Annotated in this window: 35 protein-coding genes and 1 tRNA gene (1 of these 36 only partly in view); 20 read left to right on the top strand and 16 right to left on the bottom strand. The window is 68.3% G+C overall.

Annotation, left to right across the window (positions count from 1 at the left end):
• Positions 1–122 precede the first annotated feature (122 nt).
• From tilS to VG561_RS16345, 3 genes are read left to right on the top strand one after another with little or no spacing between them, the layout of a single operon-like run.
• Positions 123–1,409 (top strand): tRNA lysidine(34) synthetase TilS, encoded by a 1,287-nt coding sequence (gene tilS, locus VG561_RS16355; RefSeq protein WP_197574840.1) that lies wholly within the window; start codon positions 123–125, stop codon positions 1,407–1,409.
• A gap of 36 nt (positions 1,410–1,445) precedes the next feature.
• Entirely contained in the window at positions 1,446–1,706 is a 261-nt protein-coding gene (locus VG561_RS16350; RefSeq protein ID WP_014647931.1) for an exodeoxyribonuclease VII small subunit, read from the top strand.
• Positions 1,696–2,574 carry a polyprenyl synthetase family protein gene (locus tag VG561_RS16345; protein WP_197574842.1) on the top strand — a complete coding sequence of 293 codons (879 nt, stop codon included), beginning with the start codon at positions 1,696–1,698 and terminating at the stop codon, positions 2,572–2,574. Before VG561_RS16350 ends, VG561_RS16345 begins: the two co-directional genes overlap by 11 nt.
• A 76-nt stretch (positions 2,575–2,650) precedes the next feature.
• On the opposite strand, the gene VG561_RS16340 is transcribed toward VG561_RS16345, so the two are convergent.
• Together VG561_RS16340 and pmbA are read right to left on the bottom strand one after the other, a co-directional pair.
• Complete coding sequence (locus VG561_RS16340; protein ID WP_014647933.1) at positions 2,651–3,022, bottom strand: DUF4870 domain-containing protein; 372 nt, start codon at positions 3,020–3,022, stop codon at positions 2,651–2,653.
• 87 nt (positions 3,023–3,109) lie between these two features.
• On the bottom strand, positions 3,110–4,477 hold the full coding sequence (gene pmbA / locus VG561_RS16335; protein WP_014647934.1) for a metalloprotease PmbA: 1,368 nt from the start codon (positions 4,475–4,477) through the stop codon (positions 3,110–3,112).
• Positions 4,478–4,545: 68 nt separating this feature from the next.
• On the opposite strand from pmbA, the gene yjgA reads away from it, so the two are divergent.
• On the top strand, positions 4,546–5,133 hold the full coding sequence (gene yjgA / locus VG561_RS16330) for a ribosome biogenesis factor YjgA (RefSeq protein WP_014647935.1): 588 nt from the start codon (positions 4,546–4,548) through the stop codon (positions 5,131–5,133).
• A 41-nt stretch (positions 5,134–5,174) separates the two neighbouring features.
• Here yjgA and tldD read toward each other — a convergent pair whose 3' ends face one another.
• Genes tldD through VG561_RS16310 form a run of 4 tightly spaced genes read right to left on the bottom strand, consistent with a single transcriptional unit; the run spans position 5,175 to position 12,655 of the window.
• A complete protein-coding gene (tldD, locus tag VG561_RS16325) occupies positions 5,175–6,620 on the bottom strand; it encodes a metalloprotease TldD (protein WP_014647936.1) in 1,446 nt (481 codons plus the stop codon).
• A 58-nt stretch (positions 6,621–6,678) separates the two neighbouring features.
• Entirely contained in the window at positions 6,679–10,536 is a 3,858-nt protein-coding gene (locus tag VG561_RS16320; RefSeq protein WP_197574844.1) for a YhdP family protein, read from the bottom strand.
• A 30-nt stretch (positions 10,537–10,566) separates the two neighbouring features.
• Complete coding sequence (gene rng / locus VG561_RS16315) at positions 10,567–12,054, bottom strand: ribonuclease G (RefSeq protein ID WP_005418079.1); 1,488 nt, start codon at positions 12,052–12,054, stop codon at positions 10,567–10,569.
• Complete coding sequence (locus VG561_RS16310) at positions 12,047–12,655, bottom strand: Maf family nucleotide pyrophosphatase (RefSeq protein ID WP_032961948.1); 609 nt, start codon at positions 12,653–12,655, stop codon at positions 12,047–12,049. Before VG561_RS16310 ends, rng begins: the two co-directional genes overlap by 8 nt.
• Positions 12,656–12,784: 129 nt before the next feature.
• On the opposite strand from VG561_RS16310, the gene VG561_RS16305 reads away from it, so the two are divergent.
• From VG561_RS16305 to VG561_RS16290, 4 genes are all read left to right on the top strand, one after another.
• On the top strand, positions 12,785–13,525 hold the full coding sequence (locus tag VG561_RS16305) for an SIMPL domain-containing protein (protein ID WP_423179800.1): 741 nt from the start codon (positions 12,785–12,787) through the stop codon (positions 13,523–13,525).
• A 220-nt stretch (positions 13,526–13,745) separates the two neighbouring features.
• The gene (locus VG561_RS16300) at positions 13,746–14,396 is read left to right on the top strand and encodes an energy transducer TonB (protein ID WP_423179799.1); all 651 of its coding nucleotides are present in this window, start codon (positions 13,746–13,748) and stop codon (positions 14,394–14,396) included.
• Positions 14,397–14,593: 197 nt separating this feature from the next.
• On the top strand, positions 14,594–17,389 hold the full coding sequence (locus tag VG561_RS16295) for a TonB-dependent receptor (protein WP_014647941.1): 2,796 nt from the start codon (positions 14,594–14,596) through the stop codon (positions 17,387–17,389).
• Between the two features lie 167 nt (positions 17,390–17,556).
• Positions 17,557–18,978, top strand: coding sequence for a basic amino acid/polyamine antiporter (locus VG561_RS16290; RefSeq protein ID WP_046431885.1), 1,422 nt, complete (start codon positions 17,557–17,559; stop codon positions 18,976–18,978).
• A gap of 49 nt (positions 18,979–19,027) precedes the next feature.
• Here VG561_RS16290 and VG561_RS16285 read toward each other — a convergent pair whose 3' ends face one another.
• From VG561_RS16285 to VG561_RS16245, 9 genes are all read right to left on the bottom strand, one after another.
• Entirely contained in the window at positions 19,028–19,954 is a 927-nt protein-coding gene (locus VG561_RS16285) for an alpha/beta hydrolase (RefSeq protein ID WP_423179801.1), read from the bottom strand.
• Positions 19,955–20,070: 116 nt separating this feature from the next.
• Positions 20,071–20,147 (bottom strand) — tRNA-Asn (locus VG561_RS16280).
• Between the two features lie 22 nt (positions 20,148–20,169).
• Complete coding sequence (gene rlmH / locus VG561_RS16275) at positions 20,170–20,640, bottom strand: 23S rRNA (pseudouridine(1915)-N(3))-methyltransferase RlmH (RefSeq protein ID WP_014647944.1); 471 nt, start codon at positions 20,638–20,640, stop codon at positions 20,170–20,172.
• 66 nt (positions 20,641–20,706) lie between these two features.
• Entirely contained in the window at positions 20,707–21,117 is a 411-nt protein-coding gene (gene rsfS / locus VG561_RS16270) for a ribosome silencing factor (RefSeq protein WP_005418109.1), read from the bottom strand.
• 58 nt (positions 21,118–21,175) lie between these two features.
• Positions 21,176–21,841, bottom strand: a complete 666-nt coding sequence (gene nadD / locus VG561_RS16265; RefSeq protein WP_014647945.1) for a nicotinate-nucleotide adenylyltransferase — start codon at positions 21,839–21,841, stop codon at positions 21,176–21,178.
• 3 nt (positions 21,842–21,844) lie between these two features.
• Positions 21,845–22,882: a DNA polymerase III subunit delta gene (gene holA / locus VG561_RS16260; protein ID WP_032961944.1), complete on the bottom strand. Its 1,038-nt coding sequence runs from the start codon at positions 22,880–22,882 to the stop codon at positions 21,845–21,847.
• 12 nt (positions 22,883–22,894) lie between these two features.
• Positions 22,895–23,470 carry an LPS assembly lipoprotein LptE gene (lptE, locus tag VG561_RS16255; protein ID WP_032961942.1) on the bottom strand — a complete coding sequence of 192 codons (576 nt, stop codon included), beginning with the start codon at positions 23,468–23,470 and terminating at the stop codon, positions 22,895–22,897.
• Positions 23,471–23,607: 137 nt separating this feature from the next.
• Entirely contained in the window at positions 23,608–26,250 is a 2,643-nt protein-coding gene (gene leuS, locus VG561_RS16250; RefSeq protein WP_164077469.1) for a leucine--tRNA ligase, read from the bottom strand.
• Positions 26,251–26,355: 105 nt separating this feature from the next.
• Complete coding sequence (locus VG561_RS16245) at positions 26,356–26,955, bottom strand: DUF998 domain-containing protein (protein ID WP_046431876.1); 600 nt, start codon at positions 26,953–26,955, stop codon at positions 26,356–26,358.
• A 323-nt stretch (positions 26,956–27,278) separates the two neighbouring features.
• Here VG561_RS16245 and trxA point away from each other — a divergent pair, with 323 nt between their 5' ends.
• The 5 genes from trxA to VG561_RS16220 all read left to right on the top strand — a co-directional run bounded on the left by trxA (position 27,279) and on the right by VG561_RS16220 (position 32,850).
• Positions 27,279–28,136, top strand: coding sequence for a thioredoxin (gene trxA, locus VG561_RS16240; protein WP_423179798.1), 858 nt, complete (start codon positions 27,279–27,281; stop codon positions 28,134–28,136).
• Between the two features lie 107 nt (positions 28,137–28,243).
• Positions 28,244–29,944, top strand: a complete 1,701-nt coding sequence (locus VG561_RS16235) for a FecR domain-containing protein (protein ID WP_423179797.1) — start codon at positions 28,244–28,246, stop codon at positions 29,942–29,944.
• Positions 29,941–31,566, top strand: a complete 1,626-nt coding sequence (locus VG561_RS16230; protein ID WP_069116173.1) for a CHASE2 domain-containing protein — start codon at positions 29,941–29,943, stop codon at positions 31,564–31,566. Before VG561_RS16235 ends, VG561_RS16230 begins: the two co-directional genes overlap by 4 nt.
• A 67-nt stretch (positions 31,567–31,633) precedes the next feature.
• Positions 31,634–32,086 carry a DUF4442 domain-containing protein gene (locus tag VG561_RS16225; protein WP_134809158.1) on the top strand — a complete coding sequence of 151 codons (453 nt, stop codon included), beginning with the start codon at positions 31,634–31,636 and terminating at the stop codon, positions 32,084–32,086.
• Between the two features lie 47 nt (positions 32,087–32,133).
• Positions 32,134–32,850, top strand: a complete 717-nt coding sequence (locus VG561_RS16220; RefSeq protein ID WP_126411233.1) for a hypothetical protein — start codon at positions 32,134–32,136, stop codon at positions 32,848–32,850.
• 8 nt (positions 32,851–32,858) lie between these two features.
• On the opposite strand, the gene VG561_RS16215 is transcribed toward VG561_RS16220, so the two are convergent.
• A complete protein-coding gene (locus tag VG561_RS16215; RefSeq protein WP_164077472.1) occupies positions 32,859–34,175 on the bottom strand; it encodes a hypothetical protein in 1,317 nt (438 codons plus the stop codon).
• A gap of 76 nt (positions 34,176–34,251) precedes the next feature.
• Between VG561_RS16215 and VG561_RS16210 the strand changes: the two genes are divergently transcribed.
• The 7 genes from VG561_RS16210 to metG all read left to right on the top strand — a co-directional run.
• Entirely contained in the window at positions 34,252–34,935 is a 684-nt protein-coding gene (locus VG561_RS16210; protein ID WP_014647956.1) for a DUF502 domain-containing protein, read from the top strand.
• The gene (locus VG561_RS16205; RefSeq protein WP_126411235.1) at positions 34,932–35,717 is read left to right on the top strand and encodes a queuosine precursor transporter; all 786 of its coding nucleotides are present in this window, start codon (positions 34,932–34,934) and stop codon (positions 35,715–35,717) included. The genes VG561_RS16210 and VG561_RS16205 overlap by 4 nt, the downstream gene beginning before the upstream one ends.
• Positions 35,718–35,811: 94 nt before the next feature.
• Entirely contained in the window at positions 35,812–37,752 is a 1,941-nt protein-coding gene (locus VG561_RS16200) for a DUF885 domain-containing protein (RefSeq protein ID WP_049442350.1), read from the top strand.
• Positions 37,753–37,768: 16 nt separating this feature from the next.
• Complete coding sequence (locus tag VG561_RS16195) at positions 37,769–38,839, top strand: serine hydrolase domain-containing protein (RefSeq protein ID WP_046431895.1); 1,071 nt, start codon at positions 37,769–37,771, stop codon at positions 38,837–38,839.
• Entirely contained in the window at positions 38,836–39,240 is a 405-nt protein-coding gene (locus tag VG561_RS16190) for a VOC family protein (RefSeq protein WP_142235313.1), read from the top strand. The genes VG561_RS16195 and VG561_RS16190 overlap by 4 nt, the downstream gene beginning before the upstream one ends.
• 418 nt (positions 39,241–39,658) lie before the next feature.
• The gene (locus VG561_RS16185; protein ID WP_012480941.1) at positions 39,659–40,102 is read left to right on the top strand and encodes a DUF2147 domain-containing protein; all 444 of its coding nucleotides are present in this window, start codon (positions 39,659–39,661) and stop codon (positions 40,100–40,102) included.
• Between the two features lie 102 nt (positions 40,103–40,204).
• Positions 40,205–41,097 carry the 5' end (the start) of a methionine--tRNA ligase gene (gene metG / locus VG561_RS16180; RefSeq protein WP_142235312.1) on the top strand. It continues 1,189 nt past the right edge of the window, so the window shows 893 of its 2,082 coding nt (coding positions 1–893); the start codon lies at positions 40,205–40,207; the stop codon falls past the right edge of the window.

The following is a 41,097-nucleotide window of genomic DNA, read 5'->3' as shown; positions in this document are numbered from 1 at the left end:
ACCCTCAGGAAACCAGCTTCTGCTGTTGCTGTTGCTGTTGCTGTTGCTGTTGCTGTTGCCGTTGCTCTGGATCGTAGCGGGTGCAGGGCGCAGCCCTGCCGAGCAACCCTATACTTGCCGCCGTGACTGCCTTCCCTGCCCTCGTTCTGCTGGATGCGCCACTGCTGGTGGGCTACAGCGGCGGTGTCGACTCGACCGTGCTGCTGCACTGGCTGTGGCGCAGCGCCAAGGCCTCCGGCACGGCGCTGCGCGCGGTGCACGTGCACCATGGCCTGCACCCCGATGCGGACGACTGGGTGCTGCATTGCCAGCAGCAATGCGCAGCGCTGGGCATCGAACTGGCCGTGCATCGCGTGCAGATCGACCCCACATCGGGCCTGGGCCTGGAAGGCGCAGCACGGCAGGCGCGACGCGCCGCGTTCGCCACCGAACTGCGCGACGGCGAAACACTGGCGCTGGCGCAGCACCTGGACGACCAGGCCGAGACCTTCCTGCTGCGTGCCCTGCGTGGCTCCGGCGTCGATGGTCTTGCCGCGATGTCCGCAGACAGCCGCGTAGGCGAACACCGTGTGTGGCGACCGCTGCTGGCGGTGCCGCGCCGTGCGCTGCTCGATTACGCGCACCAGCACGCGCTGCGCTGGGTTGAAGACCCCAGCAACGCCGACGACCACGCCGATCGCAATTTCCTGCGCCTGCAGGTGCTGCCGTTGCTGCGCCAGCGCTGGCCGCACGCCGCCGCGGCATTGGCGGGCAGCGCCCTGCATTGCCGGCAGACCCGCGAGCTGCTGGACGAGGAGGACGCCGAGCTGATCGCGCATCTGGAGGTGGCACCGCGTGTGCTGTCGCTGCAGCTGCTGCGCCAGGTGTCACCGGGCCGCGCCGCGCGCGTGCTGCGTGCCTGGGTGATCGGCCATGGGGCCGCCCCACTGCCGGCCACGGTGCTGCAGCAGGCGCTGGACGAGCTGCTGCCAGCCAGCAACGATCGCCAGGCGCGGGTGCGCTGGCACGATCATGCCATCCAGCAATGGCGCGATCATGCCTATCTCCTGCCCGCGCAACTGCCGGCGCTTCCCCATGATTGGCAGGCCGGATGGGATGGACGCGCGCCATTGGCGCTGCCCGATGGCGGTCAGCTGCACCTGCACGGCGCCGAGGCCTTCGAACGGCCGCTCCAGGTCCGTGCGCGTGTGGGCGGCGAACGCATCCTGCTGCCCGGTCGCCAGCATTCGCATGCGCTGAAGGACTGCCTGCAACGCGAACACCTTGCCCCCTGGCGACGCGCCCAGCTGCCGCTGGTCTTCGATGGAGCGCAGCTGCTTGCCGCCGCCGACGTGGTCATCGCAGCTCCCCTGCAGGCCTGGTTGCAGGCCCACGACGCGCAGCTGCAGTGGCGTCCGGGCGGCTGGTGAATTGACCCCCGCGCGCAGCCCGTCCACACTTGCCGCATGGCCAAGAAGTCCCCCGAAAACGCCTCCCCGGTCGCCCAGTTCGAGCAGTCGCTCGAATCGCTGGAACAGCTGGTGGAGCAGATGGAAACCGGCGAGCTGAGCCTGGAAGCGTCGCTCAGTGCTTACGAACGCGGTGTCGGTCTGTACCGTCAGTGCCAGCAGGCGCTGGAGCAGGCCGAATTGCGCGTGCGCCTGCTCAGCGATCCGGCCCAGCCGGAAACGGCCGAGCCTTTCGATCCGCCCAACCATGACGGCTGAAGCCCTGTTCGCGCGCTGGCGCGACCGTATCGAAAGCCAGCTCGATGCCGCCCTGCCCTCGCCTGCCGAAGCACCGCAGCGCCTGCACCAGGCCATGCGCTATTCGGTGCTGGGCGGTGGCAAACGCATGCGCCCGCTGCTGGTGTATGCCAGTGGACACCTGTTCGGCGCGCAGCCGGAACAGCTGGACGCGGCGGCGATGGCTGTCGAGCTGATCCACGCCTATTCGCTGGTGCATGACGACCTGCCGGCGATGGACGACGACGCCCTGCGCCGCGGCAAGCCGACCGCCCACATCGCCTTCGACGAAGCCACCGCGATCCTGGCCGGCGACGCCCTGCAGACGCGTGCCTTCGGCCTGCTGGCCGATGCGCCGCTGCCGGCCACGCTGCGCGTGGCCTGCCTGCAGACCCTCGCTCACGCGTCCGGCGCCTCCGGCATGTGCGGTGGCCAGGCGCTGGACATCGATGCCACCGGCCAGCAGCAGACCCTGGCGGCACTGACCCGCATGCATGCGCTGAAGACCGGCGCGCTGATCCGTGCAGCGGTGCGCATGGGGGCGCTGTGCGGCCAGGCCCACGAGCCGCAGCTGGCCCAGCTCGACAGTTTCGCCGATGCACTCGGCCTGGCCTTCCAGGTCCGCGATGACATCCTCGATGTCGAAGCCAGTTCCGAACAGCTGGGCAAGACCGCCGGCAAGGACCAGGCGCAGGACAAGAGCACCTTCCCCGCGCTGCTCGGCATGGACGGCGCGAAGGCGCAGCTGCGCGAACTGGCCGCACGCATGCAGGCCACGTTGGCCGGCCATGGCGAAGAGGCCGATGCGCTGCGCGCGCTGGCAACGCTGGCGGTGGAACGCGATCACTGATCGCCGCCGGTGGCGCTGCCCTCAAACAGGAACGCCCGGCAATGCCGGGCGTTCCTGCTTGCGCATGCGGCCGGTATTACTTGATCAGGCGCAGGGTGAACGGGTAGCGATAGGCTTCGCCGTTGTTGGCCTTGACTGCGGCAATGATGCAGAACACCAGGTTGATGATGCCCACGATCGGCGCCAGGATGCCGCCGATGATCACCACCATCAGGATGATGCTGATGACCATGGCGATGGTCACGGTGATCTGGAAGTTCAGCGCTTCCTTGGCCTGGTCGGTCACGAAGGCCTTGCTGGCGTCATCCTTGTTGATCAGCCAGATGATCAGGGCGCCGATGAACCAGGTGAAGATGCCCAGCAGGTGCGCAGCCAGCGCCATGGTGCGCTGGTCGGCCGGGGCATCGGTGGTTGCCGGCGGCGGCGGGACGTTATCGAATTCGCTCACGACAAAACTCCTTTTCATTGGGTGGTCTTGACCCACCAGCACCAAGCTGGTTGCGTCAGGCGCGCATAGCTTACGTCATCAATGCCATCAATCATTACCGGCGACGGTCATCCGCCCCAGCAGGATCGAACCGGTCCGGATGTGCGAGCGCGGGTCGACGTCGCTGCCGACCGCCTCGATGCTGCTGAACATCTCGCGCAGGTTGCCGGCGATGGTGACGCCGTCCACCGGGTACTGGATCTCGCCGTTCTCGACACGGAAGCCGCCCGCGCCTCGTGAGTAATCGCCGGTCACCCCGTTCACGCCCTGCCCCATCAGCTCGGTCACCAGCAGGCCGTCACCCATCTGCCGGGCGATCTCTTCCAGCGGGCCGGCATTGGCCGCCAGCTGCAGGTTGTGCACGCCGCCAGCATTGGCGGTGGTCTGCAGGCCTAGCTTGCGCGCCGAATAGCTGCCCAGCACGTAGCGCTGCAGTACGCCGTCTCGGACCAGCGCCGAACTACGGGTGGCCACGCCGTCGCCGTCGAAGGCGGCCGAGCGCAGGCCACGGCGCAGGTGCGGCAGCTCGTCGATCTGCATCCATTCCGGGAACAGGCGTTGGCCGACGCTGTCCAGCAGGAAGCTGGCCTGGCGGTACAAGGCGCCGCCGGACACCGCCGACAGCAGGTGGCCGACCAGGCTGCGCGCCACTTCCGGGGCGAACAGCACCGGCATGCTGCCAGTAGCCAGTGAACGCGGCTGCAGGCGGGCCACGGTGCGCTCGGCGGCACGACGGCCGACCAGGCCCACGTCTTCCAGGTCCTCCCGGGCAAGCGCGCTGGTGTACCAGCCATCGCGCTGCATGCCATCGCCCTGCCCGGCGATCAGCGCGCAGCCGACCGAATGGTGGGTGCCGCGCTCACGACCAAAGAAACCATGCGAATTGGCATACACCGACAGGCTCTGCATGCTCGACACCGATGCGCCGTCGGAATTGCGGATCTGCGCGTCGGCCTCGCGACCGGCCGCCTCGCAGGCCAGGGCCAGGTCCACCGCCTCATCGGCCTGCAGCGCCCACGGGTGCCAACCGTCCAGCTCCGGGAAGTCGGTGGCCATCAGTGCGGCCTCGGCCAGGCCGGCAGCCGGGTCATCCTCGGTATGCCGGGCAATCGCGCAGGCCTGCTCGACCGTAGCGGCCAGGCTGGCCTCGTTCAGGTCACCGGTGCTGGCACTGCCCTTGCGCTGGCCGAAATAGACGGTCACGGCGATGCCGCGGTCACGCGTGGACTGCACGGTCTCGACCTCACCGAGGCGGACATTGACCTCCAGTCCGCGGTCCTCGCTGCAACTGACCTCGGCCTGGCTGGCGCCCAGCGCGCGGGCGCGGTCGAGCAGCTGCTGGGAGAGGTCGGCCAGCCGTTCCAGCCGGGCCGGGCTGTCGTCGCCGACGGCCACTTCAGGGGCGATCACGTTCAATGCTTTATCCTGTACAGGTTGGGCCCGGCATCACGCCGGGCGACTTTTTTTGAGATCAGGTAGGGACGATGCGCGGACGCGACGAAGAAACCGGTGAATTCCACGACAAGAGCCGCAGCCAGAACCGGCGCGACGCGCTCGACGTCCTGGCCCTGGGCGAGAAGCTGGTGTCGTTGACCCCGGCCCAGCTGGCGCGCCTGCCGATCCCGGAAGACCTGCTGCCGCATATCGCCGAGTGCAAGCGCATCACCGCCCACATCGCCCACAAGCGCCAGCTGGCGTTCCTGGCCAAGCACATGCGCCGCGAGGACGAGGCAACGCTGGACGCGATCCGCGATGCGCTGGACGCCAACAGCGAGACTGGCCGCCGCGAAGTGGCGATGATGCACCGCGTGGAAGACTGGCGCGACCGCCTGTTGGCCGACGGTGACAAGGCGCTGGCCGCCCTGCTTGACGACTACCCGCAGGCCGACCGCCAGCAGCTGCGCACCCTGGTACGCAACGCGCAGGCCGAAAAGGCGAAGAACAAGCCGCCGCGCGCCTACCGCGAGATCTTCCAGGTGCTGCGTACGCTGATGCTGCCGGCGGCGCTGGGCTTGAAGACGGCGGGCGACGAACACGCCGGCGATCCGGTCGACGAGGCCGACGAGGACTGAGTCCGCGCCGGCCCGGGCGGTGGCCGCGGCCATCGCCACGCTCAGGCCTGCGTACCGCCGACGGTGATGCCCTCGATCAACAGCGAGGGCTGGCCGACACCCACGGGCACACTCTGCCCGTCCTTGCCGCAGATGCCCACGCCCTCGTCCAGGGCCAGATCGTTGCCGACCATGCGCACCTTCTGCATGGTCTCCGGGCCGTTGCCGATCAGGGTCGCGCCCTTCACCGGGGTGGTGATGCGGCCATCCTCGATCAGGTAGGCCTCGGTGGCCGAGAACACGTACTTGCCGCTGGTGATGTCGACCTGGCCACCGCCGAAGTTCACCGCGTACAGGCCCTTCTTCACCGAACGGATCATCTCCTGCGGGTCGTGCTCGCCGGCGCGCATGTAGGTGTTGGTCATGCGTGGCATGGTCAGGTGCGCGAACGATTCGCGGCGCCCGTTGCCGGTCGGGGCCATGCCCATCAGCCGCGCGTTGAGGCTGTCCTGCATGTAGCCGACCAGGATGCCGTCCTCGATCAGCGGGGTGCACTGGCTCGGGTGGCCTTCGTCGTCGATGTTCAACGAACCGCGGCGACCGTCGAGGGTGCCGTCGTCGACGATGGTCACCCCCGGTGCGGCGACGCGCTCGCCGATGCGGCCGGCGTAGACGCTGGTGCCCTTGCGGTTGAAGTCGCCTTCCAGGCCGTGGCCGACCGCTTCGTGCAGCAACACGCCCGGCCAACCCGGGCCGAGCACCACCGGCATCATGCCGGCCGGCGCCGGCACCGCGTCCAGGTTCACCAGCGCCTGGCGCAGCGCTTCCTGGGCCAGGGCTTCGGGGCGGCCGCTGGCGAACAGCGCTTCGTAGCCATAACGGCCACCACCACCGGCGTAGCCGGACTCGCGACGGCCGTTGTGTTCGACGATGACCTGCACGTTCAGGCGTACCAGCGGGCGCACGTCGGCCGCCAGCACGCCGTCGCTGCGGGCGATCAGCACCGTATCGACGCCGCCGGACAGGCTCACCATCACCTGCTTCACGCGCGGGTCGGCGGCACGCAGGTAGCCATCCAGGCGCTTGAGCACCTCGACCTTGGCCTCGTTGCCGATGCCGTCGATCGGGTCCAGCGCCGGGTACAGCGCGCGCGCATTGCCGCGCAGCAGCGAACGTCCGGTCTGCGCACCGCCCTCGCGCGAGATCGCGCGCGCCGACTGCGCCGCCGCCAGCAGCGCATCGGCATGGATGTCATCGGAGTAGGCGAAGCCGGTCTTCTCGCCGGAAATCGCCCGCACGCCCACGCCCTGCTCGATGGAATGGGCGCCGTCCTTGACGATGCCGTCTTCCACGCTCCAGCTCTCGCGGCGGGCGTGCTGGAAATATAGGTCGCCGAAGTCGACACCAGGGCCGAGCAGCTGCCCGAAGGTGCGCTCCAGGCCGGCGGTATCCAGGCCGCCGGGGCGCAGCAGGCGGTCTTGGGCAAGCGTCAGGGCGATATCAGTCATGGTTTCGATCTGGGGGTGCGGGGGCGCTCAGGCAAGCCCCGTGAACGGGAAGCCGTGCTCAGCGCGAGCGCGGCAGGTCGGTGACGGTCGGCGGAATGGCCGGTGCAGGTGCCGGCACGGGCGGTGATGGGGTCTTGTCGCGGCTGCGCTCGATCACTTCCACCTTCGGCTCCTTCCATGGACCGGTCACCTTGTAGGTACGGGCGCCAATCTCGCCCAGCGGCTTGGACAATACCGCATTGGTGGCCGCGCCCAGCGCCGCCCCCACCGGGCCGCCGGCCACCGCACCGACCACGGTCAGCAGGTTGCCCGCGCGCGGGTTGACGTCGATGGTCTGGTCGAACTGCTGGTTGCGCAGGTCGGCCTGGCCACGGATGGTGATGTTGGCCGCCGGGCCTTCGATCAGCACCTTGTCGGTGCGCGCCATGCCCTGACCGAACTGCATGCTGCCCTCGATCTGGTTGAACGCGAAGCCCTTGGAGAAGAAGTCGCGGAAATCGAACATCATCCGCCGCGGCAGCTGCGCGACGCTGAGCAGGCCCAGCACGCGGCCGGCGCCCGGCTCCAGCTCCAGCAGCTGGCCATTGCGCGCATGCAGGTCGAGGCTGCCCTGCAGGTTGCCCAGCTGGAAGTCCGACGGCCCCCCGCTCCAGGCCGCCTGCAGCTGCGCCTGGCCGGAACCGCCGCGCAGCTGGCCGCCGTAATCAAGGTTCTGCATCAGCCCGCCCAGGTCCTCGCTGCGCACCTGCGCGGTCAGTTCGGTACGGGCGCCGCCCGTACGGCCGAGCCAGCGGCCGGTGATGTCGATTTCCTGGTCCGGCGCGCGGAAGCGCAACGCGTCCACGTTCAGGCCGTTGGCCAGCGGGCGCGTGCGCAGCACCGCCTGGCCCAGCACCACCTTGCCGAACTTCAGGTCGGCGATGTCCAGCGCGAACGGCGGCAGCTTGGCCGGGTCCATGTCATTGGCACCGGCCTGTACCCGCGCCGGCGCGGCGGCCGCACCCGGTGCCGTCGGCAGTGACTGCCAGTGCACGCGGTCAAGCTGGCCGCTGATGGTGCCGCCGTCGGCGTTGGGTACGGTCAGGCGGCCGGCCAGCGACGGCCCGTCCAGGCGCACGTCCAGTGCCTGCGGGCCCGGGTGCAGCTGCAGCCGGGTCTGCTCGAACACTCCGCCGATCAGCTTGAGCTGGCCGACCTGCACGTCGACCGCGCGCAGCGGCATCGCGTCGTCGTCACTTCCACCGCGCGCCAGGCTGATCCACTCCAGCGCATCCAGGGTCGGGCTGCGGCCATTGACCGTCAGTCCGCTCGCCGGCGGCTCGCGGTCGACATGGTCGCTGCCCAGCGTGACCTGCACACCGGTCTGGTTGTTGTGGCTGCGCGCGGCCAGGGCCAGGCGCTGGCCGAACGCTACGTCGATGCGGCCGGCGCCCATCGGCAGCTGCGCGGCCACCGTGGTCGCCAGCGGCTCGGCGGCCGGCTTGTCCAGCGGCGCCGGCAGGTCGAGCCGGGTGCCGACCAGGTCCGAACTCAGTCGCAGCTCGCTCGGCGGCGCAGGCGCGCCGGGCGCCACCTTGGGCAGGTTGACGCCGATGGTCCAGGCCGAATTGCCGTTGATGTAAGGCTTGAGCCAGGCCATCTCGGGAGCACGGTCGATCAGCACGCTGGCATCGAGGCGGGCGGTCAGCTGCGACTCGAAGGCGCGCGTGCTGTCATGCACGTAACCGCCGGCACGCAGGCTCAGCCGTCCTTCCTGGCCGAGGTGGCGCACCGCCAGGTCCTCGGCGCCGAAACCGCCATTGCTGTAGCGCGCCTGCCCGTGCATGTTGTCAAAGGTCAGCTGGAAGCGCTTGTCGACCAGCTTCACGCCGGCCAGATCGACCGTGCCCTGCAGGTGGCCCTCGCCTTCATCCTGATGCAGCGGCTGCAGCAGATCGAAGGTCACATGGGCCGGACCGCTGGCGACCAGATTGTCCAGCGTATCGCCGTAATCCTTGTGCAACGGGCTCAGGCGCAGCATCGCCAGCAGCTTGCCGGCCTCGCTCGGCGCATCGGCACGTACGTACAACGGCTGGTGCCCGAAGTCCGGAATGCCCGCTTCGAATTTCTGTACCGCCACGCCGGCAAGATCACCCCGTCCACGCATGTCGAAGCCAGGGCCGATGAAGGCGATGTCGGCGTCGACCTGGCTCATCAGCGGCCAGTCGTGCTGGAAGCGGATGTCGCCATTGGTGATGTGGCCGGTGGCCTCGAAGCGGCCATCATTGTTGTCGAACGGCCAGTCGTCCAGGTCACCGGTGACCAGGCCGACGCCATTGCGCACCTGGCCGCCAGCCAGCGCCATGTCCAGCCAGTCGGTGGCGCCCTTGCTCATCTTGGAGTGGATCCAGAAGCGCTTGGCCGCCGTCATCGGCACGTCGTCCAGCTTCGCGGCCAGCTGCAGCCACGGCCGCGTGCCGTCGCCCTGGAACCAGACCCCGCCGCGCACGTCGGCCGCGTAGTCGGTGCCTTCCACACGCATCGCCGGCGTCCCGATCCGCCAACCACCGCCCTCGTCGCGCCAGCCCACGATCTGTCCGGCCAGGTGCAGGTCATGGCGCACGCCGAAGCCGGTCGGCCAATCGAACTGCAGCTGCCGTTGCGGTTGCAGCTGCAGGCTGAAGCCGTCGGCGTCGCCTTCAAAGCGCCCGCCCAGGCCGCGCAGGCCGGGCGAGTTGCCCACGCTGGCGAAACCCAGCGACTGCAGTTCACCCTGCGCCCACAGGGGGCCATCGCGTTCGCCCGACAGCTGCAACGCGCGCACGTCCAGCTGCGGCCTGGACAGGAACAGCCAGCGACGCAGGCCCGGCTCAAGGCGATCACTCAGGGCCAGCGCACGCAGTGCGATGCCGGCCTGCACTTCACCGGAACGGACCTGCAGCTGTTTGCCGACCTGCAGCTGCAGGCCATCGAGGCGCTGCTCGCCGTCTTCATTCTTCAGCCGCAGCTGCGGTACCTGCAGCGCCCAGCCCTCGGCCTGGCGCTGCCAGCGCAGGCGGGCCTGCAGTCGCTGCAGCTGCAGCTGCGGCGCCGCCATGCCGGGTATCGGTGCGCCATCAATGCGCACGTCGCGCAGGTCCGAATCCGTGGTCAGCGCCACCGGCGCGAAATCGCGCAAGGTCAACCACAGGTTCAACTCGCCCTTGCCCTCGCGCAGGCGCACGCCGCCAGCCGCCAGCAAGGGCGCCCAGGCGTGGAAATCGACCGGGTCGGCGCCCAGCCAGGCCTCGCCGTTGCCGCGCGCACGGTCCACGTCCAGCACCGCGGTCAGCGGCAGCGCTTCGGGCTGCGCCCAGGCGCGTACGCCCACGCGCAGGCGATCGCCATTGACCCGCATGCGCAGGTCGATGCGCGGCAGCGTGGTGTCGATGCCCAACGTCGGCGCGTGCACGCCCAGGCGCCCTCCGATCACCTGCAGCTCGCCCAGCCGGCGCAGCGCATCCAGCGGATCGCCGCCGTTGTCCGATTGCGGCAGCCCGCGCACCGTCCAGCGTCCGTCCTCGCCCTGCTGCAGATCCAGCGCCAAGCCACGCAGGCGCAGCTCGGTCAGCGAGCGCCCGGGCAGCAGCCCGCTGTACATCGATACCAGCACCTCGGCCTCGCCGATCGCCAGGCCCTGCCCGGCGCCGATGCGCAGGCCTTTCAGCTGCAGCAGCGGGCCACGACGGGTCCAGGCGGTCTGCAGCTGGTCGAAACGCACCGGCTGGCCGGCACGCTCGCTCAGCCAAGCGGCGATCCTGTCAGGATGACGCTCGGCCAGCGGCAGCAGCTGGCTGAGCGTGCCCACCAGCAGTGCAAGCCCGACCAGGCCCACCGCACAGGCGGCAATGAAATGACGGCGGATCCTTCGCAGTCGCAGGCGCGGCGGCGCGCTCATCGGCCACCGCCGGCCTGCAGCCGGCGAGGATCAGAGCAGAACGACATCGAATTGCTCCTGCAGGTACTGCTCGTCCGCCTGGAAGCGGATGCTCTTGCCGAGGAACTCTTCCAGCTCGGCCACCGCCGAGGATTCCTCATCGGTAATTCGCGCGACCACCTTGGTCGAGGCGATCACCAGCAGGCGCGCAGCATCGAACTGGCGCACGGCACGGGTGATCTCGCGGAAGATCTCATAGGTCACCGTCTCGGTGGTCTTGATGCTGCCGCGGCCGCTGCACTGCGGGCAGGTCTCCGACAGCTGGCGCTCCAGGCTTTCCACCGTACGCTTGCGGGTCATCTCCACCAGGCCCAGCGGCGAGAAATCATAGACCGTGGTCTTGGCATGGTCGCGGGCCAGCGCCTTTTCCAGCGTGCGCAGCACCTGGCGACGATGCTCCGCATCATCCATGTCGATGAAGTCGATGATGATGATGCCGCCCAGGTTGCGCAGCCGCAGCTGCCGCGCCACCGCCTGCGCCGCTTCCAGGTTGGTGCGGAACACCGTTTCTTCCAGGTTGCGCTGGCCGAGGAACGAGCCGGTGTTGACGTCGATGGTGGTCATCGCCTCGGTCTGGTCGATCACCAGGTAGCCACCGGATTTCAGCGGCACCTGCTTGTCCAGCGCGCGGCCGATCTCGTCCTCCACGCCGAACATGTCGAAGATCGGGCGGTCACCGGAGTACAGCTCCAGCTTCTCGGCCAGCACCGGCATGTACTTGGCGACGAAGGCCTGCAGTTGGCCGAAGGTCTCCTTCGAGTCCACCTTCACCTTGTCCACGTCCTTGCGGATCAGGTCGCGCACCGACCGCAGCGGCAGGCTCAGGTCTTCATAGATGATGCTGCACGACGGCGCTTCGCGGCCGCGGCGCTCGACCACGTTCCACACGCGCGACAGGTAGGCGATGTCCTCGGCGATGGCCTCGGCCGGCTGCCCTTCGGCGTTGGTGCGCACGATGTAGCCGTAGCCGCCGTGCTGCGCCGACAACTCGGTCACCAGCGCCTTCAGGCGGGCGCGCTCGGTTTCATCCTCGATGCGCGCGGACACCCCCACCACCTTGGACTGCGGCAGCAGCACCATGTAGCGCGAGGGAATGCTGATCTGCGTGGTCAGGCGTGCACCCTTGGTGCCGATCGGGTCCTTCACCACCTGCACCACGATGTCCTGGCCGTCACGCAGCAGCTCGACGATCGGCACGCTGGCCGGCGGCGGCAGGGTCGTGTTCTCGGTGTCGGCACTGGCCACCGGGGCCGGGCGCACCACGTCGTTGGCGTGCAGGAACGCGGCGCGCTCCAGGCCGACCTCGACGAACGCGGCCTGCATGCCGGGCATGACCCGCTGCACCTTGCCCTTGTAGATGTTGCCGACCACACCCCGGCGCCAGCCGCGCTCGATGTGCAGTTCCTGCAGCATGCCGTTCTCGATCACCGCGACCCGGGTTTCGCGGGGGGTCACATTGACCAGGATTTCCTCAGACATCGGCAGCCTCCCTGGCGGCATCGGCAGTGGGGGCCGGCACGCCACAGCGCGCCAGCAGACGATCGGTATGCAGCAATGGCAGCCCCATGACGCCGGAGTAGCTGCCGGAAAGATGTTCGATCCAGCGCTCGGCCCCGCCCTGGATGGCGTAGGCCCCGGCCTTGTCCAACGGCTCGCCGGTGGCGACATAGGCGGCGATGTCGGCGGCGGCGATCGGGGCGAAGGTCACTTCGGAAATGACCAGTTCGCTGTCCAGCCCGTCGGCGCCGACCACCACCACCGCAGTCATCACCTGGTGGGTGCGCCCGGCCAGGCGCGCCAGCATCGCGCGCGCGCCGGCGGCGTCGGCCGGCTTGCCGAACACTTCACCGTCCAGCACCACCTCGGTGTCCGAGCCGAGCACCCGCGCCTGCGGGTCTTCGGCCAGCACCCGGGCCAGCCCGGCGCGCGCCTTGTCGGCGGCGACCCGGCACACATACTGTTCGGCACTCTCGGTCGCGGCGCGCTGCTCGACGACCTCCAGGTCCAGGGCCTGGAAGGGGCGTCCGAGTCGGGCCAGCAACTGGTTGCGTCGGGGGGAGCGGGAAGCAAGATAGAGCATCGGCACAGCATAACCTGAGCCCGTCACCTGAATCGTCGGCAACCCGTTACGGAACGCGTACAACCCCTTACAGGCTCACAGCGCGTTCATCGCTACGACACCACCCTCACCGCACAACAAGGAGATCCCATGCGCCTGACCGCCACCCCGCTGCTGCTCGCCCTGTCCCTCGCCCTTGGAACCTCGATGACTGCCCATGCTGCTCCGTCGTCGTCGCCGTCGATCGCCGCCGCGGCCGAAGGCACCCTGCTGAACATTTCGGCCAACGCCGAGGCCACCCGCGTGCCGGACGTCGCCACCCTGTCGGCCGGCGTGGTCACCCAGGCCGCCGACGGCAACAGCGCCATGCGCCAGAACGCCCAGCAGATGGACAAGGTGCTGGCCGCGATCAAGGCCGCCGGCATCGCCGAGCGCGACGTGCAGACCAGCGGCGTCAGCCTCAACCCGCAGTACCGCTATGCCGACAACGAGGCGCCGAAGATCACCGGCTACCAGGCCAGCAACACGGTCAGCCTGAAGGTCCGTGACATCGCCAAGCTCGGCAAGGTGCTCGATGCGCTGGCCGCTCAGGGCGCCAACCAGATCAACGGCCCCAGCTTCGAGATCGACCAGCCGGAACCGGTCTATGACGAAGCCCGCTTGGCCGCGCTGAAGAAGGCCCAGGCCCGCGCCCAGACCTATGCCAAGTCGCTGGGCCTGCAGGTGCGCCGCATCGTCAGCATCTCCGAGAACAGCAGCGGCGGTTTCCGCCCGATGCAGATGATGCGCACCATGGCGGCCGGTGCGGCGATGGACAAGGCCACCCCGGTCGCACCGGGCGAATCGACCGTCTCGGTCAACCTGGACGTGGTGTTCGAACTGGGCCGCTGATCGCGTCCGCCGCGGTCGACGACACAGGCGGGTCCCGCAGGGGGCCCGCCTTTTTCGTGCCCTCCGCCGACACTGGCTGAAGGCCAGCCCAACGATCATGCCCCTGCCTCTAGGCAGTAGCCGTCGTGCCGCGCTACTGATGGACTGCCAGCCGCGTGCGGCAACCCCGCCACGGGCCCCTGGTGCGTTGAGGACTTCGTCACTGGCATGGAGGTGGATCATGGTTCGTACGTACCCCGTTGCATCCCTGCATTTCGACCCCGCCCGGGTGGCCGCCTGGAGCGCGGCGATCGCCCTGCACCTGCTGGCCTTCCTGTTGCTGCTCATCCCTGCGACCTACCAGGCCGTGCAGGTCCCGCGTGAAAAGACGCCGGTCCGGCTGATCGAGAAGATCCCGCCACCGCCAACGCCGCCGGTTCCGGTCACGCCCAAGGAGATCGTCCAGGTGGTGCCGAAACCGCGAACGCACCCGGTGGTGCCGCCACTGCCCGCGCCCACCGCGACCGTGGAGGAGACCCAGGGCATCGCGTTGCCGGCCACCGAACCGGCTCCGCCGCAGCTGGCGCCCAGCATCGACACGTCCACCCCTCTGGCCGGCGCCCAGCTGCAGTACCGCAGCGCCCCGCCGCCGACCTACCCCATCCAGTCCCTGCGCAACCACGAACAGGGCACGGTGCTGTTGCGGGTGGAAGTGGACAGCCATGGCCAACCGGTCGCGGTCGGCGTCGAGCGCAGCAGCGGCTCGCGCAACCTGGACCAGGCCGCCCGCCAGCAGGTGCTCCGGCACTGGCGCTTCGAGCCTGCCCAGCGTGACGGCGTGGCAGTTCCGGCCATCGGCCTGGTACCGGTACAGTTCTCGCTGCCCGACTGAGCCCCACCACCGGCCCGGCCTCGCGCCGGGCCGGTCCCTGCCGCTGCCCGGGAAATGCGGAGAGGCCAGGGACCAAGCGTTACCGATTAAGCAAAATTTCACGACTTCGTCACCTGCAGGAAACCTAGATTGGCGCGTCCCGGTATCGATCCGGCGACAGCCCTCAACGCTACGGTTTTCCAGTTAGGAGAGAAGCTGTGAAACACCCGATCCAACGGCCCGCCAGCCGCCGCCGCAGCACCCTGGCATCGTCCATCACCCACATCCTCACCGGCGGCGCCCTGCTGCTGGCCGGCGCCGTCGCTTCCTCCTCCGCCTTCGCGCAGGAAAAGGCCACCAACCTCGACCGCATCACGGTCACCGGCTCCAACATCCCGCGCACCAACACCGAGACACCGTCGCCGGTGCAGGTGGTGACCCGCCAGGAAATCGACCGCACCGGCAAGACCTCGCTGGCCGAGTACCTGCAGACCATCACCGCCGATGGCGCCGGCTCAATTCCCAAGACCTTCGGCAACGGTTTCGCCGGCGGTGGTGCCGGCATCTCGCTGCGCGGCCTGGGCGCCGGCTCGACGCTGGTACTGTTGAACGGCCGCCGCATGGCCACCTATGGCCTGGCCGATGACGGACAGAAGGTCTTCACCGACCTCAGCACCATTCCGCTCGATGCCGTCGAGCGCGTGGAAGTCCTGAAGGACGGCGCTTCGGCGATCTACGGCTCCGATGCCATCGCTGGCGTGGTCAACATCATCCTGCGCAGCGACTTCCAGGGCGCCATCCTGCGTGGCTCCTACGGCCTGTCCGGTGACAGCGATGGCGACGCCCGGAAGGCAACCCTGACCGCCGGTACCGGCGACCTGGCCACCGATGGCTGGAACGCCTTCTTCAGCCTGGACGTTGGCAAGACCGACGCGATCAAGATCAGCGACCGCAAGAACCGCAAGTGGATCGGTACCGGTGACACCCGCCCGTGGGGCTATGACAAGACCGCCCAGTTCCTCGGCGGTGCCTACACCCGTGGTGGCACCTCCGGCGGTTCCGGCCCGAATGGCTCCTACCTCGACGCCACCGGCCATCTGGTGCCGCTGCCGGGTTGCGCCGGCCTGACCACCATCGGTGGGCAGACCCCGGCCAGCATCGCCGCCGATGGCTGCCTGTGGGATCCGGCGCAGCAGTACCGCGACCTGATTCCGGAAGAGAAGTACGTCAACGTGTTCGGTCGCGCCAGCTTCGCCTTCGGTGAAGGCGGCGAGATCTACACCGAGATCGGCTACTCGAAGAAGGAAACCATCTTCAGCAACACCCCGTCCGGCGTGTCGGGCGGCTGGGGCTATCCGGGCGGCCCGGTCAACGCCAACAGTGGCCCCGGTGCCACCGTGCTGGGCCCGAACCATCCCGACAACCCGACCCCGGGCACGGCGCGCCGCGTGCGTTACTCGGCCTGGGATGTCGGCCCGCGCGTGACCGACAACACCAATGAGTTCAACCGCTTCCTGGTCGGCATCAAGGGCAACTGGGGCGACTGGAGCTACGACACCGCCTACCTGCACTCGGGCACCGACCTGACCAACAAGCGCACCGGCTTCCTGCGCTACAGCGCCGTCCAGTGTGCACTGGGCAATGCCAACTGCGCCGGTGGCGTGTGGCGTATCGGTGATGATGCCGGCAAGAACTCGCAGGCGCTGTACGACTACATCTCGCCCACGATCAGCGCCCGCGCCAAGTCCAGCCTGGACATGTTCGACTTCACCGTCTCGCGCAGCCTGATGGACCTGAAGGGTGGTCCGCTGGGCCTGGCGATCGGTACCGAGTGGCGCAAGACCAGCAACAGCCTGACCCCGCAGACCTACACCGACCAGGGCGACATCATCGGCCTGGGCTACTCGGCCTATGACGGCACCCAGAACGTCTACGCCGGCTACGTCGAACTGTCGGCACCGGTGCTGGAACAGCTGGAACTGTCCGGCGCCCTGCGTTACGACAAGTACGAAAGCGGCGAAGGCAAGGCTACGCCGAAGCTGGGCGTGAAGTGGACCCCGGCCGACTGGATCGCCCTGCGCGCCAGCTACGCCGAAGGTTTCCGCGCGCCGAACCCGGCCGAGAACGGTGACGGTGGCCTGGCCGCCTTCTCCACTGCGGTCGACCCGGTGCGTTGCCAGATCAGCGGCGGCGCTGCCAGCGAATGTGGCGCCAATTCGGTGGCGATCATCACCAAGCCGAACAAGCTGCTGAAGCCGGAAGAGTCCAAGAGCTACTCGGTCGGCATCGTGCTGCAGCCGACTTCGACCACCTCGATGACCGTCGATGCCTGGCAGATCAAGCGTACCAACGAGATCGTGCAGGGCAGCACGGCGGCGGCGATCCTGGCCGGCAACGTGCTGCGCGACAGCAACAATCTCAATGGCGTGGCCAACAGCGGCACCATCCTGGCGGTCAACACCGGCTACGTGAATGCCAGCTCGTCGCGCGTGCGCGGTATCGATACCGATATCCGCCAGACCTTCGAGATCGGCCCGGGCCAGCTGGAGCTGGACCTGCAGTGGAGCCACATCCTGAAGTTCGAGCGCACCGAAGGCGGCGACACGGTTGATTACGTGGGTACCCACGGCAACTGCGACGTCACCAACTGCATCGGTACGCCGAAGGACAAGGTCAACTTCGGCACCACCTGGAAGCAGGGCCCGTGGAGCGTCAGCGGCATCGTCAACTACATCAGCAAGATGGACAACATCGACAGCCGTGGTGGCAGCTACCTGGCCTTCTACGCTGACGGTACGCCGGTGAAGAAGATCTCTTCGTTCACCACGATGGACCTGTCCGGTCGCTGGAGCATCAACGACTCGTTCGAACTCAACGCCTCGGTGGCCAACGTGTTCGACCGCATCGCCCCGCTCGATCCGACCACCTACGGCGCGGTGAACTACAACCCGATGCACTTCTCCGGTGCGCTGGGCCGTTACTACACCGTCGGCTTCAAGTACACGTTCAAGTAAGACCGGTTGCAGCGTCACCTTCGAAGGCCCGGGCCGTTGCCCGGGCCTTCGTCGTTTTCACGCGGGCCGGTTCCTGCAGGCTGGCGCTTGCCTGCTGACTCTTGCGGACATGTTCACGAGGACATGGCTACCGTATGCTCGCGGCATTCGCGCCGCAGGGGATCTCCATGGCCGCGACATCGCAACGGCTGGGCCTGCCCGCGTTGACTGCACTGGTAGTCGGCTCGATGGTCGGCGCCGGCATCTTTTCACTGCCGCAGAACGTCGCGCGCAGCGCCGGCCCGGCCGCCGCCTTGATCGGCTGGGCGGTCAGTGGCGCCGGCATGCTGATGCTGGCCTTCGTGTTCCAGGCCCTGGCCAATCGTCGCCCCGACCTGGATACCGGCATCTACGCCTATGCGCGCGAAGGCTTCGGCAACTACATCGGCTTCTCCGCGGCGTGGGGCTACTGGGTGGCGTCGGTGCTCGGCAACGCCAGCTTCTTCGTACTGATCTTCAGTGGCCTCGGCCACTTCGTGCCGGTCTTCGGTGAAGGCAATACACCCGCCGCCGTAGCCGCTTCATCACTGCTGCTGTGGACCGTGCACCTGCTGGTGCTGCGCGGCCTGCGCACGGCCGCCATCGTCAACGGCCTGGTGACGGTGGCCAAGCTGCTGCCCATCGCGTTGTTCCTGATCCTGGCGGCGGGCGCGTTCCGCATGGACGTGTTCCGCGCCGATTTCCTCGGTACGCCCGCACTCGGCGACCTCGGCCAGCAGTTGCGCGGCATGATGCTGGTGACCGTGTGGGTGTTCATCGGCATCGAAGGGGCCAGCATCTATTCGCGGCGTGCCGCGCGCCGTGCCGACGTCGGCCGTGCCACGGTGATCGGTTTCCTCGGGGTCTGGCTGCTGCTGGTACTGGTCAGCCTGCTGTCGATGGGCGTGCTGTCGCAGGCCGAGCTTGCCGGGCTGCCCAACCCGTCGATGGCCTACGTGCTGCGCGCCATCGTCGGCGAATGGGGCGCGACGGTGATCATCATCGGTTCGATCGTCTCCGTGCTCGGCGCATTGCTGGCCTGGGTGCTGCTGTGCGCCGAAGTGCTGTATGCCGCCGCCGGTGATGGCACCATGCCGGCCTTCCTCGGCCGCGAGAACGCGCGTGGCGTGCCGGCCAATGCACTGTGGTTGAGCAATGGCCTGATCCAGTTGTTCCTGCTGATGGTGCTGGTCAGTTCGGGCAGCTACACCGGGCTGGTGCTGCTCGCTGCGTCGATGAGCCTGGTGCCCTACTTCCTGTCCACCGCGTTCGGCGTGCAGCTGGCCTGGCGCGGGCAGGCCTACGCCGGCGAACCAGGCGTGCGCTGGCGCGATTTCGGGGTCGCACTGCTGGCCAGCGCCTATGCGCTGTGGCTGGTGTATGCCGGCGGCCTGGACAACCTGCTGCTGTCGGTACTGCTGTACGTGCCCGGCGTGGTGTTGTTCGCTTTGACCCGGCGCCAGCGCGGCGAGCGGGTATTCACGCGCTGGGAGTGGGTACTGTTCGGCGCGATCCTGGCGGTGGCGATCGCCACGCTGGTGGCCTTCTGCAGAGGTGAGCTGGCACTGTAGAGCCGAGCCCACGCTCGGCTTCACACAGGCAGCCGAGCATGGCTCGGCTCTACAACTGGCGTTCCGCCAGCATGCCGATATCCTGCATCCAGCGCTCGGCCAGCTGCGGCCACGCCGCGACCGGTGCATCCTTCATGCGCAGCCCGAATGCGTGGCCGCCGCGTGCGAACAGGTGCATTTCCACCGGCGCGCCCGCGTCCGCCAGGGCACGGTAATAGGCCAGCGATTCACGCACGTCATCGGTGCGATCGTCGGTGGCCTGCGCGATGAACGTCGGCGGCACCTTGTCATCCACGGTGATGTCCCTGACCAGCGACAATCCCTTCCCGTGCCCTGCCCACAGGTGCCCGGAATACATCACCATCGCGAAATCGGGACGGCTGGGTTGCTCATCCGCAGCATCGACCGGCGCGTAGCTGCGCAGCGCGTGCGTGCTCAGTCCCGCCACCACGTGACCACCGGCGGAAAAGCCGATCGCCCCGATCCGCTTGGGATTGATTGACCAGCGCTCGGCCTGTGCGCGCAGCAGGCCCATTGCACGCTGTGCATCCTGCAGGGCCATCGGCACTTTCGGAATGTCGCGGCAGTTGCACTCGGGGTCCCAGTTCGGGCCAGAGGCTGGCACCCGGTACTTCAGCAATGCACAGGTGATGCCCTGTGCGGTCAGCCAGCCGCAGATCTCGCTGCCTTCCAGGTCCATCGCCAGCACCCGATAGCCTCCGCCAGGCACCACCATCACTGCGGTGCCGGTGGCCGGTCCCTTCGGTGGAAACACGATGAGGGTCGGCGCAGCGACGTTCTGCAGCATCATCCAGTGTTCGCCACTGGCTTCGGAGATCACTTCGCTGACCTGCTCGGGCCCCTTCAACTTCGGCGGCGCGATCACCGTGCCCTGCGGCCACAACGGAAGCTCGGTGGTGCCCTGTGGCGGATGCCAGGTGGAAGGCGCGGCCTTCGTTGTGGCGAACGGCACCATCGCCAGCAGCAGGAAGCTCGAGGACAGCAGCACGCGCATGATCGGCATCCATGGTTGCAGCAGCAGAGTGTAGCGACAAAAAAAAACCTGCATCTTGCGATGCAGGTTTCTCAAGGTGGCGCCCGAAGTTGGACTCGAACCAACGACCCCCTGATTAACAGTCAAGTGCTCTAACCGGCTGAGCTATTCGGGCAGACGACTAGTATAACCACTCTTCACGCGCGATGGTAGGGGTGATTGGCAATCATTGCGGCGGCCCGATACAGCTGCTCGGCCACCACCAGGCGCACCAGCATGTGCGGCAGCGTCAGCGGTCCGATCGACCACTTCTCATCGGCCAGCGCGGACACCTCCGGCGAATGCCCTTCCGGGCCACCAATCAGGAACGCCAGGTCGCGGCCCTGCCCGCGCCAATGCTCCAGGCGCTGTGCCAGCTGTTCGGAACTCAGCTGTCGTCCTGGCACATCCAGTGCCACCACATAGGCGTTCTTCGGCAGCGCAGCGATGACCCGCTTGCCTTCCTCTTCAGTGGCGCGGCGCGGATCACGTCCCTTGCCGCGCAAGCCGGGCTCGATTTCCACCAGCTCGAACGGCAGCCAGTGCGACAGCCGCTTCTGGTACTCGGCGAAGCCCTGCGCGACCCAGCTGGGCGCGCGTTCACCGGTGGCGATCAGGCGGGCTTTCATCTACACGGTCCTCCAAAACGTCGACGGCGCCATCGGCGCCGTCGAAGGGATGCATCAACGTGCGGCTCAGGCCACTTCGTCGTCGCTGGACGGCGGCTGGTCGCCAACGGTCCACAGGCGCTCGAGGGCGTAGAACTCACGCACGCGCGGCAGCATCACGTGGACGATCACGTCGCCCAGATCGACCAGCACCCACTCGGCTTCGCGCTCGCCTTCAACACCCAGCGGCATCACGTCGATGTTCTTGGCGAAGCGCACGACTTCATCGGCGATCGACTTGACGTGGCGGGTCGAGGTGCCCGAAACGACGATCATGTAGTCGGCAACGCTGGACCGGCCGCGCACGTCGATCTCGACCAGGTCCTTGGCCTTCAGGTCTTCGGTGGCTTGGCGGACGCTGGCCAGCAGTTCCGGCACGGACGGCGGCGGGCTGGGCAGATCGACCTTGATGGTCTGGGGCTGGGTCTGGTTGCTCAAAGTGGATCGACTCGATAAACGTGGGGGCGATTATACGGGGATGGCGCGGCGGCGCCATTCACGCTGTGGCCGGGCGGTACAGCCCGTGTGCAGCGACGTAGTCCGCGACGGCCGGCGGCAGCAGGGCGCGCCAGGGGCCACCGGCGGCGATCTGCGAGCGCACGGCGCTGGCCGATTCCTCGCGCAGCGGGTGGTGCAGGCGCAGGATGCGCCCGGCCGGGCTGGCGAACAGGGCCTGTTCGTTGTCGGCCCAGCGCCCCTGCAGGGCACGCCCCAGTTCACCGTCGATCGACGCCTGCAGCGGGCTGCCCGGCCGCTCGGCCACCACGAAGTGGGCCAGCCCGAACAGGGCCTCCCATTCGTGCCAGCCGGACAGGCCCAGCAGGCTGTCGGCGCCCACCAGCCAGGCCAGGGGCCGGCTTGGGCCCAGCTCGCCACGCAGCTCGCGCAGGGTATCGACGGTGTAGGACGGACGACCGGGATAGCGCGTGGCACGGTCCAGTTCACGACGGTCCAGCAGCAGGCCCGGCTCGTCGCCGATGGCCAGCGACAACATGGTGCAGCGCTGCTCGGCGGTGGCGCCGGGCACCGCACGGTGCGGCGGATCGCCTGCCGGCAACATGCGCACGGCCACCTGCAGTTCGTCCCGGGCGGCTCGCGCGATTGCCAGATGCCCCAGGTGCACCGGATCGAAGGTGCCCCCGTAATAGATCCGCAGGCTCATCGCTCAGGCCCGCGCCAGCAGGCGCACGGCACGCGGTTCGGCCACGGCCACCAGCAGGCGCTCCAGCGCCAGCCAGGCATCGCCGTCGGCCCGCCCCTTGGCGATGCGGTCGACCAGCCCGGCTTCGGCCACGAAGCGTTCCCAGCGCTTGCCTTCCGGGTGCCGCTGCAGCGCGCGCTTGTAGGGCGCCTGCCGTGATTCCCAGATGCCACGCGATTTCATTTCGGCGGCCAGGTTGCCGCCACGGGCCTGCACACGGGCCAGGCCGGCACCGGCCAGCAGTTCTCGGATCACGATCGGCATCAGTGCGGCCACCGCTTCGCCTTCGCCGCGCAGGCCAGCCAGCATGCGCAGTACGGCCGGCGGCTGGCCGGAGAACGTCGCCTCCACCAGCCGGAACACGTCGTAGCGGGCAGCGTCAGCCACCAGCGATTCCATCCGCTCCACATCCAGCGGCTGGCCATCGGCCAACAGCGCCAGCTTGTCGATTTCCTGGGCGGCGGCCAGCAGGTTGCCCTCCACCCGCTCGGCCAGGCGCTGCACGGCGGCCGGGTCGGCACGCAGGCCCTTGCCGCGCAGGCGGCGCTCGATCCAGTCCGGCAGTTCGTGCGGCTTGATCGCCCAGGCCACCGACAGCACGCCGATGCGGCTGACCGCCTCGGCCCACTTGCCCTGATGGGCCTTGCTCCATTCATTGGCGGTGATCATCAGCACCACGTCCGGCGCCGGATTGGCGCAGAACTGGCTGATCACTTCGGCGCCGTCCTTGCCGGGCTTGCCGCTGGGCAGGCGCACCTCGACCAGGCGGCGGGCGCTGAACAGGCTGGGCGCATTGAAGCTGGCGTCGAGCTGGTTCCAGTCGAAATCCCGCCCGTCGGCGTCGAACACTTCGCGTTCGCCGATGCCGGAGGCGCGCGCGCGCGCGCGGACGGCATCTGCCGCCTCCAGCACGCGCAGGGTTTCCGGGCCTGCGATCAGGTACACCGGCGCCAACGGGGTGTCAGCGCCCTGGCTGGCCAGCTGCTCCGGACGCAGTTCCATCGTCGCTGCCGCTCAGTGCTTGACGTCGGCGGCCGGCACCGCACCCTCGATCGGCTTGGCCTTCGGCGCGGACAGGCTGCCGCCCTTCTCGATCTCGGCGCGGACCACGCTGTCGATACGGCGGATGATCGAGGCGGACATTTCCCGGCGCAGCTCCGTGGCCAGGATTTCGCGTTCGGTGGTGGTACCGGTGGCGTCGGTCGGCGGCGACACATAGTCGCGCGACAGTTCGATCACCTGCTGCGGCACCAGTTCGCTGCCATCCTCGCGACGGAAGATGAAGATCACCGCGTAGCGCAGGCTGTATTCCTGTGCGCGGCCCTGCGAGTCGATGGCGATCGGCAGGTCACCCCAGCGCTCGGACAGCACCTGCAGCTGGGCGTTGGGTCCCTTGCTGTCCTCATCGGCCAGCTTGGCACCGGAGGCCAGCAGGCTGCGGTTGAGCAGCTTGACCAGTTCACTGTACGGGGCGGTGGAGACCACCTTCACCGGGGCAGTGTCGGTCGGCAGCATCAGCTTGTTGCGCAGATGGAAACCGCAGCCGGCGAGGCCGAGGACAAGAACGAGGGCAAGCAGGATTCGGGTCATGGAGACAGTCTGGCGGAGCCGGGCGATCACGGCAACACACAGCGTGCCCGAAGCCGCGTGAATGCAGGGCCATCAGGCGCCCGGCCCTGCTCATGGAATGGCACCGGCCACCGCGCGGGTGACCGGTGCCGGGGACATCAGGCAGCGACGATGTTCACGATCTTGCCCGGGACGATGATGATCTTGCGCACCGTCAGGCCTTCCATGAACCTGGCCGCGTTGGGCTCGGCCAGGGCCAGCGCCTCGACCTGCTCGCGCGCGGCATCGGCCGCCACCTCGATGGTGCCACGCAGCTTGCCGTTGACCTGCACCGCCAGGGTCAGCGCATCGCGCACCAGCGCGCTGCTGTCGGCCTGCGGGAACGGCTGGTCTTCCAGCAGCGTCTCGCCATGACCCAGCACCTGCCACAGGGCGTGGCTGGCATGCGGGGTGATCGGGTTGAGCAGCAGCACGATCGCCTGCAGCGCTTCCTGGCGCACCGCGCGGCCCTGCTCGCTGCCATCCTCGAACTTGGCCAGCGCGTTCATCAGCTCCATCACCGCAGCGATCGCGGTATTGAAGCTGTGGCGGCGGCCATAGTCGTCACCGACCTTGCCGATGGTTTCATGGGTCTTGCGGCGTAGCGCCTTCTGGTTGGCATCCAGCGCCGCGGCATCCAGTGCCGGGGCGGCACCGTCGGCAGCGTGCTTCTGCACCTGGGCCCAGAGGCGGCGCAGGAAGCGGGCCATGCCGTCCACGCCGGCTTCGTTCCACTCCAGCGACTGTTCCGGCGGTGCGGCGAACATCGAGAACAGGCGCACGGTATCGGCGCCGTACTTGCCGACCATCGCCTGCGGGTCCACGCCGTTGTTCTTCGACTTGGACATCTTCTCGGTACCACCGACCACCACCGGCTGGCCGTCGGCGATCAGGGTGGCGCCGGTGATGCGGCCGCGCTCGTCGCGCTGTACTTCCACGTCGGCCGGGTTGATCCAGTCCTTCGAGCCGTCCGGGTTCGGGCGGTAATAGGTTTCGGCGATCACCATGCCCTGGCACAGCAGGTTGCGCGCCGGTTCGTTGCTGTCCACCATCCGCGCGTCGCGCAGCAGCTTGTGGTAGAAGCGGAAATACATCAGGTGCAGGATCGCGTGCTCGATGCCACCGATGTACTGGTCCACCGGCAGCCAGTAGTTGCCGCGCTTGTCGACCGCATCACGGGCACCCGGCGAGGTGTAGCGGGCGTAGTACCAGCTCGACTCCATGAAGGTGTCGAAGGTGTCGGTCTCGCGCTCGGCCGCGCCGCCGCATTCCGGGCAGGTGGTCTTGCGCCATTCCGGGTCGGTCTTGATCGGCGAACCGGTGCCGGAGAACGCCACGTCCTCCGGCAGCACCACCGGAAGCTGTTCTTCCGGCACTGGCACTGCGCCGCACTTGGCGCAGTAGATCACCGGAATCGGGCAGCCCCAGTAGCGCTGGCGGCTCACGCCCCAGTCGCGCAGGCGGTAGTTGACGCGGCGCTGGCCCTGGGCCTTGCGCTCGAAACGTTCGGCCAGGGCTTCAAAGGCGCCCTGGAAGTCCAGGCCGTCGAATTCGGCCGAGTTGACCAGTTCGAAGGCACGGCTCTTGTCGCTGTACCAGTCCTGCCAGCGGCTACCGTCCCAGTTGCGCTCTTCTTCAGTGCGCGGGTCCTTCAGCGCGATCACCTGCTTGATCGGCAGGCCGTACTTGTTGGCCACTTCATTGTCGCGCTGGTCGTGGCCCGGCACCGCCATCACCGCGCCGGTGCCGTAGCCCATCAGCACGAAATTGGCGACCCACACCGGGACCGGCTCGCCGGTGACCGGATGCAGCGCGCGCAGGCCGGTGTCCATGCCGCGCTTTTCCTGGGTTTCCAGTTCAGCCTCGGACACACCGCCCTGCTTCAGGTCGGCCAGCAGCGCGGCCAGTTCCGGATTGTTCTTCGCCGCATGCAGCGCCAGCGGGTGTTCGGCAGCGATCGACACGAAGGTCACGCCCATCACCGTGTCCGGGCGGGTGGTGAACACGCGCAGCGGGTCCAGCGCGCTGCCATCGACATCGCGCACATCGAACTGGATCTCCAGGCCCTCGGAACGGCCGATCCAGTTGCGCTGCATGGTCTTGACCGATTCCGGCCAGCCGTCCAGCTCGTCCAGGCCATCCAGCAGTTCCTGGGCGTAGTCGGTGATGCGCAGGAACCACTGCGGGATCTCGCGCTTCTCGACCAGGGCGCCCGAGCGCCAGCCGCGGCCGTCGATGACCTGCTCGTTGGCCAGCACGGTCTGGTCGACCGGGTCCCAGTTCACCACCGCGTTGCGGCGGTAGGCCAGGCCCTTGCGCATCAGGCGGGTGAACATGCGCTGCTCGTGGACGTAATAGTCCGGACGGCAGGTGGCGAACTCGCGCGACCAGTCGATGGCATAGCCCAGCGACTTCAGCTGGCTGCGCATGTGGTCGATGTTCTTGTAGGTCCACGCCGCCGGCGCGGTCTTGTTCTTGATCGCAGCGTTTTCCGCCGGCAGGCCGAACGCGTCCCAGCCCATCGGCTGCAGCACGTTGTGGCCGGTCATGCGCTTGTAGCGGCTGATCACGTCGCCGATCGTGTAATTGCGCACGTGGCCCATGTGCAGCGCACCGGACGGGTACGGAAGCATCGACAGGCAGTAGTACTTCGGCTTGTCCGAAGTCTCGTCGACCTCGAAGGCACGGGTGGCGTCCCAGTACTGCTGGGCGGCGGATTCAACCTGCTGCGGGTCGTAGGCGTTGGTTTCAGCGCTGGTCATGGAACACGCGGATGCGGCGGCAAAGCGGTACAGCGTACCGCAGTGCGGCAAATGGCTCCAATCCTGCCTGCCGGACGCCGGCGCCGCGGCGCTCGGGGAGGCGTCTCAGCGCGGGCGCGACAGCGGCAGGGCCGCCGCCAGCCAGACCAGCCAGCAGGCGAACGCGAGCCGTTGTGCCATCGGCGCCGGCAGTGTGCCCTGCAGGGCGAACGCCGCCAGCGCGGCCAGCACGCCGCAGCCCAGGGCCACTGCGCCCGAGGCCCGGCCATGCGCCTGGCGCAGATGGGACACGCCCAGCAGCACGGTGCCGGCGACGAAACCCAGCACCCAGATCATCCAGGCGCTGGCATGCAGCTGGCTGGCGGGCCCATGCAGGTCATCCACGTCCAGTGGCAGCAGCCCCATCGCGGCAAAGGCCAGACCGGCCAGCAGCAGCATCTGGCTGCCGACCCGTGGCGCCCAGCCAGCAGTGGCCGGCAGACTGCGGCGCAGGCGCTCAGCCACCGCCACCGCCAGCACGCCGGGCAGCACGAAACCCAGCAGATTGAAGGCCAGCGCATGCGGTACACCGCGCGCACCCAGCAGCGCCACCGGGTGGCGAGCCTGGGCATAGCCGTCCAGGCCGGCACCGAAGCCGGCCACGGCCAGGACGAATACGACTGCCGCAAGCAGCCCCAACCAACGATCAAGCCGGACCACGGACATTGCGCGCAATCACCCGGAAAGGAATGGACCACGGCATTGTCGCGGCAGCGGCGCGATGCGCCAAGCGCGGCGCATTCCAGAGCACTTCAATATCCGCCTGCTGCGCCTACCGTGATGCTCGAGGCATGGCAGTTCCGCCCTGTCGCAAGCGCGCCTCCCCATCGAAGCCTGTCGCCTCCGGCTAGTGGGTGATCCACTCGCTGCACTGCGCCCCTGCCGGCCCGCCAGCACCACTCGAGGGCGTACTCCGTGATCGCAGGGTTGAGACCGACATCGATCGTCACCATAGAATCGGTCTCCAGATGCCAAGCGATGCCTCCCCCATGACCGAGACGACCTACGTATTCGACGCCACCACTGCGACCTTCGAGGCCGAAGTCCTGCAGAAGTCGCTGCAGACGCCGGTGCTGGTCGACTTCTGGGCCACCTGGTGCGGGCCGTGCAAGACCCTGGGCCCGATGCTGGAAAAGCTGGCTGCCGAGTACAACGGCGCTTTCGAGCTGGCCAAGGTCGATGTCGACAAGGAACAGCAGATCGCGGCGGCCTTCCAGATCCGCTCGGTGCCCACCGTGTTCCTGGTCAAGGGCGGCCAGCTGGTGGACGGCTTCCCCGGCGCCATTCCGGAAGGCCAGCTGCGTGAATTCCTGGCCCAGCACGGCATCGTGCCGGCCGATGTCGGCGATGCCGCCCCTGAAGATGACGCCCCGCTGGACCCGCAGGCGCAGGTCGACGTACTGCGCCCGCAGATCGCCGCCGAGCCGGACAAGGATGAGCTGAAGCTCGACCTGGCCCTGGCCCTGCTGCAGATCGGCGGCGTGGACGAGGCCGGTACCCTGATCGACGGCCTGCCGGCCAATCTGGCCACCGACGACCGCGCCGTGCGCGCCCGTGCCCGCCTGGCCTTCGCCGCTGCGCTGAAGGATGCCCCGGCGGCCGAGGTGCTGGAGGCCCGCATCGCCGCTGATGGCAAGGATCTCAAGGCCCGCCACCTGCGCGGCGTGCAGCTGCTGCTGGGCGGGCATGACGAGGCCGCCCTGGCGCAGTTCCTGGAAATGCTGCGGATCGACCGTGGATTCGAGGAGGGCCTGCCACGCAAAGCCTTGATCGACGCCTTCAATGTGATCTCCGACGAGGACCTGGTGGGCCAGTACCGCCGCAGGATGGCGTCGCTGCTGTTCTGAACGGAAGCCCGCTCCGTTCAGAATCCCTGCACTGAACGCGGGCAATAATGCGCGCGCTGGCGGCCTTGCGGTCGCCACGATCCGTTCGGGGGGATGAGGTCGGGGCCATGGGGTCTTGCAGCTGCACCCCCGCATTGCCGGGATTGCAAACTGTGACCGTCGTCCGCTCTCTGTCGTTCGCCATGCGTTTAACGGGCGCCCTGCTCTGCGCCCTCCTCCTGCCGCCTGCCATCGCCGGCGCCCAGGACTGGAACTACCGGGTCCGGCCCGGCGACACCCTGTGGGACCTGGGTGGGCTGTACCTGAAACCCTCGGTACGCTGGCAGCAGCTGCAGCAGCACAACCGCATCGACAACCCCTACCAGTTGCCGCCGGGCCAGCTGCTGCGCTTCCCGATCAGCTGGCTGCGCACCGAACCGGCGCCGGCCCGGGTGCTGTCGGTGCGCGGCAAGGTCGAGCTGTCCGGTGCCGATGGCACGGCGACCCGTGCGCTCCAGGCCGGCGAGCAGCTGCATATCGGTGACACCGTGGAAACCGAGGGCGATTCCAGCATCACGCTGGAATTTGCCGATGCCTCGCGCCTGCAGCTGCGCGAATACTCGCGCCTGCGCCTGGACCAGCTCAGCCGCTATGGCCACACCGGCATGGTCGACACCCGCCTGCGCCTGCAGCAGGGGCGCGCCAGCAACCGGGTGACGCCGGCGCGCGGCCCGGCCTCGCGCTACATCATCGATGCACCCACCGCGACCAGCAGCGTGCGCGGCACGGTGTTCCGGGTCAGCGCCGGGGATACAGGGCACGTCGGCGCCACCGAGGTCCTGCAGGGCAAGGTGCAGGTCGGCAACCCCCATGGCCAGCGGCTGGTACGGCCGGGGCAGTCCACCCGCAGCAGCAGCGCCGATGCGGCCCCCGCCGCGGTCTCGGCCCTGCTGCCGGCGCCGGCGCTGCGCAATGACGCGCTGCGCCTGGCGCCGCTGCCGACCCTGCTTGCCTGGGAACCGGTCACTGGCGCCGATCACTACCGGGTGGAAGTGGTGCAGGCGGCAACGCCGGAGATCCTGCTGTTCGCCACCTCCACCGTCGACACCCGGTTGGCGATCGGCGACCTGCCGCCCGGCCAGCTGCGCCTCCTGTTGCGCGCGGTCGACGCACAGGGCGTCGAAGGCATGGATGCGAGCGCCGATTTCGAGCTCAGTGACCAGCCACCGCCGCCGCTGACCGTATCGCCGCTGCATGGGCAGACGATCAACAGCGACCGCCCGCGCTTCCGCTGGAGCCAGGCCCCCGGTGCACGCAGCAGCGTGCTGCAGATCGCCGCCGAACCCAGCTTCCGGCAGCCACTGCAGGAGCAGGCTACCCATGCGACCGACCTGCGCCTGGCGCAACCGCTGCCGCCCGGACAGTACTACTGGCGCGTGGCCTCGCGCGATGCCGAAGGCCACCAGGGCCGCTATGGCCAGGCGCTGCCGCTGCAGCTGAGCAACGAGCCGGTGGACCCTGCACTGCAACCGCCCGAGGCCGCGCACGGCGAGCTCACCCTGCGCTGGCAGGCCGGCAGCGAAGGCCAGCGCTACCGGGTGCAGGTGGATCGCCGCGGTGACTTCAAGGCCCCATTGATCGATGAAACCGTGGCCCAGCCGCAGGTGAGCTTCAAGCGCCCGTGGAGCTGCACGCTGCACGTGCGCGTGCAGTACATCGACGATGACGGCCACGCCGGCGAGTTCTCCCCTGCCCAGCAGATCCCGTTGCCATGCCGCCTGTGCTACGGCGCCGGTGGCGGTGCACTGCTGCTCTGGTTGTTGTTGTGAGGCGCTCGCCGCTGCCATGGTCGAAGCGGATCCTGCTGGCCCTGCTGGCCGGCGTGCTGACCATCGTGGCCAGCCAGGGCCAATGGCTGTGGCGGCAGGACGAGGCGGCCTATGACGCACTGGTCGGCAACTGGGACTACCGCCCCGACCCCAGCGTGCTGATCGTGGCCATCGACGAAGGCAGCCTGCAGCGTATCGGCCAGTGGCCCTGGCCGCGCTCGGTGCATGCCCGCCTGCTGGACCGCCTGACCGATGCCGGCGCCGAACGCGTTGCGCTGGACCTGATGCTGTCCGAACCCGACCGTCGCGACAGCCGCCAGGATGATGAGCTGGCGGCCGCGATCCGACGCAACGGCCGGGTGGTGCTGCCGGTGCTGGCGGCACCGGCGGCCGGCGACCGCATGGCCGAGGAAATGCTGCCGATCCCGCAGATCGCCGCCAGTGCCGCCGCGATCGGCCACACCGATGTCGAGGTGGATGGGGACGGCGTCGCCCGCGGCGTCTATCTGCACGCCGGTATCGGACGGCCGCACTGGCCGGCACTGGGCCTGGCACTGGCCGACCTGCCGGCGGGTGCGGTACGCGGCCTGCCCGACCCCGACCCGGCGCTGGGCTCGCCCTATCAATGGCGTCGCGATGATTACGTGCGCGTGCGCTACGCCGGCCCGCCCGAGCGGCTGCCGCAGGTGTCCTATGCGGACGTGCTCGATGGGCACGTGGATGGAGCGATGCTGCATGGCCGCCGCATCGTGGTCGGCATGACGGCCAGCGGCATCGCGCCTCGCCTGCTGACCCCGACCACCCGCGAGTTCTGGATGAGCGGCAGCGAGTACCAGGCCAACATCACCTCGATGCTGCTGCAGCACAAGCAGATCGACGTGCTGCCGCACGCCTGGCAGCACGCCATCAGTGGCGTGCTGGTGGCGCTGTGCGTGATCCTGCTCGGCCTGCGCCTGCCGTGGCTGGTCGCGCTGTGTTCGCTGCCGATGCCGCCGCTGCTGAGCTGGCTGCTGCTGCGCACCGGTGACCTGTGGTGGGCACCGGCCAGCGCGATGCTGGGCGTGGTGCTGGCACTGCTGGTCTGGGCGGTGTGGCGGATCTCGGCCTGGCACCGCCTGGCCAACCGCGATGCCCTCACCGGCCTGGGCAACCGCCTGCGCTTCGAGCAGTCACTGCAGCAGGAATGCGACGCCGCGCGGCGCAGTGGCAAGCCATTGAGCCTGGCGCTGATCGACGTCGACCACTTCAAACGCCACAACGACCGCCATGGCCACCAGGTCGGTGACCGCGTGCTGCGTGATGTCGCCCGCCTGATCGGCGCGCATGCGCGCCGCCCGCGCGACATGGCGGCGCGCTACGGTGGCGACGAATTCGCACTGGTGCTGCCGGATACGCCGGCCGAGGGCGCGCGCCGGGTGATCGAGGACCTGATTGCCTGCGTGCGTGCACTGCCGGCGCCGGGCGACGGCAGCGATGACGGCGTCACGCTCACCATCGGGGTATTCACCCGCGTGCCCGACGGTGACCTGCAACCGCACCATTTCGTGGAAGGCGCCGACACCGCCCTTTACCAGGCCAAGGCCAACGGCCGCGACGGGTTCATGATCGACGGCGGGACGTGACTCCCGGGGTGCAACATACGCATGCGAATGGTTAGACTGGGCACCTCGCCTCGCGCCCCGGACCCGCATGAACGCCCGCCTGTTCCGCTTCGGCATCAACCTCTGGCCGCCGTTCCTGTTCACCGGCATCCACGTCACCCGGATCACGCCCGATTACCGGCAGATCGACGTGGCACTGCGACTGCGGCCGTGGAACCGCAATTACGTGGGCACGCATTTCGGCGGCAGCCTGTTCGCGATGACCGATCCATTCTGGATGCTGGGCCTGCTGCACATCCTCGGCCGTGACTATTACGTGTGGGACCGGGCCGGTACGATCGATTTCCTCAAGCCTGGCCGGGGCACGGTGCGTACTTCGTTCCGCATCGATGATGCACTGCTGGCTGAACTGCGTGCCGAAGCGGCCGGCGGCGAAAAGGTGCTGCGCTGGTTCAGCAACGATGTCGTCGACGAAAGCGGCGAAGTGGTCGCCCAGGTACGCAAGCAGGTGTACCTGCGGTTGAAGCCGCACGCACGCTGATCCAGCACGCGCGCGCTATCCTCGGCCTCCCTGCCATGGAGGCTCCGATGCGCCCGTATGCGCTTGCCACACTGCTGACCCTGCTGTCCTTCACCACCCACGCCCTCGACCTGCCACCGGTGCAGTATCCGACGCTGCCGGCCCAGGCGGCCAATGCCGCCGGTTTCGTCCCCCAGGGCTGGGCACTTGAATCGAGCGTCGAAGGCGATCTCGACCAGGATGGCCGCGCGGACCTGGTGCTGGTGCTGCGTCAGCAGGCGCCACGCAACGTCATCGAGCACGATGGCTTGGGTCCCTCGCCGTACGACAGCAACCCGCGCATTCTCGCCGTGGCGTGGTCGCGCCCGTCCGGCTATGTGCTGGCGGTGCAGGACCACCAGCTGATACCGCGCCCGGACAATCCGGTGATGAGCGACCCGCTCGAAGACGGCGGCGTCAGCATCCAGCGGGGCACCCTGAAGGTCGCACTGTTTTCATTCGCCAGCGCGGGCAGCTGGTCAATGGGCACGACCGCCTTTACCTTCCGTTGGCAGGACGATGCCTTTGCGCTGATCGGCTACGACCAGAATTCGGTGATGCGCAATTCCGGGCAGACCGAGTCGGTGAGCGTGAACTTCTCCACCGGCAGGGTAAAGCGGAGCGAAGGCAGCATCGAGGACGACAAGGACAGCGTGCACTGGGAGGCCCTGCACAGCCGCCGCCGCTGGACGCTGCAGACCATTGGTGATGGCTGGGCATTCGATCCGCTGGCGGGCAGCGACTGAGACGCTGCTCAGTCGCGCGCAGCAGCGGCCGGGGCGTTCTCCATCACCAGCGGCACCGACAGCCATGGGCTCTCGTCGGTGCTGCGCGACGGTGAACGCCGCGGCACCTGCAGACGGCGGCCATCGGCCGACAGCTGCGGTGCCCGCACCGGCGAGCGGAACTGCGCAGGCAGGCGCTGCAGCGCATCCACCGGATCCTGCGCCTGCTGCCGCAGCCAGCGCTGCGCGCCGATCAGCCGCACCATCGCGGCGGCATCCTGGGTCCGTGACGAATAGGCCGGATAGACCGGGCGGGCAATATCGGTCAGCACGCACCCCAGGATGTTCGACAGGCAGCCAAAGTCATGCTGCGGCGGTGCCGGCACCGGCAGCGGGCGATCCGCTTCCAGCGCCGCCATCGCCGCCGCGCCGCAGGCCCAGCCCAGATTGCCCGCCGCGCGCGCCAGGGTACTGCTGCGATCCAGTACCAGCACCCCGCCCAATTCCTGCGCCGAGGTTTCGATCGCAGCCCGGCTCATCGCGTACTCACCCTGCATCGCACGGCACAGGCTCTGTTCGGCGGCCAGCATCGGCTGCATTGCCTGATCGCATTCCGCTGGCAACGGATGGTCGGCCGGCAGTTCGACCAGCATGTCGGCCAGCAGTTGGGCATTGGCCTGCACCAGGCTGGCACCGATGATGCTCTCCACCAGGTAACTGCCGCCCGTCACCAGCCGCCGGCCCAGCTGAAGACCCCTGCAACTGCCACGCAGCGCACCGTCGATATCGCCCTGCACATAGGCCAGCGCGCGTGCGCTGGTGGCATCGATCATCAGGCCATAGGTCGGCATCGGCACCAGGATGCCGTCGCCCTTGGGCCGGAATGGCGACACGAAGTGGTCCGCATCGGCCAGCTGGTCCAGGCGCGCATGCAGCTGCTGGTGGCCAGCGTGGGCATCGACGAAGCGCTGCGGGTCGGCGCGCACCTGGCCCAGGCAGTCACTGGCGGTCGGCCCGCAGCTGGCCGCCGGTCGTGATCGCAGCGCGTCATGGTCCTCCGCCAGCTGCGGTCCGGCGCCGCCATTGCCGCGCGGATCGGCCTCCCAACGCTGCACGTCGCGGGCCAGGGCCTGTTCGCGCTGGCGCGCGTCCAGATCGTCGAACGCGAGCGTCCACAGCAGCGCAAAACCGTTGTGGCCGTGGACAGGCAGGCGGGCCTGCAGGCGCTGCTGGGCCTGTAGCCGCGATTCCGGCACCGGCCACATGCGCGAGGCGCACCACACCACGATGGCCAGCACCAGAAGGCCTGCCAGGGTCCAACCCAGTCCGCGCAGAATCTTCAACACAGCTTCCCTTCCATGTGCCGTTGCCGCAGTCGATTGCCCAGCGTAATCGACCGGCCGTGACCGCTACAATGCGCACATGTCGCTCGAAGCCCCCGCCCTGGTCCCCCGCCCCTCCCTGCAGCGCCTGTTCCTGACCGGCCTGCTGACCCTGCTGCCGATCTGGCTGACCTGGGTCGTGGTCAAGTTCGTGTTCGTGCTGCTGTCGGGCATTTCCAGCCCGTTGGTGGTGCCACTTTCCGAGCAGATCGCGACAAGCTTTCCGCACTACCTCGGCTGGGTCCGGGCCGAGTGGATCCAGAACACCATCGCCCTGCTGGCCACCCTGCTGGTGATCCTGGCGGTGGGCGTGGCCAGCCGCCGCGTGCTGGGCCAGCGCCTGCTGCGCTGGGTCGGCGCGGTCATCAAGCGCATTCCGCTGGCCAGCATCATCTACGACAGCGCCAAGAAGCTGCTGGACATGCTGCAGACCGAACCGGGCAGCACCCAGCGCGTGGTGCTGATCGACTTCCCGCACCGCGACATGAAGTCGGTCGGGCTGGTCACCCGCGTGATCAAGGAACACGGCACCGACCGTGAACTGGCCGCGGTGTACGTGCCCACCACGCCGAACCCGACTTCGGGTTACCTGGAAATCGTGCCGGTGGAACTGCTGACCCCGACCGACTGGACCGTCGACCAGGCCATGAGCTTCATCATTTCCGGCGGCGCCGTCGCGCCGTCCAGCGTTCCGTTCACGCGCGCCGGCGATCGCAGCGAATGACCGCGGCGCCGATCGAGCGCCCGTTGCAGGACCGCGCGGTCCTGCTGTTCATCGTGCTGGCTGCGTTCTTCTGCGGCAATGCGGTGCTGGCCGAACTGATCGGGGTGAAGATCTTCGCGCTGGAAGACACCCTCGGCATCGATCCGCTGAACTGGAACCTGTTCGGCCAGACTGGTTCGCTCAGCTTCACCGCCGGCACCCTGCTATGGCCGGTGGTGTTCATCATGACCGACACCATCAACGAGTTCTTCGGCAAGCGCGGCGTGCGCTTCATCTCGTGGCTGGCCGTGGTCCTGATCGCCTATGGCTTCCTGTTCGCCTTCGCGGCGATCTCGCTGGCGCCGGCCAGCTGGTGGGTCACCTCCATGGACGGGCACGGCGTGCCGGACTACCAGGCCGCATTCGCAGCGGTGTTCGGCCAGGGCATGTGGACCATCGCCGGTTCACTGGTGGCCTTCCTGCTCGGCCAGCTGATCGACGTGGCGGTGTTCCATCGCATCCGCCAGGCCACCGGCGAGCGCCACGTGTGGCTGCGTGCGACCGGGTCCACCGCGATCTCGCAGGTGGTGGACAGCTTCGTGGTGATCTGGATCGCCTTCGTGCTCGGCCCGCAGCACTGGCCGACCTCGCTGTTCCTGGCCGTCAGCAGCGTCAACTACATCTACAAGATGGGCTTTGCAATTGCCCTGATTCCGGTGCTGTACCTGATGCGGCGTGCGATCACCCGCTATCTGGGCGCAGACAGGGCCGCTGCGCTGCGCGCGGCGGCGGCGGCTGACTGAAGCCCCAGCGGCGGCAAGCTGACTGCGCCTTCACGCTGGCCGTACGCGGCCGGATCGTGCAAGCTCGACGGTCTGTGTTCCACGGAAGCTCCTGATGCCGCATCCCACCCGCGCCCTGGCCGCCGCCATCGCCGCGTTGTTCCTGTTCAGTGCCGTGCCGTCGGCCGAAGCAGCGAAAAAGAAGGCCAGCCGCCCTGCCGCCGCGCAGACCCGCCAGGCTGCCAAGCCCAAGGCCAGGCCCGCCCGCGCCACCGCACCGGCGCGTGGCAGCTCGGCACGCCGCGCCGCGCCGCGTCCGGTGGCGCCGGCCCGTGCCGTACCCAAGCAGGTACAGCTGGAGCGCCTGTACGACGAGTACTGGGATGCCTCGATGCGGTTGAACCCGCTGCAGGCCACCTTCCAGGGCGAATCCCGCTACAACGACCAGCTGCCCAACATCCTGTCCGCCGCCTGGCGCCAGCAGTCGCACGACTTCACCACGCAATGGCTGGGCAAGGTCGAGAAGCTCGGCAGTGATGGCCTGCAGGGCCAGGACCTGCTCAGCTACGAGATCTTCGTGCGCGACGCACGCGCCTCGCTGGCCGCCGAGCGCTACCCGAGCTGGATGATGCCGATCAGCCAGTACTACAACATCGGCAGCATCATGGCGATCCTCGGTGCCGGTGCCGGCGCGCAGCCATTCAACACCGTGCAGGACTACGACACCTGGTCGCGCCGTTCGCTGGGCATTCCCGAACTGTTCGACCAGGCCATCGACAACATGCGCCAAGGCATGAAGGCCGGCGTGGTACAGCCGCGCGACCTGATGGAAAAAGTGCTGCCGCAACTGGATGCGGTGATCAAGCCGACCGCCGAAGAGAGCATCTTCTGGTCGCCGATCCGCACCATGCCCAACACCATCCCGGCCGAGGACAAGGCGCGCATCAGCGCCGAGTACAAGCGCATGATCGAACTGCGCATCATGCCGGCCTATCGCGCCCTGCGCGGCTTCATCGCCACCGAATACCTGCCGGCCACGCGCGCCAGCAGCGGCCTGGGCGCACTGCCCGATGGCCAGGCCTGGTACGCCAGCCTGATCGTGCAGACCACCGCCAGCGACCAGACCGCCGCGCAGCTGCACGCGCTGGGCGAACAACGCGTGCAGGAACTGCAGGCGCAGATCGCCACGGTGATGAAGGATGCCAAGCTGCGCGGCACCCCCACCAAGCTGCTGCGCAGCATGCGCAACGACCGCCAGTTCCAGTACGGCGATGCCAATGCGCTGATCAACCGTTACCGCCAGGTGCAGCAGCAGGTCAACGCACGCCTGCCGCAGGTGCTGGATACCTTGCCCAAGGCGCCGCTGGACGTACGCGCGGTGGAACCGGAGCGTGCGCTCACCGCCGCTGCCGCTGCCTACCAGCCGGCACTGCCCGGGCAATCCGCGGTGCTGTACGTGAACACCCGCGACCTGCCCGGCCGCAAGCGCTGGAACGTGCCGGTGCAGTACCTGCATGAAGCGATCCCCGGCCACCACGTGCAGCTGGGCCTGCAGCAGGAGCTGGCCAAGCTGCCGCGCTTCCGCCGCCTCGGTGGCGATCTCGCCTTCGTCGAAGGCTGGGGCCTGTACGCCGAAACGCTGGGCGAGGACCTGGGCATCTACACCGATCCCTACGACCGCATCGGCTACCTGTACTCGCGCCTGCTGCGCGCCGCCCGCGTGGTGGCCGATACCGGCGTGAATGCCCAGGGCTGGAGCAAGCAGCAGGCTGTCACCTACCTGCAGAAGACCGTGGACATGAGCAGCGACGATGCCAACGCCGAAGTCGAGCGGGTCATGGCCCAGCCTGGCCAGGCACTGTCGAACGTGGCCGGCCTGACCACCATTGTCGCCCTGCGCGACAAGGCCAGGGCGCGCCAGGGCGCCGCCTTCGACCTGCGCCGCTTCCACGCCGAACTGCTGAAGGACGGCTCGATGCCGCTGGACGTGCTGGACCGCAAGATGGAACGCTGGATGGCCCAGCCGGCCAGCGCCACGCCCGCCCCGTCACCCTGAGCCTTCCGGAGCCGCCATGCGTCCTGCCGTCGCCCTGTTCGCCGCCGTGCTGGGCCTGCTGCCGCTGGCCACCGTCGCCGCACCGGTGCTGGCCCCACCGGATGCGGGCATCGACGGCCTGATGCAGGCCTACGACGGCCAGGTGCCCGGCGCCGCCGTACTGGTGCTGCATGACGGCAAACCGGTATTCCGGCGCGGCTATGGCCTGGCGGTGGTGGAGGACGGCACGGCGGTCACCGCGGCCAGCAACTTCCGGCTGGCCTCGGTCAGCAAGCAGTTCACCGCTGCGGCGGTGCTGCTGCTGGTGGAAGATGGCCGGCTCGGGCTGGACCAACCTGCCCGGCAATGGCTGCCCGAACTGCCCCCGGCTGCGGCCGCCATCACCATCCGCCAGCTGCTCTCGCATACCGGTGGCCTGCCCGACTACGAAGACCTGATGGACCCGGCTGATGCTCGGCAGGTGCATGACGCCGATGTGCTGACCCTGCTGTCGCGCCAGGACCGGCTGAACTTCGCGCCCGGCACGCAGTACCACTACAGCAACAGCGGCTATGCGCTGCTGGCACTGATCGTCGGCCGCGCCTCCGGCCAGGATTTCGCAGCCTTCCTGCAACAGCGCATCTTCCGCCCGCTGGGCATGGCCCACACCGTGGCCCATCAGGACGGCATCGATACCATCGCCGCACGCGCCTATGGCTACAGCTGGATCGATGGCCGTTGGCGGCGCACCGACCAGAGCACCACCAGCGCCGTGCTCGGCGATGGCGGCATCTATTCCTCGCTGGACGACCTGGCCCGCTGGGATGCGGCGCTGTACGACGACCGCCTGCTGTCGAAGGCCTCGCGCCGCGCGATGTTCAGCCCCGCCACATCGACGCCCGAACCGGATGTACCGCACTACGGGTTCGGCTGGCGGCTGAATGGCCCCGTGCAATGGCACAGCGGCGAGAGCATCGGCTTCCGCAACGTGATCGTGCGCCACCCGGAAAAACACCTGACCGTGATCGTTCTGACCAACCGCAACGACCCCGAACCCTATCCGCTGGCGCTGAAGATCGCCCAGCGCTGGCTGGACACCCTGCAATGACCGCCGATTCCGGTGCCCTGCTGGGCATCCACCACGCCGCACTGATCTGCAGCGACTACGCACGTTCAAAAGACTTCTACGTGCGCATCCTCGGCCTGCGCGTGCTGGCCGAGAACCACCGCGCCGCGCGCGATTCCTGGAAGCTGGACCTGGCCCTGCCCGACGGCGGCCAGCTGGAACTGTTCTCCTTCCCCTCGCCGCCGCCCCGTCCCAGCCGCCCGGAAGCCCAGGGCCTGCGCCACCTCGCGTTCCGCGTGGCCACGCTGGAACCCTTCATCCAGCGCCTGTCAGCGCACGGCGTAGTGTGCGAACCGATCCGCGTGGACGAGTACACCGGCCGCCGCTTCACCTTCTTCGCCGACCCCGACGACCTGCCGCTGGAGTTGTACGAAGTCGGTTGACGTCCCCGGGGGTCAGATCCCTTTTCCGTCGGAAAAGGGATCTGACCCTATCGCCGCCACCGGAAACGTCATCCACGCATGGCATGGATCTGTGTCGACCAAGGTCGACACCCACCAACCGCACCAGCACCGGCAGATCGCCGGAAACTGTCGAAGGCGGGGCATTGTGGGTTTGCGGGGTGTGAGCCGCATGGATGCGGCGACCAAGCCCCCAGGGACGGGTTTACGGCGGCCCCGCAAACCCACAGTGCCCCGCCATCCCTCAGCAAGTCCGCTTTTGCTGTTGCTCCGGCTGTTGCGGCTGCCTCTGCAGGTGCAGGGCGCAGCCCTGCAAAGCCCCCCTTCCCCATACCCCGCCGAATGGGTATACAGTCGACCCATGCCGGCACCGTGCCGGAATGAACCCTGGGAGGGGACCATGCGCAACACCTTCAAGACCCTGCTGCTGGCACTGCCGCTGTGCCTGGCCGCCCTGTCGGCCCAGGCCGCCGACGGCGCCGCCGGCCGCTGGAAGACCATCGACGACAAGACCGGCAAGGTGAAGTCGATCGTCGAGATCACCCAGGCCGCCAACGGCACCCTGACCGGCAAGGTGGTCGACATCCTGCACTCGGACAAGGGCCCGAACCCGGTCTGCGATGGATGTGAAGGCGCGAACAGGAACAAGCCGGTGAAGGGCATGACCATCCTCTGGAACCTGAAGGCCGATGGCGCCAACAAGTGGTCCGGCGGCACCATCCTCGACCCGGCCAACGGCAAGACCTACAAGTCGAAGATGGAGCTGCAGCCGGGTGGCACCAGGCTGGACGTGTCCGGCTGCATCGCCTTCATCTGCCGCGCGCAGACCTGGCAGCGCGAATAAGCGCCCCGGCCCCCGCTTCATCCCCGTGACCCGGCCCCGGCCGGGTCACGTCGTTGCGGGCATGCGATACTCTGCGGTTCCCCTCGGCTTCACCCCGCGACCATGACCCGTACCGCGCTCGTCACCACCGCCCTGCCCTACGCCAACGGCCCGCTGCACCTGGGCCACCTGGTCGGCTACATCCAGGCCGACATCTGGGTGCGTGCGCGGCGAATGAGCGGCGGCAAGGCCTGGTTCGTCTGCGCCGACGACACCCACGGCACGCCGATCATGCTGGCCGCGGAAAAAGCCGGGGTCACCCCGGAAACCTTCATCGCCAACATCCAGGCCAGCCACGAACGTGACTTCGCCGCCTTCGGCGTGGCCTTCGACCACTACGACTCGACCAACTCGGCGGCCAACAAGGCACTGACCGAGCAGTTCTACCTGAAGCTGGAAGCGGCCGGCCACATCAGCCGCCGTTCGGTCGCCCAGTTCTACGACCCGGCCAAGGGCATGTTCCTGCCCGACCGCTACGTCAAGGGCATCTGCCCGAACTGCGGCAGCCCCGACCAGTACGGCGACAACTGCGAAGTCTGCGGCGCGACCTATGCACCGACCGACCTGAAGGAGCCGCGTTCGGTCATCTCCGGCGCCACGCCGGAAATGCGCGATTCGGAGCACTTCTTCTTCGAGGTGGGCCACTTCGATGCATTCCTGCGCGAATGGCTGGCCGGCGATGTCGCCCTGCCGGGCGTGAAGGCCAAGCTGGGTGAGTGGCTCAACGCCGAAGGTGGCCTGCGCGCGTGGGACATCTCGCGCGATGCGCCGTACTTCGGTTTCCAGATTCCCGGCCAGCCGGGCAAGTACTTCTATGTCTGGCTGGATGCGCCGATCGGCTACCTGTCCAGCTTCCAGACCCTGTGCGGCAAGCTCGGCGAAGACTTCGAAGCGCACCTGCGCGCCGGCACCGCCACCGAACTGCACCACTTCATCGGCAAGGACATCGTCAACTT

The organism is Stenotrophomonas sp. CASM110 (assembly GCF_049384345.1).
GTDB lineage: Bacteria > Pseudomonadota > Gammaproteobacteria > Xanthomonadales > Xanthomonadaceae > Stenotrophomonas > Stenotrophomonas muris.
This window is presented reverse-complemented; position numbering and strand designations above follow the sequence as displayed.

Coding starts and splice junctions, on each gene's coding strand:
- VG561_RS16350 (WP_014647931.1), top strand. CDS start 1,446: ATGGCCAAGAAGTCCCCCGAAAACGCCTCCCCGGTCGCCCAGTTCGAG.
- VG561_RS16345 (WP_197574842.1), top strand. CDS start 1,696: ATGACGGCTGAAGCCCTGTTCGCGCGCTGGCGCGACCGTATCGAAAGC.
- yjgA (WP_014647935.1), top strand. CDS start 4,546: ATGCGCGGACGCGACGAAGAAACCGGTGAATTCCACGACAAGAGCCGC.
- tldD (WP_014647936.1), bottom strand. CDS start 6,620: ATGACTGATATCGCCCTGACGCTTGCCCAAGACCGCCTGCTGCGCCCC.
- VG561_RS16320 (WP_197574844.1), bottom strand. CDS start 10,536: ATGAGCGCGCCGCCGCGCCTGCGACTGCGAAGGATCCGCCGTCATTTC.
- rng (WP_005418079.1), bottom strand. CDS start 12,054: ATGTCTGAGGAAATCCTGGTCAATGTGACCCCCCGCGAAACCCGGGTC.
- VG561_RS16310 (WP_032961948.1), bottom strand. CDS start 12,655: ATGCTCTATCTTGCTTCCCGCTCCCCCCGACGCAACCAGTTGCTGGCC.
- VG561_RS16305 (WP_423179800.1), top strand. CDS start 12,785: ATGCGCCTGACCGCCACCCCGCTGCTGCTCGCCCTGTCCCTCGCCCTT.
- VG561_RS16300 (WP_423179799.1), top strand. CDS start 13,746: ATGGTTCGTACGTACCCCGTTGCATCCCTGCATTTCGACCCCGCCCGG.
- VG561_RS16290 (WP_046431885.1), top strand. CDS start 17,557: ATGGCCGCGACATCGCAACGGCTGGGCCTGCCCGCGTTGACTGCACTG.
- VG561_RS16285 (WP_423179801.1), bottom strand. CDS start 19,954: ATGGTGCCGTTCGCCACAACGAAGGCCGCGCCTTCCACCTGGCATCCG.
- rlmH (WP_014647944.1), bottom strand. CDS start 20,640: ATGAAAGCCCGCCTGATCGCCACCGGTGAACGCGCGCCCAGCTGGGTC.
- nadD (WP_014647945.1), bottom strand. CDS start 21,841: ATGAGCCTGCGGATCTATTACGGGGGCACCTTCGATCCGGTGCACCTG.
- holA (WP_032961944.1), bottom strand. CDS start 22,882: ATGGAACTGCGTCCGGAGCAGCTGGCCAGCCAGGGCGCTGACACCCCG.
- lptE (WP_032961942.1), bottom strand. CDS start 23,470: ATGACCCGAATCCTGCTTGCCCTCGTTCTTGTCCTCGGCCTCGCCGGC.
- leuS (WP_164077469.1), bottom strand. CDS start 26,250: ATGACCAGCGCTGAAACCAACGCCTACGACCCGCAGCAGGTTGAATCC.
- VG561_RS16245 (WP_046431876.1), bottom strand. CDS start 26,955: ATGTCCGTGGTCCGGCTTGATCGTTGGTTGGGGCTGCTTGCGGCAGTC.
- trxA (WP_423179798.1), top strand. CDS start 27,279: ATGACCGAGACGACCTACGTATTCGACGCCACCACTGCGACCTTCGAG.
- VG561_RS16235 (WP_423179797.1), top strand. CDS start 28,244: ATGGGGTCTTGCAGCTGCACCCCCGCATTGCCGGGATTGCAAACTGTG.
- VG561_RS16225 (WP_134809158.1), top strand. CDS start 31,634: ATGAACGCCCGCCTGTTCCGCTTCGGCATCAACCTCTGGCCGCCGTTC.
- VG561_RS16220 (WP_126411233.1), top strand. CDS start 32,134: ATGCGCCCGTATGCGCTTGCCACACTGCTGACCCTGCTGTCCTTCACC.
- VG561_RS16210 (WP_014647956.1), top strand. CDS start 34,252: ATGTCGCTCGAAGCCCCCGCCCTGGTCCCCCGCCCCTCCCTGCAGCGC.
- VG561_RS16205 (WP_126411235.1), top strand. CDS start 34,932: ATGACCGCGGCGCCGATCGAGCGCCCGTTGCAGGACCGCGCGGTCCTG.
- VG561_RS16200 (WP_049442350.1), top strand. CDS start 35,812: ATGCCGCATCCCACCCGCGCCCTGGCCGCCGCCATCGCCGCGTTGTTC.
- VG561_RS16195 (WP_046431895.1), top strand. CDS start 37,769: ATGCGTCCTGCCGTCGCCCTGTTCGCCGCCGTGCTGGGCCTGCTGCCG.
- VG561_RS16190 (WP_142235313.1), top strand. CDS start 38,836: ATGACCGCCGATTCCGGTGCCCTGCTGGGCATCCACCACGCCGCACTG.
- VG561_RS16185 (WP_012480941.1), top strand. CDS start 39,659: ATGCGCAACACCTTCAAGACCCTGCTGCTGGCACTGCCGCTGTGCCTG.